47 protein-coding genes (1 of these 47 only partly in view) are annotated in these 49,637 nt (G+C 39.5%); 26 read left to right on the plus strand and 21 right to left on the minus strand.

Features of this window, described 5'->3' with window-relative positions; genetic code table 11:
* Both gldC and gldB read right to left on the minus strand, forming a co-directional pair.
* Positions 1-102, minus strand: partial view of a gliding motility protein GldC gene (gene gldC / locus ACXAG7_RS17915; protein ID WP_408042632.1) — the 5' portion only. Its footprint begins 237 nt before the window's first position; 102 of the gene's 339 nt are visible here — the first part of the coding sequence; it begins with the start codon at positions 100-102; the stop codon falls past the left edge of the window.
* Positions 102-1,058: a gliding motility lipoprotein GldB gene (gene gldB / locus ACXAG7_RS17920; protein ID WP_408042631.1), complete on the minus strand. Its 957-nt coding sequence runs from the start codon at positions 1,056-1,058 to the stop codon at positions 102-104. The genes gldC and gldB overlap by 1 nt, the downstream gene beginning before the upstream one ends.
* Positions 1,059-1,153: 95 nt before the next feature.
* Between gldB and nadE the strand changes: the two genes are divergently transcribed.
* Entirely contained in the window at positions 1,154-1,942 is a 789-nt protein-coding gene (gene nadE, locus ACXAG7_RS17925; protein WP_408042630.1) for an NAD(+) synthase, read from the plus strand.
* Between the two features lie 229 nt (positions 1,943-2,171).
* Here nadE and dnaG read toward each other — a convergent pair whose 3' ends face one another.
* A complete protein-coding gene (gene dnaG, locus ACXAG7_RS17930; RefSeq protein ID WP_408042629.1) occupies positions 2,172-4,190 on the minus strand; it encodes a DNA primase in 2,019 nt (672 codons plus the stop codon).
* Between the two features lie 121 nt (positions 4,191-4,311).
* Between dnaG and ACXAG7_RS17935 the strand changes: the two genes are divergently transcribed.
* Positions 4,312-5,655 carry a leucine-rich repeat domain-containing protein gene (locus ACXAG7_RS17935; RefSeq protein ID WP_408042628.1) on the plus strand — a complete coding sequence of 448 codons (1,344 nt, stop codon included), beginning with the start codon at positions 4,312-4,314 and terminating at the stop codon, positions 5,653-5,655.
* Between the two features lie 91 nt (positions 5,656-5,746).
* Here the strand turns inward: ACXAG7_RS17935 and clpX are convergent, their stop codons facing one another.
* From clpX to ACXAG7_RS17955, 4 genes are all read right to left on the minus strand, one after another.
* Positions 5,747-6,985, minus strand: a complete 1,239-nt coding sequence (gene clpX / locus ACXAG7_RS17940) for an ATP-dependent Clp protease ATP-binding subunit ClpX (protein WP_408042627.1) — start codon at positions 6,983-6,985, stop codon at positions 5,747-5,749.
* A gap of 79 nt (positions 6,986-7,064) precedes the next feature.
* On the minus strand, positions 7,065-7,724 hold the full coding sequence (clpP, locus tag ACXAG7_RS17945; protein ID WP_408042626.1) for an ATP-dependent Clp endopeptidase proteolytic subunit ClpP: 660 nt from the start codon (positions 7,722-7,724) through the stop codon (positions 7,065-7,067).
* Positions 7,725-7,987: 263 nt separating this feature from the next.
* On the minus strand, positions 7,988-9,322 hold the full coding sequence (gene tig / locus ACXAG7_RS17950; RefSeq protein WP_408042625.1) for a trigger factor: 1,335 nt from the start codon (positions 9,320-9,322) through the stop codon (positions 7,988-7,990).
* A gap of 141 nt (positions 9,323-9,463) precedes the next feature.
* Positions 9,464-9,814 carry a phage holin family protein gene (locus ACXAG7_RS17955; protein ID WP_408042624.1) on the minus strand — a complete coding sequence of 117 codons (351 nt, stop codon included), beginning with the start codon at positions 9,812-9,814 and terminating at the stop codon, positions 9,464-9,466.
* A gap of 118 nt (positions 9,815-9,932) precedes the next feature.
* On the opposite strand from ACXAG7_RS17955, the gene ACXAG7_RS17960 reads away from it, so the two are divergent.
* The 3 genes from ACXAG7_RS17960 to ACXAG7_RS17970 all read left to right on the plus strand — a co-directional run bounded on the left by ACXAG7_RS17960 (position 9,933) and on the right by ACXAG7_RS17970 (position 13,363).
* Positions 9,933-10,496, plus strand: coding sequence for a Crp/Fnr family transcriptional regulator (locus tag ACXAG7_RS17960; RefSeq protein WP_476667690.1), 564 nt, complete (start codon positions 9,933-9,935; stop codon positions 10,494-10,496).
* Positions 10,497-10,552: 56 nt separating this feature from the next.
* Positions 10,553-11,131, plus strand: a complete 579-nt coding sequence (locus ACXAG7_RS17965; RefSeq protein ID WP_476667691.1) for an NAD(P)H-dependent oxidoreductase — start codon at positions 10,553-10,555, stop codon at positions 11,129-11,131.
* A 102-nt stretch (positions 11,132-11,233) separates the two neighbouring features.
* Positions 11,234-13,363, plus strand: a complete 2,130-nt coding sequence (locus tag ACXAG7_RS17970; RefSeq protein ID WP_476667692.1) for a M48 family metalloprotease — start codon at positions 11,234-11,236, stop codon at positions 13,361-13,363.
* 39 nt (positions 13,364-13,402) lie between these two features.
* Here the strand turns inward: ACXAG7_RS17970 and ACXAG7_RS17975 are convergent, their stop codons facing one another.
* From ACXAG7_RS17975 to ACXAG7_RS17985, 3 genes are all read right to left on the minus strand, one after another.
* A complete protein-coding gene (locus ACXAG7_RS17975) occupies positions 13,403-13,816 on the minus strand; it encodes a hypothetical protein (RefSeq protein ID WP_408042620.1) in 414 nt (137 codons plus the stop codon).
* Between the two features lie 394 nt (positions 13,817-14,210).
* The gene (locus ACXAG7_RS17980) at positions 14,211-14,987 is read right to left on the minus strand and encodes an alpha/beta fold hydrolase (protein ID WP_408042619.1); all 777 of its coding nucleotides are present in this window, start codon (positions 14,985-14,987) and stop codon (positions 14,211-14,213) included.
* A gap of 9 nt (positions 14,988-14,996) precedes the next feature.
* Complete coding sequence (locus tag ACXAG7_RS17985) at positions 14,997-15,713, minus strand: pyridoxine 5'-phosphate synthase (RefSeq protein ID WP_408042618.1); 717 nt, start codon at positions 15,711-15,713, stop codon at positions 14,997-14,999.
* 95 nt (positions 15,714-15,808) lie between these two features.
* On the opposite strand from ACXAG7_RS17985, the gene ACXAG7_RS17990 reads away from it, so the two are divergent.
* From ACXAG7_RS17990 to murI, 8 genes are all read left to right on the plus strand, one after another.
* Positions 15,809-16,468 (plus strand): CBS domain-containing protein, encoded by a 660-nt coding sequence (locus ACXAG7_RS17990; protein WP_408042617.1) that lies wholly within the window; start codon positions 15,809-15,811, stop codon positions 16,466-16,468.
* Positions 16,469-16,497: 29 nt separating this feature from the next.
* Positions 16,498-17,394, plus strand: a complete 897-nt coding sequence (locus tag ACXAG7_RS17995; RefSeq protein ID WP_476667693.1) for an NAD kinase — start codon at positions 16,498-16,500, stop codon at positions 17,392-17,394.
* Between the two features lie 107 nt (positions 17,395-17,501).
* The gene (porG, locus tag ACXAG7_RS18000) at positions 17,502-18,182 is read left to right on the plus strand and encodes a type IX secretion system protein PorG (RefSeq protein ID WP_408042615.1); all 681 of its coding nucleotides are present in this window, start codon (positions 17,502-17,504) and stop codon (positions 18,180-18,182) included.
* Between the two features lie 4 nt (positions 18,183-18,186).
* Positions 18,187-18,942, plus strand: coding sequence for an isoprenyl transferase (locus ACXAG7_RS18005; protein WP_476667694.1), 756 nt, complete (start codon positions 18,187-18,189; stop codon positions 18,940-18,942).
* A complete protein-coding gene (bamA, locus tag ACXAG7_RS18010) occupies positions 18,935-21,505 on the plus strand; it encodes an outer membrane protein assembly factor BamA (RefSeq protein ID WP_408042613.1) in 2,571 nt (856 codons plus the stop codon). The genes ACXAG7_RS18005 and bamA overlap by 8 nt, the downstream gene beginning before the upstream one ends.
* A 64-nt stretch (positions 21,506-21,569) precedes the next feature.
* Positions 21,570-22,382 (plus strand): OmpH/Skp family outer membrane protein, encoded by an 813-nt coding sequence (locus ACXAG7_RS18015; RefSeq protein ID WP_408042612.1) that lies wholly within the window; start codon positions 21,570-21,572, stop codon positions 22,380-22,382.
* A 39-nt stretch (positions 22,383-22,421) separates the two neighbouring features.
* Complete coding sequence (locus ACXAG7_RS18020; RefSeq protein WP_476667695.1) at positions 22,422-22,931, plus strand: OmpH/Skp family outer membrane protein; 510 nt, start codon at positions 22,422-22,424, stop codon at positions 22,929-22,931.
* A gap of 70 nt (positions 22,932-23,001) precedes the next feature.
* Positions 23,002-23,796 (plus strand): glutamate racemase, encoded by a 795-nt coding sequence (gene murI, locus ACXAG7_RS18025; RefSeq protein ID WP_476667696.1) that lies wholly within the window; start codon positions 23,002-23,004, stop codon positions 23,794-23,796.
* A gap of 196 nt (positions 23,797-23,992) precedes the next feature.
* Here murI and ACXAG7_RS18030 read toward each other — a convergent pair whose 3' ends face one another.
* A complete protein-coding gene (locus ACXAG7_RS18030; protein ID WP_408042609.1) occupies positions 23,993-24,967 on the minus strand; it encodes a PorP/SprF family type IX secretion system membrane protein in 975 nt (324 codons plus the stop codon).
* An 86-nt stretch (positions 24,968-25,053) separates the two neighbouring features.
* The gene (locus ACXAG7_RS18035; RefSeq protein WP_408042608.1) at positions 25,054-25,893 is read right to left on the minus strand and encodes an AraC family transcriptional regulator; all 840 of its coding nucleotides are present in this window, start codon (positions 25,891-25,893) and stop codon (positions 25,054-25,056) included.
* Positions 25,894-26,037: 144 nt separating this feature from the next.
* Between ACXAG7_RS18035 and ACXAG7_RS18040 the strand changes: the two genes are divergently transcribed.
* From ACXAG7_RS18040 to ACXAG7_RS18055, 4 genes are all read left to right on the plus strand, one after another.
* The gene (locus tag ACXAG7_RS18040) at positions 26,038-26,967 is read left to right on the plus strand and encodes a dihydrodipicolinate synthase family protein (RefSeq protein ID WP_408042607.1); all 930 of its coding nucleotides are present in this window, start codon (positions 26,038-26,040) and stop codon (positions 26,965-26,967) included.
* A gap of 21 nt (positions 26,968-26,988) precedes the next feature.
* The gene (locus tag ACXAG7_RS18045) at positions 26,989-28,590 is read left to right on the plus strand and encodes an aldehyde dehydrogenase (NADP(+)) (RefSeq protein WP_476667697.1); all 1,602 of its coding nucleotides are present in this window, start codon (positions 26,989-26,991) and stop codon (positions 28,588-28,590) included.
* 87 nt (positions 28,591-28,677) lie between these two features.
* A complete protein-coding gene (locus tag ACXAG7_RS18050) occupies positions 28,678-29,685 on the plus strand; it encodes a 4-hydroxyproline epimerase (protein ID WP_476667698.1) in 1,008 nt (335 codons plus the stop codon).
* Positions 29,686-29,688: 3 nt separating this feature from the next.
* Entirely contained in the window at positions 29,689-30,936 is a 1,248-nt protein-coding gene (locus ACXAG7_RS18055) for an NAD(P)/FAD-dependent oxidoreductase (protein ID WP_476667699.1), read from the plus strand.
* Between the two features lie 49 nt (positions 30,937-30,985).
* On the opposite strand, the gene ACXAG7_RS18060 is transcribed toward ACXAG7_RS18055, so the two are convergent.
* The 6 genes from ACXAG7_RS18060 to ACXAG7_RS18085 are packed head-to-tail and all read right to left on the minus strand — an operon-like array spanning position 30,986 to position 35,220.
* Positions 30,986-31,687 (minus strand): hypothetical protein, encoded by a 702-nt coding sequence (locus ACXAG7_RS18060; RefSeq protein WP_476667700.1) that lies wholly within the window; start codon positions 31,685-31,687, stop codon positions 30,986-30,988.
* Position 31,688: 1 nt separating this feature from the next.
* Complete coding sequence (locus ACXAG7_RS18065) at positions 31,689-32,156, minus strand: hypothetical protein (protein WP_476667701.1); 468 nt, start codon at positions 32,154-32,156, stop codon at positions 31,689-31,691.
* Positions 32,157-32,168: 12 nt separating this feature from the next.
* Positions 32,169-33,587, minus strand: a complete 1,419-nt coding sequence (locus ACXAG7_RS18070; protein ID WP_476667702.1) for a DUF3570 domain-containing protein — start codon at positions 33,585-33,587, stop codon at positions 32,169-32,171.
* On the minus strand, positions 33,578-33,787 hold the full coding sequence (locus tag ACXAG7_RS18075; RefSeq protein WP_408042600.1) for a DUF4266 domain-containing protein: 210 nt from the start codon (positions 33,785-33,787) through the stop codon (positions 33,578-33,580). Before ACXAG7_RS18075 ends, ACXAG7_RS18070 begins: the two co-directional genes overlap by 10 nt.
* An 8-nt stretch (positions 33,788-33,795) precedes the next feature.
* Positions 33,796-34,770 carry an FAD:protein FMN transferase gene (locus tag ACXAG7_RS18080; protein ID WP_476667703.1) on the minus strand — a complete coding sequence of 325 codons (975 nt, stop codon included), beginning with the start codon at positions 34,768-34,770 and terminating at the stop codon, positions 33,796-33,798.
* A gap of 6 nt (positions 34,771-34,776) precedes the next feature.
* Entirely contained in the window at positions 34,777-35,220 is a 444-nt protein-coding gene (locus ACXAG7_RS18085) for a thioredoxin family protein (protein WP_476667704.1), read from the minus strand.
* 97 nt (positions 35,221-35,317) lie between these two features.
* Between ACXAG7_RS18085 and ACXAG7_RS18090 the strand changes: the two genes are divergently transcribed.
* From ACXAG7_RS18090 to ACXAG7_RS18125, 8 genes are all read left to right on the plus strand, one after another.
* Positions 35,318-38,458 carry an invasin domain 3-containing protein gene (locus ACXAG7_RS18090; protein ID WP_476667705.1) on the plus strand — a complete coding sequence of 1,047 codons (3,141 nt, stop codon included), beginning with the start codon at positions 35,318-35,320 and terminating at the stop codon, positions 38,456-38,458.
* The gene (locus ACXAG7_RS18095) at positions 38,458-38,616 is read left to right on the plus strand and encodes a hypothetical protein (RefSeq protein WP_476667706.1); all 159 of its coding nucleotides are present in this window, start codon (positions 38,458-38,460) and stop codon (positions 38,614-38,616) included. Before ACXAG7_RS18090 ends, ACXAG7_RS18095 begins: the two co-directional genes overlap by 1 nt.
* 10 nt (positions 38,617-38,626) lie before the next feature.
* Positions 38,627-39,673, plus strand: coding sequence for a hypothetical protein (locus ACXAG7_RS18100; protein WP_476667707.1), 1,047 nt, complete (start codon positions 38,627-38,629; stop codon positions 39,671-39,673).
* Positions 39,674-39,676: 3 nt separating this feature from the next.
* Entirely contained in the window at positions 39,677-41,008 is a 1,332-nt protein-coding gene (locus ACXAG7_RS18105) for an immunoglobulin domain-containing protein (protein ID WP_476667708.1), read from the plus strand.
* A 116-nt stretch (positions 41,009-41,124) separates the two neighbouring features.
* On the plus strand, positions 41,125-41,886 hold the full coding sequence (locus ACXAG7_RS18110; RefSeq protein WP_476667709.1) for a gliding motility-associated C-terminal domain-containing protein: 762 nt from the start codon (positions 41,125-41,127) through the stop codon (positions 41,884-41,886).
* 32 nt (positions 41,887-41,918) lie between these two features.
* Positions 41,919-42,785, plus strand: a complete 867-nt coding sequence (locus ACXAG7_RS18115; protein ID WP_476667710.1) for a PorP/SprF family type IX secretion system membrane protein — start codon at positions 41,919-41,921, stop codon at positions 42,783-42,785.
* 54 nt (positions 42,786-42,839) lie between these two features.
* On the plus strand, positions 42,840-44,156 hold the full coding sequence (locus ACXAG7_RS18120) for a T9SS type B sorting domain-containing protein (protein WP_476667711.1): 1,317 nt from the start codon (positions 42,840-42,842) through the stop codon (positions 44,154-44,156).
* An 11-nt stretch (positions 44,157-44,167) separates the two neighbouring features.
* On the plus strand, positions 44,168-45,052 hold the full coding sequence (locus tag ACXAG7_RS18125; protein ID WP_476667712.1) for a PorP/SprF family type IX secretion system membrane protein: 885 nt from the start codon (positions 44,168-44,170) through the stop codon (positions 45,050-45,052).
* 48 nt (positions 45,053-45,100) lie between these two features.
* Here the strand turns inward: ACXAG7_RS18125 and ACXAG7_RS18130 are convergent, their stop codons facing one another.
* Positions 45,101-46,306: a WD40/YVTN/BNR-like repeat-containing protein gene (locus tag ACXAG7_RS18130; RefSeq protein ID WP_476667713.1), complete on the minus strand. Its 1,206-nt coding sequence runs from the start codon at positions 46,304-46,306 to the stop codon at positions 45,101-45,103.
* 126 nt (positions 46,307-46,432) lie between these two features.
* Complete coding sequence (locus ACXAG7_RS18135) at positions 46,433-47,056, minus strand: LysE family translocator (protein ID WP_476667714.1); 624 nt, start codon at positions 47,054-47,056, stop codon at positions 46,433-46,435.
* Positions 47,057-47,547: 491 nt separating this feature from the next.
* Between ACXAG7_RS18135 and ACXAG7_RS18140 the strand changes: the two genes are divergently transcribed.
* Entirely contained in the window at positions 47,548-47,883 is a 336-nt protein-coding gene (locus ACXAG7_RS18140) for a cyclic-phosphate processing receiver domain-containing protein (RefSeq protein WP_476667715.1), read from the plus strand.
* Here the strand turns inward: ACXAG7_RS18140 and ACXAG7_RS18145 are convergent.
* Positions 47,880-49,637, minus strand: a 1,758-nt coding sequence (locus ACXAG7_RS18145; RefSeq protein ID WP_476667716.1) for a serine hydrolase, incomplete at its 5' end; no start/stop codon positions are given. The two genes, ACXAG7_RS18140 and ACXAG7_RS18145, sit on opposite strands and share 4 nt — an antisense overlap.

The following is a 49,637-nucleotide window of genomic DNA, read 5'->3' on the forward strand; positions in this document are numbered from 1 at the left end:
TGTGATTCCACCGTCTTCAGCACTCCACTGAATTTCTTCTGGAATTCTATTCTCGTCTAAGCCTACTTTAAAAGTAATTTTCGATGTGTGTTCTACGCTCATTATCTTCTCGGTTTGTATTTTGATTTTGCAAAAATTTGCTCTTCGTTTGTTTTTATTAGTTCTTGCAAAGATACGTCATTATTTTCCATAAATGCGTTCACAATCTGCAGCCCTATCCAAGCTCCTATCTGTCCCGGTGAATCGTTGTCATGAGCCATGTAAAACTTAGAAAATGGAGCGAGGTCCAAAAAGCGACGATCCAAACTTTTATCGGTGCTGTACAAGAGATCTTTTCCTACAAAATAACGCCAAACCTCCTCTTCATTTGCCGATGCCCATGCTAATTTTTCAGGACTGTAGCCCAGTAATACCGGTTCAGCCACAAAAGGTAAGTACTGACTCAATACATATAGCTGTTTCCCCCTGTTGACCACCTTCTCTATAAAACGCCTTCCCGTAGTTATGCGAACCTGCTGTTGTACCAGTGCATTGGCAACATCCACCACGATGCGTTCTCTGGTGTTATTGTGGCGAATATACCCCGGATAATCTCCGTAAAACTCGTGTGCCTCACCGAGGTAAGCATCGAGAGAAATCACCAATACTTCACCGTTGTAAATCACTCTGTGCTGATAATCGATATTAGAAATAACAGTAAATACTTCGGGTTCTAAAAAATTGGGGTTGTAGTGTTTTACATACTGAAAAAAGCGAACCAGATCCGCTTCAACATCGTCAAACTTCTTGAATACTTTGTGCGTTTCACGGTACAATTCCAACTCGTCTTTATCCGTCCTCTTTCGTTCCCATACACTATCGTTCTCAGCGGGGAACATTTTCGGATACTTCGCTTTTAATGCTGGGAGCTCCAGTTCTTGATTTCCGTAAAAATCAACTTCAAAACGCTCCACATTCATGGTTACGGGTATTTTAGAAACATCTATCGATGGTTTCTTTTCCTTAAAACAAGCCGTTAGCAGCAGACTAATTGCCACGAATCCTAATATTTTTCGCATGAAACTTAGTATATTTACAGTTGAGATTAGAACGTCGAAATTACTAAAATAGTTTTAGCCTTTAAAACTAGTTAACTTCAAAAAATCAAAATTCAATGAATACAGCTAAAGTTGCCGATCACATTATTCAATGGTTAAAGAGCTATGCTGAAAATGCAAAAGTAAACGGATTTGTCGTTGGAATATCTGGAGGTATTGACAGCGCCTTAACTTCCACACTTTGTGCAGAAACTGGCTTGCCTACCCTCTGTGTTGAACTGCCTATACACCAAGCGGAAAGCCAAGTAAACAGAGCTAATGAGCACATTGCTCAATTGCGCGAACGCTATCCTAATGTGAGCGAAGCAGAAGTAAATTTAACCAGCACCTTTGAAGATTTTAAAACTGTAGTTCCCGCGGTAGCATCGTCACCAAAAGTAGATTTGGCACTCGCCAATACACGTGCCAGACTGCGTATGACCACCTTGTATTACTTTGCCGGACTTCACGGATTACTCGTAGCAGGTACCGGAAACAAAGTAGAAGATTTTGGCGTAGGATTTTTTACCAAATACGGAGACGGAGGTGTTGACCTAAGTCCGATAGCCGATTTAGTAAAATCAGAGGTATACGAGCTCGCAGCTCATTTAAACGTCCCACAATCTATACAAGAGGCACAGCCTACTGATGGATTATTTGGCGACAGCCGAACTGACGAAGACCAAATTGGCGCATCGTATGATGAATTAGAATGGGCAATGGACATGCAGGCACAAGGAAAAACAGCTGATGATTTTGACGGTAGAAAATTGGAAGTGTTCACTATTTACACCCGCTTAAACCGAATCAATCAGCATAAAATGGTTCCGATACCCGTATGTGAAATACCTAAAGAATTAAAGTAAATTAACCGAAATTAACTGTTGTTTAATTCTTTTGTAGGCTCGTTTTTTTTGTCCGTTTGAAATTTTAAAGGGGAGTAAAATAATCAGCCGAATTAGCTCACAAAATTGCAGCAACTTTCTCATTTCTTATTTGATTTCTTGTTCTTTCCGTGCGCTAAATTACAAAAAAAAAACAAACTTATGTTAGGAATACATTAAGCTTATCCCCCTGTTTTTTAGGGGGATATTCCTATATTACTCGATTGAGCCTTTCGAAGAGTAAGCGTTTTAGGTCGGTATAATTCCCTATTTCTTCCAAATCAGGCACCACTTCACCTGATTGCATCTCTGTCATTATCCCTTGTATTTTCTTTTCTATGAGTACGCGTCTCAAATTTAGAATAGCATCTGTAACTAATTTGGGAAGTATTTTTTCTATTTCGGTAACAAATACCTCTTTGCGCTCCCAACTGCTCAAGGTATATTTTTCCTCGTCCATAAGAATGTTGGTCACCAAACTGGCTATTTCCGTATTCTCGTGCATAATTAGCTCATCTACCACAATCTTTTCACGTTGGTTCATTTGGCTTACCATTTCGTAATAGGTTAAACGAAACAACTCGTTGGAAAACTCAATTTCATCTTCTTGTAAATTGAGGTATAGCTCATTAGATACAGTATTTTGATATTCTTCTTTTTCCAGTATCGGACGCCCGTGTTTATCAAAAGCATCTACCCAGTTTTCAAAATCGACCAATTCATTCCCGTACAGCAATAAAATTCTGAGTATCTCCTTTTCCAAGATGCTCACTTGGTCAATTTTTTGTTGTGCTCGGCTCCCTGCTCTTCCTTTAATGAGCTCCATTCCTTTACCTTCGCGCCCCTTACTAGCCAAGCGTTCTTGTACGGAAGGACGCGGACCAGCACTGCCACTATTGGCTCTTCTCGTCCCTGCTCCTTTGTTGAGCAATTGAGCGAGTTCACTCGCTAAAACCTGTTCGGAAATATCCATGATATTCGCACACTCCTGTACGTATACTTCACGTTGAATTCCGTCTGGAATCTTTGAGATACTCGTAACAATATCACGGATCAATCCAGCTTTTTTAACAGGATCGTTCTCCGCCTCCTTCATCAGCAAAGACACCTTAAATTCAATAAAGTCTTGTGCTTTGTCGTTTAGGTATTGCTTGAGTTCAGCACTTGAATTGGCACGCGCAAAACTGTCCGGATCTTCTCCTTCTGGAAATGAGACTACCTTGACATTCATACCCTGTTCCAGAATCAAATCAATCCCTCGTAGTGAAGCCCTGATTCCGGCAGCATCTCCATCAAATAGTACGGTAATATTCTTAGTCAGTCGATTGATAAGACGAATCTGATCGGGGGTCAAGGCCGTTCCGGACGATGCCACCACGTTTTCTACACCCGCTTGATGAAAAGAAATCACATCTGTATAACCTTCTACCAAGTAACAATTGTCTTGTTTTGCAATTTCCTTTTTGGCCAAATACAGTCCGTACAGAATTTTACTCTTGTGATAAATCGGGCTTTCTGGTGAATTTAAATACTTTGCCGCTTTTTTATCATTGGTCAAAATACGTCCTCCGAATCCTAAAATACGTCCAGACATACTGTGAATAGGAAACATTACCCTTCCTTTAAAGCGGTCAAATTTACGCAGTGAAGTCCCTCCCTCTTTAACGATTGTCAATCCGGTTTCTTTGAGGTATTTAAGATCGTATCCCTTTTTTAAAGCGGCATTGGTAAAATTATCCCATTCATCCTTACAGTACCCCAAATCGAACTTCTCAATGGTTTCCTCTCGAAACCCGCGTTCTTTAAAATAAGACAGTCCTATGGCCCTACCGCTCTGGGTATTCATTAAAACATCGTGGAAATAATCTTTAGCGAATTTCGAAACTAAGAACATGCTTTCTCGCTCGTTCATTTGTTCTTTTTGCTCGTCGCTCTGCTGAGTTTCCTCGATTTCTATATTGTATTTTTTGGCTAGCCAACGAATGGCTTCTGGGTAAGTATAATGCTCGTGTTCCATTAAAAAAGACACGGCATTCCCCCCTTTTCCGGTACTAAAGTCTTTCCATATTTGCTTGACCGGTGACACCACAAATGAAGGCGTTTTCTCATCTGTAAAAGGACTTAATCCTTTAAAATTGGATCCTGCCTTTTTCAGCTGTACAAATTCCCCAATAACTTCTTCTACACGAGAAATTTCAAAAACCTTGTCAATTGTATTTTGTGTAATCATAATAATCTAATGCCGTTGCAAAGATACGAGAATTGAATTGTGATAATTTTAAGAATATCTACAATAAATAAATTGTACAGATTCATTCAATTCTATAATTTTGCCGAAAATTCCCTTTTTTATGAAATTAATTAGTACATGCCTTGCTGCATTTTTATTGACGCTTCAACTCACTGCTCAGGAAACTATTCCTATCCCTGATGTTGGATTTGAAGAAGCTTTAATCGCCCTAAAATACGACTCCAATGGATTGACGGGAAATATTTTAGTTAGCGATATTAAGTACATCGTCAATTTAAATATCAACAACGCAACTAAAAACGAAAAACTACCTAATGTAAACTCTCCTATCAAGAGTTTAGAAGGTATTGAACACTTTAGTAATCTAAAGCGCTTAGACTGTGCTGAAAATGCCATTACCAAATTGGACCTTTCAAAAAACGCACAGTTAAACTTTTTGAATTGTAGCGATAACAAAATCGAGTATTTAGATTTGAGCAACAATCCAGAACTTTACGCCATCAATTGTGATTACAACAAACTAGGTACTTTACTACTCGGTGAAAAACCTGCATTAAAAGATTTGTATTGTAACAACAACCAATTGCAGTCATTAGACATCAGTGGATGTGCTACCTTGACCAATTTGGATGCGAGTTCAAACAAAATGAAAACACTCTTCATCAAAAAAGAGTATTACGATGCATTGTCAGAAGGGTGGTACAAAGATCCTAAAACGGCTTATGCTGAAAAATCAGGTGAAGCTTATTTTGACGACCAGCTAGCCCCTAAAAAAGAGGCTGCTCCTGCACCGAGTCAAAAACAAACGACAGCAACAACACCTGCAGCTACTGCCAGCACTACCAACTCGGCTAGCGCTAACGATTCTGCTGCGAGTTATTTTGAAAAGTTTAAAAAATCGGTAGTTGCAGAATACGATCAGTTGGTACTCGCACCAAAGCACTTGACTAAAACACAGTTAGACATCCAAGCGAAATACCACTTAAATCAAAAAGATTTGAGTACTTGGATTAGCCAATACGGAAAGTTGTCTCTTCACAATGTGGAACGCTCAAAATCGACCTATACGATTGATAGCTCTACGCATTTCCTTAAAAAGTTCAGACAATCAGCGATTGAAGAATACGAAAGTTTGATTTTAGATGCTGCCTACTTGCGTAGCAAACGCGAAGAAATTCAGAAAAAATACAATATTTCGGCAAGTGAATTCAATACTTGGTTAGGAAAATACGGGAAGCTCTCGTTAAAACAAGCACCTAAACCAGCAGAGAACGCTGCGGATTATTACAATAAATTTAAAAAGGCGGTCGTTGCGGAATACGAAATGGCCGTATTGAGTCCGGCACATTTGTTAAGTACCAAAGAAGCCGTTCAAAAGAAGTACAAACTAAGCGCCAAGGAATTGGGAGATTGGATTACTCAATTGAGTACGATTAACCGATAAGCTGTTTGCTTAACATACGAGACAAAAAAACCGCGGAGTTGTTCAACTCCGCGGTTTTTTTATTCAATCGATAGCTTCTTCGTTGTCGTTATTACGAAGCCGCACGTAATTTTGTCAAGGCATTTTTAGTGAGTTTATGCTCTGCATAAGCTTTATCAACAACAAATTCCTTCTCGTCTGCACTTGGCAGCTCGAACATGGCATCGGTTAAAATTGCCTCACATAGTGAACGCAACCCTCTTGCTCCTAACTTGTACTCTACTGCTTTTTCAACGATGAAATTCAAGGCTTCTTCAGTTACAGAAAAAGCGACATCGTCCATTTCAAAGAGTTTTGTATACTGTTTGATAATCGAATTTTTCGGTTCCGTTAAGATCGCCCTTAGGGTTTCAGCATCTAAGGGGTTCATATAACTCAATACTGGTAAACGTCCGATAATCTCAGGGATCAACCCGAAGTTTTTTAAATCAGAAGGAATGATGTATTGCAATAAATTTGATTCGTCAATTTTATCCTCATCAATAGAAGCACTATATCCAACCGCCTGCATATTCAATCGTTTACTAATAATACGATCGATACCCGAAAATGCACCTCCTGCGATAAAAAGGATGTCTTTAGTATTGACTTCTATAAACTTTTGTTCTGGGTGCTTACGTCCACCTTTTGGTGCCACATTTACCACAGCTCCTTCTAATAATTTCAACAAGGCCTGTTGTACCCCTTCTCCAGAAACATCTCTTGTAATAGACGGATTATCTCCTTTACGAGCAATTTTATCAATCTCGTCGATAAAAACAATACCGCGTTCAGCTTTGTCTACATCGTAGTCCGCAGCTTGCAACAAACGGCTTAAGATACTCTCTACATCTTCACCTACATATCCTGCCTGCGTCAACACGGTAGCATCGACGATAGAAAACGGAACGTTTAACATTTTTGCGATGGTACGAGCTACTAGGGTCTTCCCTGTTCCTGTTTCTCCTACCAAAACGATGTTCGACTTCTCGATTTCCACCTCATTTTCATCATCACGCGTTTGTAACAAGCGCTTGTAATGATTGTATACCGCTACAGACATGGCTCTTTTTGTTTGATCCTGTCCTATGATATATTCATCCAAAAAAGCTTTGATCTCTTTAGGCTTTTTCAAAGTGAGATCGTTAGACAAACTACTGGTGCGAGCCTCTGCGATTTCCTCTTCGACAATCCCGTGGGCTTGCTCGATACACTTATCGCAAATATGCGCATCCAATCCAGCGATTAACAAATCCGTTTCTGGTTTTTTACGACCACAAAAAGAACACTGTAAATTTTCTTCTTTCGACATTATTCTTACGTTAATTTAGTATTTAATCAAAAAGCCTACTAACAAAAAAGTAGGCCTTTGTTCTGTAATTTCTCAGAAATTACTTTCTTGATAGAATTTCATCTACCATTCCGTATGCTTTAGCTTCCTCAGCTTTCATCCAATAATCTCTATCAGAATCTGCGTGTACTTTATCGAAGTCTTGCCCTGAATGGTGTGAAATGATATTGTATAATTCCGTTTTTAACTTTCCTATTTCCTTAACAGTAATTTCCATATCAGAAGCCTGTCCTTGTGCCCCACCTAATGGTTGATGAATCATGATACGAGAGTGCGGTAATGCTGAACGCTTTCCTTTCTCTCCTGCACACATTAACACTGCTCCCATAGAGGCTGCCATTCCCGTACAAATAGTAGCTACATCTGGCTTGATAAACTGCATAGTATCGTAGATACCTAAACCTGCGTATACGCCACCTCCTGGTGAATTGATATAAATAGAAATATCCTTCGTCGCATCCACGCTTTCTAAGAACAATAACTGCGCTTGAATTACATTGGCTACTTGGTCGTTAATTCCAGTTCCAAGAAATATAATTCTATCCATCATCAAACGAGAAAAAACGTCCATCTGTGTAATGTTCAACTGGCGTTCTTCCATGATGTATGGGGTTAAACTACTGGTAATTTTTCCGTAGTAAGCACTGTTTATACCGTGGTGCTTAGTCGCGTATTTTTCGAATTCTTTTCCGTAATCCATTGTTTAAAGTTTTTCGGGTTATAAGATGTAAATATACTAACATTTTTTATTTTCTAGGAGCATAAGTTTATCGAACTGAGCCATTGAAATACTGCTTCTGTGCATCTCAAAACGACACGAGGCAAATTGTGAGGTTTCACGTGGTTGCTTTTGTCGATTACAACTTGAAACTCTCGGTATATCAAGGTGTATTTTCCCTAGAAAAACCATAAAAAAAGCCGCATCTAACGATGCGACTTAGGTATGTGCTTTACAGCGAGGTTTTATTGATTTGCATCAACGTTGTACACCTCTTTAATGAAATCTTCGTAAGAAACTTCTTTCGTATCGAAAGTCATGTTATCTTTAAAGAAAGATACTAACTTTTGAGAAACTAATTGCTCTTGTAAGCGACGTGCTTCTTCTTGGTTTGATAAAATTCTTCCAGCGATATCGTCTAATTCTTTCTCCTCTGGGTTCATGTTACCGAACTGAGCCATCTGTGCTTTGATGAATCCTTTTGCGTACTCTACCAATTCAGCATAATCAATTTTGATATCGTTATCTTTCATGATTTTACCTTCGATTAACTGGTAACGCAATCCTTTTTCAGACTTCTCGTACTCAGCAACCGCTTCTTCAGCAGTTAATTCTTTTTCACCAGCAGTTTGTAACCACTTTTGTAAAAATTCTTTTGGTAAGTCAAAGCTCGTATTTGCAACTAAACTCTCAGTAACAGCGTTCAATAACTGTTGGTCTGCTTGCTGTTGGAATTGCTTTTCTGCATCCTCTTTGATTTTCTCCTTTAACTCCGTTACATTCTTTACGCTTCCGTCAGCAAATAACTTATCGAATAACTCTTGATCTAACTCTGCTTTTTCAGTTTTGTTGATCTCTTCAACAGTCAATTGTACTTCTACGTCTAAATCGTGTGCCTCGTCGTGAGAAACTCCTAATACGTTTTGTAATTTATGTGCATCTTCGAAAAGCTCTTTAGATGCTAAAGTAACAACATCACCAACTTTTGCTCCAATAAACATTCCGCGGTTTGCATCTCCGTTTAATTCAGCGATTGCAAACGTCGCTTTCTTATCAATTCCTTTCTCTTCGTTCACGAAAGTACCTGTGATACTCGCTTGCTCTTCACCTGCCTCTAAAGAAATTAACTTTCCGTAACGTGTTTGAATGTTTTCTACTTCCTTCTCAATTAACTCTTCAGTAGCTACGATGTTGTACTGCTTTACAGTTTCTGCATTTAAATCAACGTTGAATTCAGGAGCTAATCCTAATTCGAACTCAAATGAGAATTGCTCAGCATCCCATGAAAACTCATCGTTTACTTTTGGTAACGGATTTCCTAAGATATCTAACTTCTCCTCTACTAAGAACTTGTTTAATGATTCTTGTAAAAGTTTGTTTACCTCATCAATCATTACTGCCTTACCGTACTGTTTTTTAACCATTCCCATTGGAACATGTCCTTTTCTAAATCCAGGAATAGTAGCTGTCTTACGGTAGTCATTTAATACTTTCGTTACTTTATCTTGATAATCCTCTGCAACAATATCAACTTTTACAATTGCATTTAAAGCATCTACGTTTTCTTTTGTTATGTTCATCTTAAAAATCTGTTTCTTTTAAAATCGGGGGCAAAATTACTACTTTTCTTATTGAGAACCAAGCCTTTTCACGAGAAGTAATTAATCGCCTAAATTATTAATTATTATATGGTCTTTTTAGGGGTATAAACAGCTTGGCTATCACTTAGTTTCCTCTTCTTTTATCAAAGAGAATAGTATGCTGCGGAAAATCCACAACATAAAACTGAACACAAAAGCGGTAAAAAAACCACTGACCGCAAATCCACTTACTAAACTTCCTGCGAGCATTACAATGAGGGCATTGATCACAAGTAAAAAGAACCCCAGTGTTACAATCGTCGCCGGTAAGGTAAAAAAGATTAATATAGGCCTGACAAAAGTATTGAGCAACGCCAACGTTACCGCTACAAAAAAGGCTGTCAAATAATCCGTTACCACAACACCGGGCAGTAATTTAGCCAAGACTAAAACCGCAACAGAAGTCAGTATTAATTTTAATAAAAGTTTCATACGCTATGGTTTTTATATCACTTTCTGTGATGTTTATAGTAACTTACCCTCCACAATTGTACCAAACCATAGAAACTGCACTTTTGTCAGTCTCTCTCGCTAATTTTAATCTAAACACATGAAAACTTTTCTTCAATCTTTTCATATACTCACCGCTGAGGACATCGAGAATTTCATGAAACACACGCGACGAAAAACCGTGCAAAAAGGTGCGTTTTTCGTTCATGAAAATGAACATTGCAATGAAGTGGCCTTTATTGAATCGGGCTTGTTTCGCTCGTTTTACCACAACAGCAATGGCGAGGAAGTTACCTATTGTTTTTTATCAGAACAATCCTTGCTCACCGCCTACTCAGCCTATATTACAGGACAACGCACCACTGAAAACATTCAGGCTTTGGCACCTTCGGAACTCGTATACATTTCAAAATCCGCACTGGAAGAGCTCCAAGAAAACAACGTCCGTTGGCTCACGGTATTCAAAACACTGGCTGAGCAAGAATACCTGAATTTAGAACGGCGAATTTTTACCTTACAGCGAGAAAGTGCAGAACAGCGCTACCTGCATTTATTGCAGCACCACCCAAAATACTTACTGGAAATTCCTCTCCAATACCTGGCCTCCTACTTGGGTATTAGCCAACGACATCTCAGCAGAATTCGGCAGCAGATCAAAAATTAGACAAATGTCCGGTGACTTCCTTTTTAAGCCTCGTTACTTTGCTAAAAACAACAGTCATGAAAAAAATTCTCATCATCAACGGACATCCAAATACGGAAAGCTTCAATCACAGTTTAGCTGCAGCCTACCAACAAGGAGCTCAAGATAGCAATGCTGAAGTAGCTGTGATCAATATTGCCGCTTTAGATTTTAACCCTAACCTCCGTTACGGCTATCGCAAGCGCACCTCTTTAGAACCAGACTTAGAACGGGCTATTGCCATGCTAAAAGCTGCAGAGCATTTGGTTTGGGTTTTTCCAACTTGGTGGGCTAGCTACCCCGCCATTATGAAAGGGTTTATCGACCGTACTTTTCTACCGGGTATCACCTTTGAAACACAGCAAAAATCGCCCTTTCCCAAGCCTTTGTTAAAGGGAAAGTCAGCAAGAGTCATCATTACCTCAGACACCCCAAAATGGTATGATTTTTTGTATATGAAACGTCCTGTTCACCATCAGTTTAACAAAGGAGTACTGGCTTTCTGTGGTGTTTCGCCCATCAAAACCACGTATATCTCAGTAATTAAAAACTCCAATGAAAAACAACGTGCCTCTTGGTTAAATCAGGTGTATGCATTGGGAAAAAAACAGCTTTAACTATAGGTTGTTTAGCCTTGAGGGGGAGAACGCCCCTCATTTTTCTTTTTCCTAGGCAACTCGTTTAATTATTTGTAATTTTACTCTATAAAAGAAAGAAAAATGATTGCTAAAAACAACTATCCAAAAAGCCCTACAATTCCTGAGGGCCTTACCAAACTACCCAACACTTACAAATTCAAAGCCTTTTTTGCCATTGTTGCCATTGTTTTGTTTTTTGCCCTGTACACCTCTTTGATAGTCGCCTTGTTTTACCTGACAAAACTGGCCATTACCTATCCTATGGGTTCCATAAACAAAATTACCATACTCCTAAAAATTGGAGCAATTGCTGGAGCCGGAATGCTATTCGTATTTACGCTAAAGTTCGTATTTAAACTTCGGAACCCTACGAGAACGAATCGATTAAAACTGGATTCCAATACACATCCAGAACTCTGGTCCTTTGTCCATCAAATTTGCGCAGAGACCGGAGCCCCAAAACCTAAAAACATCTATGTTGACCCCGATGTAAATGCCTATGTTTCGTATAGCAATATGTGGTTAAGCCTACTATTACCTATCAAAAAAGAGCTGACTATCGGTATCGGATTGATCGACAGCTTAAACCTTTCTGAATTCAAAGCAGTTATATCGCACGAGTTTGGACATTTCGCACAAAAATCTATGAAAATTGGTAGTTATATTCATTCTGCTAACACCATTATTCACGGTATGATTTACGATCGAGATAGCTGGGATTCAGCCTTGGAGAGCTGGAGAGCCTCAGACATCCGCTTATCACTTGCCGCATGGCTCATTACACCGGTAATTTGGGTTATTCGACAAACTCTGGCACTGTTTTACCAGCTCTTAAACATAATGTATTCTTCACTTTCGAGAGAAATGGAGTTTAATGCCGATAAAGTAGCCATCAGTACTTCTGGAAGTGACGCCATTATTTCGGCCTTGTGGAAACTTGACAGTGGCTTCGATTACTGGAATCAAACACTTAATCACGCATACCTGGCACTGTCCAAAGAGGTCTATTCAGAAAACTTGTATGTTCACAACCAAAAATTACACGAAGAACACCTTCCACATCAACAAAAAAAACTCGACGAACTGCAAGCACATCCGTTAGGAGGCATAGCCTATTTTACCACGACGAGTACTTCAAAGGTAGGTATGTATGCTAGTCACCCACCTAATGATCATCGTCAGGAAAGTGCCAAATTGCCTTATATCGCATGTGAGCAGGACTTAAGATCTCCTTGGATCTTGTTTTCAAACCCCGTACAACTTCAGCAAACTGTCACGGCACTTGTTTACAAAGAATACCTGCAAAAATCCCCTACTGAATTTTCTAGTCCTGAAGATTTCGAACATTTTATCACACAAGAAAAACTAGGAGATGATTTACTGCAAGAATACCATCACACCTTTGCAGAACGTCATTTACATTTGGAACCCATCGAAACACTCCTCAGTACATCTGATGCGATCACTGCTGTTTCAGCAACCACTATTACAGACTTAAAAGAGGAATTAAAAAAGCGAATGCAACCTTTTCAAGAAATTGGAATACTCATAGAACAAGCTGTAGCGATTGCTCAAGGTACGGCAACGAGTTCTTCATTTCATTTCCAGCAAAAGGAATACACTAAAAAAACAGTAGAAGAAGGCTACCTAAAACTACTGGAAGAAAGAGAACGCATCCTTCAGGAAGACTTTAAACAGTGGGACATCGATTTTTGCGTTATCCATCTCCACTTAGCTACTCGATTTGATTCTCGAGCTGACTTGTTACACCTGTATGAACAACACGCCTACTTTACAGAGCTCTACAGCACCGTTAACCGTTCAAAAATGGCAATCATGAGCGCTTTTCAAGAACTTCAAGAGCAAGGTCAATTCGAAGAAGGTGATCAAGTAAAGTTTAGCAATCTGGTGCGGGAAGTAGTGAGCTTACTCAACAAGTGCATTCAAAAAATTGACACACTCAACTTTAGTCCCCTTCCAAACATTGAAACAAAACAGGAACTGAAGACACTTGTACAGCCTTCGGGTGAATTGGTCATAGGAAGTGGTAATGTTTTTGAAAACCAACGCTTAGAAAATTGCATACAGCACATAGAAAAGGCAATCCATTCCTGTCATCGAATCGAGCAGAAAAGTATCGTACGCATTTTGAGCCATCACAAAAAACTGCACGAACAATTGCGAGCTTCCTGCGTGGATCAGGTAGTATAATATTGAGAAAAGAGAAATACCTTAGGCTATTTCTCTTTTTTATTCTTCAGCCTCCGCTGATTTTTTTGTCAAGTACACCATTTGAGACTCCAACACTTCATGAATTTCTGAATCTGTAGCCAACAAATCCATCAACTGTGTTTTAATTTCACTTTTCAATCGCAGTGTCTGGAATTTTGAATTGGTCTCATTGATCGGATTTTTCAATCCGCTAAACAAATGCATTTCTCCTTTTCCGGTAAGCAACCAGGTCGGGTTAATTTCAGGAAATGCAATGAGAATTTTGTTCAAAACATTGCTCTTAAATGAAGACTTTCTTCGAATAGCCGTTCCAATTGAATTGTTAGAAACTTGAACTTTCTCCTCAAAAGACTTCACATTTAAATGGTTACTTACAATAATTTTCTCAACTCTTTTGTAAGTTTCATCAATATAATCACCGAGTTTATTCATCAACTATATAACTTTATTCTAATTTTAACATTTTTTTGTTTGCAGTATTAGAGTTTTGCGTTATATTTGAAGCGCATTATTCACAAAACTCCTACAAATATAATTAATCAACTTGCTTTCTCAAGCAACTGACTCAATTTTTTGAGTATCAACGAGAAACAAGCTTGTTCCTATTCGGATAACAGCGATTCACTTTTTGCTACGAAATCCTGTTTTTGTCCAAAACTTTTACGAACTATACTTGGATCTTAGTTACTAAGACCGATATTTTTTGCTGAGCAAGGGATCGTTTTTTAAAATTTAAGTAATAAAAGTCTCATTCAAATTCTAAAAACATCAATATCCCGAGGACGAAAGCGGGGTGGATAGATTCATGCTACCGCCTCGCTTTTATTTATTTAGATTCTGTTAAGAACTCCGAAACAATCTCGTAAAATTCTTGTGGATTTTCTGCGTGTAACCAATGTCCAGCCTTACTCACCGTTTTGACGATAGCAGCCGGGAAATGCGCTTGAATCAACGGATAATCTTCTCGCTGAATATAGCTAGAACGCTCTCCTGCAACGAAGAGGGTTGCCCCTTCATACACCTCAAAAGCGGGTAAAGCACGTCCTACCTCACGGTTATTTTCTGTAAGTCCCTTTACATTGAATCGAAAATCCAGCACGCCTTTTTCTCGCCAATATACGCTGCGCATTAAAAATTGACGTACCCCAACTTCAGGAATCAAGACACTCAATCGTTCATCGACTAACTTTCTACTACTATCCACGCTAAAATCAACAGCATTTAAAGCGGCTAAAATTTCGTTGTGATGTGGCGGGTACTCTTTTGGACCAATATCTACGACAACGAGCTTTTCCACGAGTTCTGGATATTGTGTAGCAAAGAGCATAGCGGTTTTCCCACCCATTGAATGTCCTAGAACACAACATTTACTCAATCCTTTTGCTGTAATATAATGCAATAGATCTTCTACCAACACCTCGTAATCAAAGACGTCGCTATGAAAACTTCGACCGTGATTTCGCTGGTCAATCATGTGCACTTCAAATCCAATTTTAGACAGCGCTAACGCATGAGTTTTCCAGTTGTCTCCCATACCGAAATACCCGTGTAATATGAGCAATGGCGTCCCCGCTCCTACTACCTTACTGTGTAACATTTCCATAAACCCGATTTATCCTTTGAGTCGGTCCAAGTACATGTTCACCACGTTCTCTATACCGAGATAAATGCTTTCTGAAATTAAGGCATGTCCTATAGACACCTCGGCTAAATTTGGGATCTCACTTTTGAAAAATGCGATATTGTCCAAATTCAAATCATGTCCCGCGTTAATTCCTAAACCTAGCTCATGTGCGCGAATAGCTGCCTCTCGATAAGCCTTTACGCCCGCCGTGTTTCCGGCTTCAAAATCTTTCGCAAACTGCTCAGTATACAATTCTATTCTATCAGCCCCAGTAGTCGCTGCCGCTTCGATCAAAGCGAGATCCGTATCGATAAAAATCGATGTTCTGATACCAGCATCTTTAAAGGTTTTAATTACTTCTTTGAGGTAATCTTGGTGTGTTACCGTATCCCAACCAGCATTTGAGGTAAGTACTTCTTCCGAGTCAGGAACCAAAGTAACCTGGGTAGGTTTTATGTCCAGTACTAAATCGACAAATTGCGGAATTGGATTTCCTTCGATATTGTACTCCGTAGTCACTACGGATTTTAGATCATAGGCATCTTGATAACGGATATGACGCTGATCGGGTCTCGGATGAATCGTAATCCCTTGAGCACCAAAATCCTGAACATCTGCAGCAACCTTTAATAAATTAGGAACATTACCTCCTCGAGAGTTCCTTAGCGTTGCTATTTTATTTATATTTACACTTAGCTTTGTCATTGTAAAATACATTTGCTCTTTTTTTTGTAAAAAAAGCCGTTATTTTAAAGGGACAAAAGTAAACCATTAAATCATTTTAACCTATATTCGTACTAATGAATATTAACGATTTTATATTAAACGAAATAAAGGAACTCAGTTTGAATAATACCATTGCAGAAGCGCAAAGGGTATTTGAAAACCTCCCTATTACCCACATGCCTGTTGTCAACAATGGAAAACTCGTGGGATGTTTACCAGAAAGTGATATTCAAACAATTGACGACAAAGATGGCTTACTAAAAGAATACGATTACTTATTAGACCATTTTTACACCAACGAAAAGTCTACACTGCTAGATTTAGTGACACTTTTTGCCGACAATGACACCAATCTAATTCCCGTGCTAGACAAGCACTCGAATTACGCAGGTTATTACGAATTGGGAGATATACTCGACGCTTTTGCCGACAGTCCTTTTCTCCACATCGAAAGCGACACGCTGATTATTCAAAAAAACAAAAATGAATACAGCATGAGCGAAATTTCGCAAATCATTGAAAGTAATAAATCAAAGCTCCTCGGCATGTACATCTCTGGGCAAGAGCAAGACACGCTTCAAATTACCCTAAAGATTGTAACTGACGAACTCAATGAAATTATCCAAACGTTTAGAAGGTACAACTACACCCTCATCACTCAGCACGAAGACGACACCTATCTCGAAGAATTAAAAGATAGAGCGCGTTATTTGCGCAAGTATTTAGACATGTAATTTACCCTTCATCAACTCATTCTATTAACGTGAAAAAAATAGCCATTTACGGTCAGGCCTATACGGTTACTGCTGCTACTGAAATAAAAATTCTACTCTCCGTTTTACACAAACATCAGATTGTCGTTTTTTTTGAAAAGAAATTTTACGACTTGCTTCAAGATCACGGAACCCTGGGTAAAAAATACCCAACTTATTCGCATTTTGATGAATTATCTGATTCTTTTGATGTGATGTTCACCCTAGGGGGTGACGGTACCATTTTAAGAGCGGTTACCTATATCAGGAATTTGAACATACCGATTATGGGAATCAACACAGGGCGCTTGGGCTTTTTAGCTACCGTGCAAAAAAACCAAATAGAGCCTGCTATTGAACTCTTGTTAAAAAAGGAATACACCATCCAAGAACGCAGCTTGCTACAAATAGAGACCACACCGGAAACAACGGCTTTTTCAGAAGTAAATTTTGCCCTAAATGAGGTGACCATCGCGCGTCGTAACACCACCTCGATGATTGGTATCAAAACCTATTTGGATGGGGAGTACCTCACTAACTACTGGGCCGATGGCTTAATAATCTCCACTCCTACGGGGTCAACGGGATACTCGTTGAGTTGTGGCGGACCAGTAATTTTACCCAACTCCAAGAGTTTCGTAGTTACGCCGATAGCCCCGCATAACTTAAATGCGCGTCCTATGGTTATTCCGGACACCACAAATATCGAACTCGAAGTCAGCGCTCGTGAAAAGGATTTCCTGATCACTTTGGACTCTCGAATTGCAACCGTGGAACAAGAAACGAAGATTCACATTCAAAAAGCACCTTTTACAATAAAAACCATACTTCCCAAGAATCAATCGTACCTCAAAACCTTACGAAGCAAACTTTTATGGGGAGAAGATACCAGAAATGATGCATTATAACGGGGCTTCCTTACAATAAAAATCAAATTTAAAAGTTAATCAAAAAAGACAGATTATTAACTTTTTAAAGCAAATTCAATTCGCTATATTTGCACGCTATTTTTAAAATGAAAAGACACATTTTATTCATATTATTCGCACTTTTAACCGCAAACTTAAGTGCCCAAAGCCACGAAATAGGGCTCTCTTTTGGAGGTGCTAATTTCATTGGCGATATCGGTAGGACCAATTATGTATATCCAACCGACTTTGCTGGTGGTCTTATTTACAAATACAACTTAAACCCTAGAATAGCCCTGAGAGGAAGCTACAACTACATTCCAGTATCAGGAGATGACAGTCAATCTGAAAACGCCTATCGCAAGGCAGCTGGCAGAAGTTTTAAAAATACAATTCACGAATTTGCAGCGGGAGTAGAAGTTAATTTTTACGACTACAATATCGCCGATAATAGAACCTCTTATACTCCGTACATCTTTGCAAAACTCGCAGCATTTAGCTACAAGAGTCCTGTAGAGTATTTAGGAAATAACAACGTTCGCTTAAAAAATAGCTTTTCATACGCATTACCGGTTGGTGTGGGTATCAAAGGACAACTTATAGGAGATATAGCTATTTCATTTGAAATTGGAGCGCGCTACAGTTTTACAGATGAATTAGACTACAGTACTCCAACAATCAGTGATTTAGATTTCGCTGGTAATGGAAATGATTGGTACGTATTTTCGGGTATATCATTGGTATACACCTTTGGACGTCCCCAATGTTACAGCGGTTTAACACAATAAACATATGGAAGAAAAACTACGACGCATTAATTTACACAAGAAACCGAATCATATCGCAGTTATTATGGACGGGAATGGACGCTGGGCGAAGGGTAAAGGAATGCAACGTGTTTTTGGGCATAGAAATGCCTTAACTGCAATTAGAGAAACGGCTGATACTGCCTCAGAGCTAGATATCGAATACGTAACACTCTACGCCTTTTCAACTGAAAACTGGAATCGTCCGAAACTAGAAGTAGACGCTTTAATGAGTCTGCTCGTTTCTACGCTAAAAAAAGAACTCCCTGAATTTATGAGAAAAAACGTTCGCGTTAATGCCATAGGTGACCTCAACAGTTTACCTACTAACGCGCAACGAGTACTTGCTCATGTCATTGATCAGACTAAGGATAATAGCAAAATAACCCTCACCTTTGCACTGAGTTACGGTGCCCGTGAGGAAATTGTTAATGCTATTAAAAACATATCTAAAAAAGTTGTTAATAATGAAATAGATATCGAAAAAATTAACGAGAAAATTATAAATACTCATTTATATACGTTTAATTTGCCTGACGTTGATTTAATGATACGTACAAGTGGGGAACAACGAATAAGTAATTTTCTATTATGGCAAATGGCTTATGCAGAACTCTATTTTACAGAGGTGCTATGGCCAGACTTTAGAAGAGAAGATCTTTTAGATGCTATTTTAGATTATCAAAACAGGGAAAGACGATTTGGAAAAACAAGTGAACAGATTGAAGAGACCAATGAATAGATATTCATTTTTTATTGCAGTAGTACTTACTGCATTTTTTACAGTAACAGTACAAGGACAAGAAACAGCTCAAGACAGTACCAAAACTGCAAGTGGCAAAATTTCGTATGAAAAAGGGAAGCAATATACCTTAGGAGGAATCACCGTTACAGGGCTCCAAAAATTTAGCGAACAAACCGTGCGTGTATACACCGGATTGGCAAAAGGGCAACCTATCAAACTTCCGGGAGATAAATTGACCAGTGCTATCAAAAAGTTATACGAGAGTAAACAATTTAGCGAGGTTGATGTATACTTAGCGAAACGCGACGGTAATACCGTTTACCTTCAATTTGATGTAACCGAACTCCCACAGTTGTCAGATATTACAATTACTGGTGTAAGTAAATCAAAGCGTAAAGACATCCGTAAAGAGACGGAACTTAAAAAAGGGATGATGGTTACGGACAACCTTATCGTTACTACCCGAAACTACATTAAGAAAAAATTTACGGACAAGGGATACTTGAAGACAAAAGTATCTGTAGATACTCAAAAAGATACCGCGGATATCAATACCGTTAGCATGCGTATTTTTATCGACCGCGGAAACCGAATCAAAATCAAACAAATCAACTTCGAAGGTAACGAAGCCATGTCTGATGGGAAGCTCAGAGGAGCCATGAAAAATACCAAGCGTAAGTTCTTTGGTAGATTCTGGAAATCTTCAAAATACATTATTGATGACTACAAGGAAGACTTGGAGAGCATACTCGAAATGTACAGCGAAAAAGGATATCGCGATGCCCGTATCCTCTCTGACAAAGTTACTTGGAATGACGACAATACCATTAACCTTGAAATCAAACTAGAAGAAGGACGTCAGTACCGATTTGCCGATATCTTATTTGTAGGAAACAAGAGTTATACCGACGAGCAATTACGTGCTATTTTGAGAATTGACAAGGGAGATGTTTATAACGGAAAAGTATTAAAGGAGCGTATCTCTGGTGATGGAACACCTTCTTCACAAGATATTCAAACGCTTTACCACAATAGCGGTTATTTATTTTCACAAGTAAATGCCGTTGAAACCAAGGTAAAAAACGATTCGATTACGGTTGAGGTTCGTATCCGAGAAGACGAGCAAGCGACCATCAAAAAGGTTAGTGTCGTAGGAAACTTAAAGACCAATGACCACGTTATTTATAGAGAATTACGCGTAAAACCAGGTGACTTATTTAGTCGTGCCAATATTATCCGTTCGATTCGTGAAATTGGACAGTTAGGATTTTTTGACGCCAATGTAACGCCTGACGTGAAACCAAACTATCAAGATAAAACTGCTGATATCGAATTTTCAGTAGTAGAAAAAGGAGGTAGTCAAATCGAACTCCAAGGAGGATATGGTGGAGGATCATTCATCGGAACTCTCGGACTTTCATTTAACAACTTCTCGTTTAGAAACATCTTCAATAAAGACGCTTATAAACCTTTACCTATGGGTGACGGACAAAGCTTATCATTGCGTTTACAAGCGAGTAGAACCTTTAACACGTACAGCTTTTCATTTACAGAGCCTTGGTTAGGAGGAAAAACACCACAGTCTTTATCATTTTCTGTGTACTTCTCTAATCAATACCGTTTTGATTTCAGAACAAATAACGTAAACAAAAATGAAAGCTTAAGCATCATTGGTGCACAAGTAGGACTCGGAAAGCGTTTGAGCTGGCCAGATGATTATTTCCAATTATCACAATCGATAAGTTACCAACGTATTGAACTGCAAAATTACGGGTACCGCGTTGGATCATCAAATGCTATTTTAAGCCAAGGAGACTTAAACAACCTCGCCTATTCGGTTGCTTTGACGAGAAACTCGGCAGGTCCAAGTTTGATTTTCCCAACCTACGGTTCGGAATTTACACTACGTGCTAAAGCGACGTTCCCATACTCATTGGTGAATGGAAAAGACTACACACGTCCTGCTGATCTATTACAAGGATCACCAGAAGAGCAAGCTTATTTTGCCGATAAATACAAATGGTTAGAATACTATAAAATTTCAGCAAAAGGAAAGTGGTATACAGAATTAGCTAAAAAATTAGTCCTTATGTCTAACTTCGAAATTGGATATTTAGGAACCTATAACAACGAATTAGGATTGACTCCAGTAGAAAGATACTTCGTAGGAGGAGATGGAATTGCACAAGGGCAATTAGACGGTAGAGAAACTATTGGATTAAGAGGATACGAAAACAATAGAATTTCATCTATTGACGGAGGATCTATCTACAACAAATTCCAATTAGAATTGCGTTATTCAATCACAGATAAGCCATCAGCATCGATATATACTTTAGGATTTTTAGAAGCAGGTAATTCTTATGACAATTTTAGCGATTTTAATCCGTTTAGATTAAAGCGTTCAGCTGGATTAGGAATTCGTATCTTCATGCCTGCCTTTGGATTGTTAGGTATTGACTTTGCGCACGGGTTTGATCCATTACCGGGTCTTGAAAATGCGGTGAATCCTCAGAAATCTGGATGGCAAACACATTTTATTATTGGAAGACAGTTCTAAAACCTTACATTTGTAATGTGACTGGTTTTTTGGCACGGTTTTTTCTAAACACATTATAACAAAGATGAAAAAAAACATTCTATTAGTCGTTCTTTTACTTATTGTATCTGTTGCTTCAGCGCAAAAGAGTCAGCGTACTGCTTACATTGATATGGAGTATATACTCCAAAACATTCCAGATTATATCGATGCGCAAAATGCACTCAATGCCAAGGTGGAAAAATGGAAAACTCGATTGGATAAAGAAGCGCGAGCAATAGAAGTGATGAAAACCGATTTGGCCAATGAAAAAGCCATTTTGACAAAAGATCTAATTGATGAGCGCGAAGAAGACATCAAAGTAAAGCAAGAAGCCTTGCGCAGGTTAGAGTCGTTGTACTTCGGTCCGAGAGGTGATTTGTTCAACTTGAGAAAACAGTTGATTCAGCCGATTCAAGACCAGGTATACAATTCGGTTCAGAATATAGCTAAGCGTAAAAAATACGATTTCGTATTTGATAAATCTTCCGATTTAATTATGCTGTATTCTAATAAAAAACACGATATTAGCGACCTTGTTGTAAAGATGATTAATATTGATCAGCGCCAACAAGACAAGAAAGATAAGATTGCAGCGAAAAAAGCGCTGCTAAAAGACGGTGGAAAATCTGACAAACAGTTGGAAATAGAGCGCAAAAAAGAAGAAAAGCGCCAAGAAAAACTAACGGCTCGTCAAAAGAAAGCTAAACAAATTGAAGAAAAGCGCAAAGCCCGTTTAGCAGCTCGAGCAGCCAAGAGAAAATTATTATTAGAGAAGCGCGCAGCCCTCAAAAAGGCTCAAGAAGAAAAGAAAAAACAAGAAGCTCAACAAAAAGAAGAAGAAGAAAAGAGCAAATAAATCAAGAATAAAGACAATAATTAAATCAAAACAACAGAAATGAAACATTTAAAGACGTTATTATTAGTTGCAATTTTTACAGTTGGATTGGGTGGTGTTGCGAACGCACAAAAAACTGCACATATTAACACTGATAAATTATTAGCAGAGATGCCTGCAACTAAGGCAATGAAGGCGGAGCTTGAAAAATTGAATAAAACTTACCGTGACGATATTGAAGCTATGTACAAGAAGTTAGAAGCTAAAATTAAAAAGTACGAAGCTGAAGGTAAGGGACAAACACAAGAAGTTAACCAAAAAAGAGCTATCGAAGTACAACAAGATAGATTAAAAATTTCTCAAGCTGAGCAAACTGCAGCTAAAGAAATGCAAAAGAAATACCAAGAGAAGACAATTCCAATTTTAAAGAAAGCTGAAGACGCGATCAAAGCTGTAGCTTCTGAAAAAGGAATTATCTACGTATTAGATGCGGCTCCTGGAAAAGGATTAATCGTATTTGACAAAGGTGAAGATATCTACAATGCTGTAAAAACTAAATTAGGATTCTAAGAATAGTTTCTAGATATAAATTATAAAAAACCCACTATTAATTTAGCGGGTTTTTTACTTTTGTAAGGTTATGGAACATCGACAAAACGCTATCGGTATTTTTGACTCTGGAATTGGAGGTACTTCAATTTGGAGAGAAATTCAACAACAACTACCTAACGAGCACACACTGTATTTATCAGACAGTAAAAATGCTCCTTACGGACAACGTTCTGTTGACGAAATTCTGGCACTCTCTATCAAAAACACTGAATTTTTGCTGGACCAAAATTGCAAATTGATAGTGGTTGCTTGTAATACCGCTACCACTAATGCTATCGGCTATCTCCGGGCGCATTACGACGTTCCTTTCATCGGCATAGAACCCGCCATCAAACCAGCTTCTATCGCAACAAAATCGAAGGTCGTAGGAATTTTGGCCACTCAGGGAACACTCAACAGTACACTCTTTGAAAAAACCAGTGCACAACTAGATGCAGATCTCCTCATCGTGGAACAGGTGGGTGAAGGACTCGTAAACCTCATTGAAAACGGAGCCATATCGAGCCCCGAAATGACCGCATTACTAGAGCGCTACCTGAGCCCCATGCTCAATGCAAATGCCGATTGTATCGTTTTAGGCTGTACGCATTATCCCTACCTCTACCCTCAAATAGCAGCCATAACAGGACCCGACGTACAAATTATCGATTCAGGACATGCCGTGGCACTCCAAACGAAAAAAGTGCTCACAGCTAACCAACTACTAACCGATGCTTCAGGCTTAGCCCAACATCACTTCTATACCAATAAAAATCTCGAGGTATTACGAACTATCTTAAACGATGTAACCGTTCCTATAAACATCGAACTGCGCGATTTCTAAACACCCCTAGCCTCTGTACGGATCGACGTAAAAGTGCTTAAATACTGTAGTATTCATAAAAAAAGTACCAGACATTCCCTGAAGGAATATTTAGTACTTTAAGTATCTTATTATTTGGCAACCTGTGCCTTTATAGTCGTTATTTCTGTAGGTATCCATTGGGTTTGCAAACGCAATAATACGCTTGTGTTCTCCCTTAAAAACTACCGTTAATATTAGGACATGCAGAAGCTCTAGGCTTTCGACACAAGATATCGATTCCGAGCGATAACTGATGGAAATTTCCGTTTGCAAACGTGAGATCTCCAGTTTGTTTGGTATAAGTATACGCAATCATAAACTGCTTGTAATTCACACCTACTATCGGTGTAATATATTCTGAATCTCCAAAAATTCGTCCGTCAAAACTCCTTCTAAAAGAGAGCGCAGCCCATAACTGGGTATTGCGAAATTTTTTGTACACCTTTAAATTGATATCAGCGATTTTCTCGCCAGTTTGTTCTTTAAACTGAAACATGAAAGAAGGCTCGTATTGCAGTTGCTCTTCGTCTCCAAAAAAGTACCCTGCACCGAGTATATAATTTCGCAAATTAAGAGACTCAAAATTATCGTTTAAGCTGTTCTTTGCCGACAGCAATAAATTTTTAACCGTAAAATAAGAAGAGAACCCTTGGTAGTGATACGCCATTCCAAAATCGGCATTAAAATACATACTACTTTCCACAACCTGACTTACCGCTGGATCGTTAAAAAAGGTACGTTGGTCTACCTGATTTTGAACCACACTCATCGACAATCCGAAAGATAGCTGATTAAAAAAGCTTTCATTCCCCATATCTAAATGATAGGCATAGGTACCTTGTACAGCCTTTTGCGAGTGATATCCGTTTTTATCATTGTACAACACAAATCCATACCCTGCTTTGGAATAATCACTTACTTTTGCGTGAAAACTCAAGGTTTGTAATTGCGGGGCATTCGGAATTCCTACCCACTGTTGACGTGCCGTTAATCGCACCTTTCCACACTCGCCAATACCTGCCGCAGCTGGGTGGATTAAAAAAACATTATCCGATAAATAATCGAAATAAATAGGTAGCGTTTCTTGAGCTTTGGCAGTATAGCCCATCAAAACGAATAGTAATAGTAAGGGTGTTACATTAAGTTTCATAAATTATGCAATAGGACTCCAAATATAAACAACCCGAACTAAATAAATGTTAATTTTTGTAAAAAGGACGTCTTTTTTCCTTATTTTTAGTAGTTTGAGCGGTATTCTGATGGTGTTACATTTTTCAATTCTTTAAACTTTCTATTAAAATTTGAGATATTTTTAAATCCAGATTTTTCAGATATTTCCGTAATTAAAAATTCCTTATTCTGTAATAATTTACACGCACGTTCCACGCGAATCTCATTCAAAAAGGTAAAATAAGTCTTATTCGTTCGCTGCTTAAAATAGCGACAAAAGGCATTGGGAGTCATGTTAGCAACTTCTGCCACCTCCTCGAGGTCTATTTTTTGCTCGTAGTTATTTAACGTATAATCCATTACCTTCCCCATGCGTTTCCCTTCATTATCCGTATACTTCTTATTGTACAGAAAAGTAGAGAGGCGCTGAATATCCGAACGTAATAATTCCTTTATTATTTTCATAAAATAAATAAAACGCTCAAAATCATCACTATCGCGCAAGCTATCAAAGTAACCAACGAGTAGGTCTTTATTAGAAATCACCTTAAAACTGGTTTTGGCTACATCAAAAAACGGTCGAATTTCCTTCACGTCTTCCAATTCAAAAAAATGATCACCAAAAGACTCCTTTGTAAAAAACAACGAAATCATAAATGACTCTTTCACCACGGATACATCACTCTTAAATACGTGTGGTTGGTTTCCTCCGATAACTAAAATATCGCGCTCCCGGTATTCATTCACCATATCTCCCACCAAAATAGCACCTTCCCCCCGCACCACATAACAAATTTGAATTTCATCGTGCTGATGTAACTTGTCGTAAAAATAAGGACCTTTATCCTCTTGATAAATGAGACCTATGTTCTTTGATTTCGGAATTTTAAAGGGTAATACTTTCATAATGGGTTTTTCTCAAATTTATTAAATATACACCTATTAACCATAAATTAACACAAAAGATGCTAATATAGTATTAGTTATGGATAAAAAGCCTGGTAAATACATCTATAAATGCCTCTAACTTTGTAAAAAAAATCAATCACAATGAGCATACAATGGAAAGGGGTTATGCCCGCCGTGACTACCAAGTTCACAGATCAAGACACTTTAGACCTCGCTATGTTTGAGGTAAACATCCAAGCACAGTTGGCAGCTGGAGTACATGGAATTATTTTAGGTGGAACCTTGGGAGAAGCTTCTACTTTAACCGATGAAGAAAAAAGTACCTTAGTCAAAGAAGCCGTGCGCATCGTTGACGGTCGTGTGCCCGTAATTATCAATATTGCAGAACAAACCACCAAAGGAGCTATTGCCGCTGCTAAAAAAGCAAAAGAAGACGGCGCTGCTGGGTTAATGATGTTACCACCGATGCGTTATAAAGCGGACGCTCGTGAAACTGTCGAATTTTTTACGCAAACTGCGAATGCTACAGATTTACCTATCATGGTGTACAACAATCCTGTAGATTACGGTATTGAAGTTACCTTAGACATGTTTGAAACACTGCTTCGCAACTGTCCAAACATTCAAGCAGTAAAAGAATCGACACGTGATATTTCAAATATTACACGTATCAAAAACAGGTTTGGTGATCGCTTAGCCATTTTAAGTGGTGTAGATACCCTAGCTCTTGAAAGTTTAGTACTTGGTGCTGACGGATGGGTAGCAGGACTTGTTTGTGCTTTTCCAGCAGAAACCGTAGCCATTTACGAATTGGTAAAAGCCAATAGAATTGACGAAGCCGTGGCTATCTATCGCTGGTTTTTACCGTTGTTAGAATTAGATATTAATGCTAAATTAGTACAAAATATTAAGCTTGCAGAAGTAGCGACAGGATTAGGTACGGAAACGGTAAGAGCTCCGAGATTACCATTAATAGGTGCAGAACGCGAAGAAGTTTTGGCCATTATTACCGAAGGAGTTGCCAACCGACCAACACTTCCTGATTACAAAAATGCAAGTGTAACTGTTTAACCCATTGCTTATACCAATTATATGATTTCAAAGACCATCACCTTGACAGGGCACAACTATATCGGTACTACCCCTTCAGCAGAAGGGAGTACTACTTTTCAAACGTTTAATCCACAAACCAATAGCAACAATCCTACTGTTTTCCACGAAGCTTCTTCAGAAGAAATCAACCGCGCCGTAGCTTTGGCAAGCAGCGCTTTTGAACAATTCAAAACCATTGACGGAGCTCGAAAAGCGGCTTTTTTAAGAGCTATCGCTGAGGAAATTATGAATCTAGGAGATGATTTAATTGATACCTATTGTTCGGAAACAGGCTTGCCTGAAGGTCGAGCCAAAGGCGAACGAGGACGCACAGTTTTTCAATTACAGTCTTTTGCTGATTTGGTTGCGGAAGGAGCTTGGGTAGAAGCTACGATCGATACGGCTATTCCGGATAGGACTCCAGCACCTAAACCCGATTTGAGAAGAATGAATGTCCCTATTGGTCCGGTTGTGGTCTTTGGAGCCAGTAATTTCCCACTCGCCTATTCTACAGCTGGTGGAGATACTGCCGCTGCATTAGCTGCAGGTTGTCCTGTGATCGTAAAATCGCATCCGATGCACGCCGGAACTGGTGAGTTGGTAGCCTCAGCAATTAGCAAAGCTGCACAACGTACGGAAATGCCTGAGGGAGTGTTTTCGAATCTCAATTCCAGCGGTATTGAAGTTGGACAGCAATTGGTACAACATGCACAGGTAAAGGCCGTTGGATTTACCGGAAGTATCAAAGGTGGTAGAGCACTGCTTGATTTAGCAGCCAAACGACCAGAACCTATTCCAGTTTTCGCGGAAATGGGAAGTATTAACCCGGTAATTTTACTCCCTGATGCCCTGAAAACAAGAGGTATTGAACTCGCAAAAACCTATGCTAATTCTATTACGCTCGGAACGGGACAATTTTGTACAAATCCAGGACTTTTATTGGCAATAGAGGATCCGAGTTTAGATGCCTTTATCAATACCTTGGCTAGTGAGCTTTTAGAAATAGCTCCGAGTTGCATGCTGCACCCGAACATAAAAAAAGCTTACGATACCAACAAAGAACGACTCACAAGTCAATCAGAAGTTACGGTAATTGCGGAGTACACTGAATCTTTACAAACGAACTACGCAGGGCAGGTAATTTCAAAAGTTACTGGAAGTCAATTCATCGCAAATCCTACGCTACATCACGAGGTATTTGGACCGAGTTCTCTAATTGTTGTTTGTAAAGATAAACAAGAACTTGAAAGTGTGGTTGCTAACCTAGAAGGTCAACTCACAGGAACAATTTTAGGAAATAATTTAGAAATAAATGAGTATAATTATTTACTTTCGCTCTTAAGTAATAAGGTGGGACGTATCATTTTTAACGGCGTTCCAACGGGGGTAGAAGTGTGTCCGTCTATGGTACACGGAGGTCCCTATCCTTCTTCAACAGATGCGAGATTTTCAGCTGTTGGAACAAGTTCTATAAAACGATGGGTAAGACCATTTAGCTATCAAAATTGGCCAAATGAGTTGTTACCGATTGAATTAAAAAATGAAAATTCATTAGGTATATTACGTTTAGTTAATAATGTATTAACAAACGATCATATATAAATTACTGACCTATGCCTCTCCTGAAAGGAAAAGTTTAGAAGGGTGTTTTTCCTTAAGGGAGGTTAGGTTGGAGTAAAAAAATATACCATGAGAAAAACATTTTTTTGTGTCGATGCACATACCTGTGGAAATCCAGTTCGAGTGGTAGCAGGTGGAGGCCCTAACTTACAAGGGGCGACAATGAGCGAAAAACGCCAGCATTTTTTAAAAGAGTACGATTGGATTCGAAAAGGATTAATGTTCGAACCCAGAGGTCACGATATGATGAGTGGTGCCATCCTATACCCTCCTCACAATCCCAATAACGATGTAGCTATATTATTTATTGAAACTTCCGGTTGTCTACCGATGTGTGGACACGGAACTATCGGAACTATTACCATCGCTATTGAAGAAGGGTTGATACAACCCAAAACCCCCGGTAAAGTGCTGATGGAAGCACCGGCAGGATTGGTTGCTATCGAATACCAACAAACCGGTACCAAAGTAGACTGGGTTCGCCTCACCAATGTAAAAAGTTATTTGGCTGCTGAAAATTTGAGTATTGACTGCCCTGAATTGGGCGAATTAACATTTGATGTAGCGTATGGTGGAAACTACTACGCTATTGTGGATCCGCAAAAAAACTTTAGCGGCATCCAAGATTTTACAGCCTCAAAAATAATTCAATATTCTCAAGAAGTTCGCAAGCGAATCAATGAGAAGTATCCTAATCAGTTTATTCATCCGGAAAACGATACGATCCGCGACGTGTCGCACATGCTTTGGACAGGAACACCAATTAACCCTGCATCCAGCGGTCGAAACGCCGTTTTCTATGGTGACAAGGCCATCGATCGCAGTCCCTGTGGAACAGGTACTTCTGCAAGAATGGCTCAATTATACGCCAAGGGAGCTCTCAAAAAAGGAGAAGAATTTGTCCATGAAAGTTTTATTGGGAGTACCTTTATTGGACGTATAGAAGACGAAGTAACCCTTGCGGGTAAAAAAGCCATTATCCCCAGTATTCAAGGCTGGGCAAAAGTATACGGTTACAATAATATCGTCATTGATGACGAAGACGATCCGTATGCACTAGGATTTCAAGTGATTTAACCTATGAGTAAAAAAATTATCATTATTGGAGGAGGTATCATTGGGTTGAGTACCGCCTATTACCTACATAAAGAAGGTCACGAAGTGAGTATCGTTGATCAATCGAATGGTAACAGCGGAGCCTCGTATGTCAATGCAGGGATCATCACCCCGAGCCATATTATTTCGTTGGCTGCCCCAGGTATGATTAACAAAGGAATAAAATGGATGCTCAGTAGTACGAGCCCTTTTGCTATAAAGCCTCGATTTGACATCGATTTTTTCAAATGGACCTGGCTGTTTAAAAAAGCTGCCACCCATCAAAAGGTTACACAGTCGATTCCGATTATTAAAGACATCAATGTTTTTAGTAAAGAATTGTATCAAGAACTCAAAACTACCGCTGATTTTGATTTTCACTTTCAGCCCAAAGGGCTCATGATGTATTATCAAACAGACAAAGCAGGTGAAGAGGAATGGAGTGTTGGACAACGCGCCATCCAAGAAGGTTTGCGCGTGGAGTTGTTAGATAGCAAAGGAATTCAACAGTACGAACCTGAGGTTGATGTGAATGCTAAAGGAGCGGTATACTACCATTCCGATGCTCATATGACTCCTTGTGAATACATGAAACAACTGAAAACCTATTTGAGTGCACAGGGTGTTAAAATATTTACCCAAGAAGCCGTTAATGACTTCAAGTATACGGGTAAAAAAATCACTGGAATCTCAACGGACACCCAAGAATTACACGCCGATGAATTTGTTTTGGCTGCCGGCTCATGGACACCTTTATTAGCCAAAAAACTCGGTATTAACCTTCCTGTTCAAGCGGGTAAAGGATATCGAATAAATGCCACTCAGAAAACGGGCATACAAATCCCAGCTATTTTAATGGAAGCCAAAGTCGCTGTGACTCCTATGCATGGATTCACCCGATTTGCCGGTACCATGGAAATTGGAGGAATTAACGATACCATTTCAACAAAGCGCGTGCAAACCATAGCCAGCGCAGCTTCGAAGTATTACAACGGACTACAACTAGAACAATCAGCAGTTGACAGTGCTGCCTGTGGCCTACGCTCGTGTTCACCAGATGGTCTTCCGTATATAGGAACAACTAAAGACTTTGACAACCTACATGTCGGTACTGGTCATGCCATGATGGGCTGGAGCCTAGGCCCCGCTACCGGGAAACTCCTTTCAGAAATCATCTCTGAAAAAAGTAGTAGCTTGGATCTCAAACCATTTTCACCTGATCGTTACAACTAAAAAAAAACCACTGAATATTTCAGTGGTTTTTTTTGATCTTAAAACGGGACTACCAGGTAAATCCGTAACTGATGCTCAATGCAAATTGATTGCTAGTTGTACTAAATTTTGCCCTAGTATCAGCAGCAGCGGTGCGGTGTAGCACTTCTCCTTCAAGCTGTGCATCATTTGCGGAATAATAGTACTTTAATCCGAAAACGAGCACATTTCCACTTTGTAAATGTTTGACTAGGTTTACTTCTGGTACGATGTACACATTCCCAGCATTCTTAGTTATAAAGCGACTGGTTACCTGATCGTCAGCGTTACCGGCCTCAGCGGTTGCAGCATCTTTGTGTACAAAACTCAATGCAGCCCCCAGTCCTAAATTCAACTCAAATTGCTTTGGTAGGCGCAACACATAAGCCGCTCCTAGTAAGGCCGTATGGGTTAAAAATGTATTCGACACCGTTAATTCCTTTCTCGAAATACTCGCCGAAAAATCCGTTTGGTTATAGCCTATTTTATACCCTAAACGAACATCGATGTACGCTACTGGTTTAAAATTAAGAGAAGCAACCAAACCATGGCCGAAACTCGTTTGCATACTAGCATTGGTAAATACCGAACTTCGCTCTAACAAATCGGCCTCTAACAGTCCAAACTCATACCCCATTCGCAATTGGAATTGATTGTTTTCTTTGTTTTCCTGTCCGTAAACTACAGTGCTAAAAAAACACCCTAGCAACATCAAATACTTCAATGCATTCATATTATTGTTTTTTTAGATTAATAGAAGTTATATCGGAACCTGTGGAACAAAAATCAGAACTCACCCAGGCACCTTTCATGGCGTTTTTAGCATCGTTGATATTCAAGACATAAGTATTTTTCGTACAGTAGTTTCCACAACCAGGCTTGGGTCCGTTTTCTTCGTATTTTCCGTTGGTCTTAACCGTTAATGTTGAACCGTCTAAATTGAACAACAGCTTAAACTTTGCATAGTACTGTTGATCTGGAATATTCGCTAATCGAAGCTCTCCTTCAATGGTGTTTCCGCGGTGCTTGCTAATTGTTAGGGTGTAACGATAGTCGTCCGAGCAACAAACAGAACAGGTCATGGGACCATCCCAAACCCCCACTAAAAAACTACTCGTGTTCTCCTCATCTCCGTAACTAATGTCTACAGACTTCGAACAAGACAGGGTAATTAGCAGTATTAAGTATAAAAATCTTTTCATAAGAGGTTACTTTTAAAACGTAAACACATTCTGTAAGGTAAATGACGTTGCCGTCAAACCTGTACTGCGTTCGTAATTAGCGATTCTAAATTCTAGGGATTTAAACTGAAATTCTCTTCGTTTGTTCAGTTTAAAACTAAGCACTCCATTACCTGGGGAAAATTTTAATCCCACTCCGTATTTATTGGCATTAAAGGCTGATAAATCAAAATCGGAGGTATAGTACTCCGCTCCTAGCTCATGCTGCCCGTAAGGCTGAAAATACTTGGCTTTTGTTTGCGCATGATACCTGTAAAAAGGATACAGCGTAAATCCGCTACCTACTTTGAGCGGTGCTTCTATCTCAAAAGTGTGTGCCGTAATATCGAAATCGTCATTGTACAAGCGGTAATACAAACGTAGAATCGCAAAATTATTCACAAAGTAATTTGCGCGTAATCCTAGGGCACGTTTCACTCTTGATCGCGGCAATCGCTCCGATTTTACTAGTTTATACTGCTCTTGAACAATACCATCTCTAAAATACACACGGTGAAAGGGTGTATTTAAGATTCCTTTTTGAAATATCATTTCCCCCGTAATGGAAGCATTTAACCTTTGATTGATATTCCCTCCATAGGTCACCCCAATATTATAGGTAAATCGAGTATCGGTTTCATAGCCCTGATTGTTCCCATTGTTTTGCTTCGGAGTGTGATAATCGTCATCGTCATCTTTTACCTTAGCGTACATTCCCATCCCAGGCCTGTCATCATCATCGTCGTCGTCATCATCGTCGTCATCATCATCATCATCGTCGTCGTCATCGTCGTCATCGTCATATCCGCCACCACCTCCAGCACCGGTATTTCTTCCGTCTCTAATTTCACCAGGGTAGATCAACAGCCATTTATCGATAAAAATACCCGCGCTGATACTCAAAAACTTATTCCCGTCTTCAGCATCTTTCTGCCAGGTAATTTTACCGTAATTTGATGTCACATCAAACTCCTTTGAAAATCCGTACATTACCGAAACGGCTGTATTCTTTTCAGGAATGAGTCGACTAAAATTTAGCGAGGCGTATTTCCGAGTATCAGCAGCTGCTAAACTACTCGTATTTGCAGTAGTTGTTGTAGCGGTACTCGCCGAAGTGACAGCTCCGTATTTATCGATGTTTGCCGTACTGGCCGAGGTATAGTGATCAAGACCTAAAGTAATTCCGAAGGTCGACACTTTATTCACCGGGATAGATACGGAAATTTGCGGTGCATTATTATCCAATTTCTCCGTTCCTAAACCTCCCGTAACGGCACCGTTGTTTCCATCTTGTTCATAGTAATTATACAAGATATCAACCTGTACCTTGTCGAGTTGTTTTATTTTAGTTTGACTAAACAGCGAGGAGACATTCAAAAATAAAAGCAGGGCAATTGTCCTTTTTAATTGCATCCACAACCTCCTCCCGCTTTGCTTCCATTGGCTCCTGAAGCACCTTCTCTATAATTTTGAGAATTGATTTCATACTGTTCTATTTTCCTTGATGACAAAGCCATATCCTCATCATTAAGGTACATTTTTTGGTAGGGTTTTACACTAGAACACTGCGCCATTAGCAAGGCTACAGCTCCTATGATCCATAGTTTTTTCATGATTTTATTTAGTTTATTTTTAGGTTTTCAGAAGTGTGTAGTTCGTTTTTATCGTCAATTAATAAACACTCAATGCCGTTCAATTGATTTATTAGTGCCAATCCTCGTTCTTTTCCCATGACAAATACAGCCGTTGCCAAGGCATCGGCCAATTCGGTATTGGTACAAAAAATAGAAACGCTCTTTAAACCAGTTACCGGCCATCCTGTTTTGGGGTTAATGATATGGGAATAGCGTTTCCCATTAAATTCGATGTATTTCGCGTAGTTACCAGAAGTTACCACCGCGCTATTTACTAACTTAAAAGTGGCAGCATTTTTAAGTACTTTATTTGGGTCAGCAAGTTGGATTAACCATTTTTGGGTAAAAGGATGTGCTCCCCAGGTGGTTAAATCCCCCCCTGCATTGACCAATCCGGCAGAAACCTTTGCTTTGATTAACACTTGTTTTACTTTTTCCGCGACATAGCCTTTGCCGATAGAGCCAAAACCAATTCGCATGCCTTTTTTCTTTAAGAACACGGTTGATTTTTTCTTATCGATCAAAATATCTCGGTAATTAATCTTAGCTACTGATTTTACTACTGCCAAACTATCGGGCAATACTTTCATCGGTTCATTGAAATACCAAAGTTTATCTAAGGAGGCGAAACTGATATCAAAGTAACCTGCTGTCAACTGGCTAATGCGCTTGCTGCGCACGATCAAATCGAGTAATTCGGCATCGACCTTTACCGGTCGAATCCCTGCCATCCTATTGACTTCAGAAGTTTGAGAGTTCGATTTCCAAGAAGAAATTAAGTTCTCTACTCTCGTTGTTTCGGAAAGTGCAATCTTAAACAGCTGCTCGGCTTTCTTTTCACTATTTGCTACTACAGAAAATTCGAAATCTACGCCCATCAACAAGGCTTTCTTTTTGAATACCTGCTGGGCAAACGTCGTGTAGGTAGTTACCATGAGTACTACCAAATACTTACAATTCACTGTTGTTTACTTTAGGTAATTATCGACATAATAAGCTGCCGACTCGCTTTTGTAACCATCAATGGAAGTCAGTAACTGACGCTCTGAGTTTAAAATCACTACCAGGGGAAAAGAACCCATTTTATTGTATTGCTCTGCAATGGATTCTCGGTAACGGATTTGCTCTTTGGTTAAGGGTTTTCGATTACGTGGAAAGTCAATATTCACCAATATGTAATCAGTAGTTGCTTTTTGCTGAAACACCGTAGTTTCGAATACTTCGTTTTTAAGCTCTTTACAAGGTTTACACCAATCGGATCCAGAAAAATACAGTAATACTTTTTTGTTTTGACTTTTCGCTAGTGTTAAAGCTTCTTCAACATTGGTAAGCCATACTCCAGCTTTGGAGATCTGAGCATGCATTTGAAATACTGCAAAAAATAATAAGATAGGGGTAATTTTTTTGTTCATTTTCGTAAAATTTCACGCAAAAATAATTTTTATTTAGAATAAATAAATATAATTTTGGTGTTTTTTTATCCCTAATTTAAATTTAGTCTAAATATAGATGAAGAATCTACTACGCGCTCTCATAACCCTACTAGTTTGTACTATTAACCTACCAGCTCAAAACAAAACCCTCGGAACTGGTACAGGAACAAGCAGTTATACACCTATAGGAATTTCCAACAAATACAACTATAGTCAATTTATTTACCTCGGTGCCGAAATTAACCACTCAGGTCCCATCACGAGTTTGACCTTTAAACTCTCCAAATCGGGAAATCTCGATATTGAAAATTTCAAAAACTGGACAGTTAAGGTAAAAATGATCGCTGCTACTCAATTTACACAAGCGGCATCATGGCCATACAACGCCACTACGATTGACGGAATGACAACCGTATATAAAGGCCCTATAACTTACGATGAGGCCACCGGTTATATACGCATTCCATTTACTCAAAACTTCGATTTCGTAAGTACAAATAATTTAGTAGTGGAAGTCTTGGAAAACACTGCAGGAAGCGGCTCGTGGAGCGCTCCAAAATTTTTGAGTTATGTCACTACACATACGAGAGTACTTTACAAATACGTGTCCTTCGGATCCAGTACCATTGACCCAACTAGCTTTACCAGTGTCAGTAACACAGAAAAAAAAGTACCGCAAGTTGTTATTGGGTTTCAACCCTCCTATTCCACGACACCTGCTGATGCAAATAAATCAGACATCAGCATTGACAAGGCAGCGGTGGTTGCCAATGGAACCGAAAAAGCTACCATACGAGTGACCTTAAAAGATGCTCTCGGAAATCCGCTGAGTAAATCGGGAGGTGTACTTACTTTTTCATCACCTGCCGTGACTACCATCACTGATAATGCAGACGGAACTTACAGCGCTCAATTCAGTACGTCTCAAGCTGGTAACTACGCATTGACAGCAACGGTAACACAACCTGGGAAACCAGCTGTTACATTGGTAAAAACAATCAGTATTACGGCACTACCCAATACGGAAACTACAGTTAAAGACAGCAATTGCGGTAATGGAACTACACGTGATGTCCCAGCTAACTACGAAGAAAATTTTAGCGGAACCAAAAACAATAGCTGGAGTATGACGCTTTATAAAAAAGAAGAAATTTCCACTTCTTCGATAAATATAACCCACATAGGTTACTATACCTGTACTACAGGAACCATCAATCCTGCCAACAAACAGCGTATTTTTATGAAAGAGGTAACGGACACTAGTATCACCAATGCAGCCCATCCAGATCTTTCAGAATTTACCGAAGTATATAGTGGAAGTATCACTTGGAGCTCCGGTACCAAGGCTCAAACAACCATTGCATTGAATACACCGTTTACATTGAGTGGGACTAAAAACCTATTGGTATACTTTCTAAACGAACACGGTGATAATATCATCAACTCAGGCTTTACCAAAACTCCAAGTTTTGTTCGTAGTAACACCACTGCTTCCGAAAAAAGATTGGTCTATAAAAAATTTACTGTCGGAACAGATCAGAGCACGACTACTGGGACGCTGAGCAATTCATTTCCAAGTACCTATTTTAAACTAGCGCCACTAAAACAGACAAATACCTTTAACGCCACATTGACCAACAATTGGGGAGATGCAGGTAATTGGAGTACAGGTAAGATCCCTAGTAGTCAAGACAATGTAATTGTCGCTCAAAACGCAACTATCAATGTAAATAGTAGTGTTAAAGACTTAACGATTACTGCAGGGGCAGTCGTGACAATTCCAAGTACGAACAACCTCAGCATCCAAGGATACTTAACCAATAATGGCAGTTTAACTATTGACTCAAATAGCAGCCATAGCGGTTCATTAATCGTCCTCGGAACCAGCACAGGAAATGTAAAATATCAACGCTATATTACTACAGACCCAGCTAGCGACAAAGGATGGCACTTGCTTTCAAGTCCCGTAAAAGGACAACTGATCAGTGATTTCAAAGATGAATTGTTAACCAAAGCTACAAAGTACGCTTTTGCTCAGTACAAGAACAATCGAGCAGCTGCAACTCGCTGGGAATACCTGACAACGACCACCATTAACGGGCAAGAACTGGTTCCTTTAGAAGGATATTCAGTAAAAGTAAAAGCCGCTACCAAACTTTCATTGACCGGAACTTTGCATGCTGACCTAACCAAAGTGCTTACAGATGGAAGTGCCCACAGTGGCAATCGATGGAATCTTATTGGAAATCCATATACCGCAGCTCTCCAGGTAACCAACAGTACGGATCCGAACAAAAACTTTTTAAAAGTCAATATACAAGCCGCCTCTCTTGATCCGCTTCGATCGGGAATTTTTGTATGGAATGGGAGTCGCTACCAAGAAAAATCTGTAGATGATGCTGCGTTTTACCTGGCCCCTGGGCAAGCCTTTTTTGTGCATGCCAAAGATGGAGGAGCTTCACAGGTCGTATTCAACAGAACCATGTTGACCCATCAAAACAACCTAAGTCTTATGAGAACTGCTTCGAATGCCCTTACGGAAATCCAGCTTAGCATTGACGATACAAACAGCAGAAATACGACAAAAGTCAGATATATTCACGGAAAAACTACGGGATTAGACATTGGTTCAGACATTGCCACCTTTACAGCTACCCAGCAAAAAATAGGTATCTACACCCAACTTGTCTCTGGTGAATACACAGAAGACTTCGCCATTCAAGCACTACCGAATAGCGATTACGAAACGATGATCGTTCCTATTGGCACCTATATCCATAACAACAATGCTCGTGTATCTATTGGCGTACAACTCAACAAATTCCCGCAGGATATCACATGCTATTTGGAAGACAAAAAGACCGGAGAAATTGAAAAACTATCGGATGGGAAACAGCTTGTTAAAAATCTGAGTTCAGCAGATAACGGGACAGGACGTTTTTACCTACATACCAAAAGTTCAAAGGTATTAAGTACTACAGAAGTTCCAGTACGCGAAGTACTAACCTACTACAGCAACGGTCAGTTGATACTCAAAGGTTTTGAAGGGAACTGTCAAATTACCCTCTTTACAACTGCTGGTGCCTCTGTTTTCAATGAGAAAATTATTGGTAGTGGTGACAATAGCCTTCCTCTACCACAACTAACTCCTGGAATTTACCTGTGTAAGGTACACTCAAACTCACAAAACATTACAAAGAAAATACAAATCAACTAATGGAAAATTCCCCTAATAACATTTCCCGAAAAGCTGCCTTAAAAAAACTAGGACACTTCAGTAAATACGCGGCATTAACAGCATTAGGTACCTATACCTTATTGAGTCCTCAAAAAGCACAAGCAACAAGTCCTGAAGATCCAGGAACTAATTTCTAACCTGTTTGCTATGAAAAACACACTTTGTTTTCTGAGAATTTTGAAGGAAGAGTTTTGCGAATATGCAAGGCTCTTCCCTCTATCAGAAATCCTGCCTGAATGCTCTGTAAAGTATTTTCATACACTTCACCTCTTCTGTATTGGTCTTTACCTAATGATGCCCAGTCCAACCCTAATGGCGCAAGAGGTTCAAGTGGGTAGTACGGTATGCGGTTCATCTATTAACACCAACGTACCAGCTCGTTACGACGACGGTTCGTGGAATGGTGGTAAGAACAACAGTTGGTCATTGCTATTATACAAACAAGGCTCCTTAGTTAACAGTGCTAAAAAATTAGTCTCACTTAGTTTTTTTATCGACTGCGGCAGTAGTAAAAGTTATACCACTGTGAGTAATCAAAGAATTTATATTAAAGAAACAACGTTAACGGCACTACGTTCTAATAGCCATCCTGATCTAAGCAGCTTTACCAAAGTTTATGATGGAAGCGTTACTTGGAAGCGCGGCAACAGTTTAACGAATTCAAAAAATGTGATTAGGCTTCAAACGCCATTTCAGTATTCCGGAACTAAATCCTTATTAATTTATTTCGAAAACGAATCAGGAATTGGCGTGTCCATGTTTTCCAGTATTCCTTTTCTCTGGGATCATCAGGGAAACAATACCGTGGTTTATACCCAATACAAAGCCTCTAACAAAACTAGTAGTACGGGGAGTTTTGACAAAACCCTGCCTGTAACTTCTTTTACCTTTGAAAACTCAGGCACACCGCCAAACATAACCCTGCAGAGTAAGGCCGCTATTTGCGGTGCCGTTGCTTTCCAATTTACAGGCGTAACAGCAACCAACTATACCAGCCTCTCTTGGAGTACAGCTACAGGAGGTTCCTTTAATGATGCCACACTATTAAACCCTATGTACACCCCCAGCGCTGTGGATGTCAGTAATGGAAGTGTTGTTCTGACACTACATGCCTCCAATACTCACGGTACCACAACCGCAAATTACACACTAGATATCAACCAAATTCCCACTGCTAAAATTATCAAAAAATAACCCATGAAAAACTTTACTTTACTACCTATGCTCGTGCTACTCATATTGCACGGCATCACAGCTTTCGCTATTGACTTACCCAAACTTCCTAAGAGTAAAATAATACAGACTACGACAAACTACTCCTTTACTAGTTTAAGTGAAATTAGTTTATGCGTCGGTGAAAAACTCGCTTTAACAGCAGAAGACGCTGGTTCAGGAGCGAGCTACCTATGGAAAAAAGGGAGTAGTACAGTGTCGAATACACAAGATCTCATCATCAACAATGTAACACTCAGTCACGCGGGTATCTATACCTTAACTGTCATTAAAAATACCTGTACCAATACCGCTCAAATTGAAGTAAAAATCAATACTGCCCCAGCTACTCCTACCTTAACCCATACCGCCGCAACTTGTGCCAATGCCAGTTCGCATAGGATTAGCAACTACGATGCTAGTGTAAGTTATACCTTTAGCCCTGCTGGGCCTACTGTCAACGCAGGTGGAAACATCACTGGAATGGTTGCTGGGACAAATTATACCGTGAAAGCCACTAAAAACACTTGCGAATCATCAAACTCTAGTAGCTTTAGTGCGAATAACAAATTAGTTACCCCAGCAATCCCTTTGGTTACTACCAATTCGGCAACCTGTAGTAGTAAAGGAAGCAGTGCAATCACTAATTACGATGCTACGGTAACGTATATCTTTAGCCCTGCTGGGCCTAGTGTTGCCACGGGAGGTGCGATTTCCGGAATGACTATAGGAACGAATTATACTGTAAAAGCTCAAAAATTGACCTGTAGTTCAGTTGCTTCTAGTACATTCTCTATTGCAGCACAACTTCCAACGCCAGCAACTCCACTACTGGCGAGTACGGCAGCTACTTGTACTCGTAATGAAATTATCAAAATTACGAACTACGATGCCAGCCTGAGCTATACCTTTAATCCTGCAGGCCCTACTGTAAGTGCCACAGGAGAGGTATCGGGTATGACCATTGGTACTAACTATACTGTAAAAGCAGTAAAATCAGGCTGTTCTTCAGGTACTTCAACCGCATTTGATCAGGCTGCTCAACTCACAACTCCAGCCATACCAATCATCAACAGCACTGCTGCCACGTGTAGCCATGATGGTACTAGTAGCATACAAAACTACGATGCTGGAACTACCTATATTTTCAGTCCAACTGGGCCTAGTGTAGGGGCATCTGGAGCGATATCCGGAATGACTGTGGGAACCAGTTATACCGTCATTGCTCAAAAAAGCACCTGTCAATCAAATGCTTCCTCAGCATTTAGCAATACTGGACAGTTACCCGCACCTAAAGCGATTATTAAGAAAAAATAAGTTGGAACCAAGCGATTATGTCATGTCATAACATCAATAAAAAGGGCTTTGTTGCCAGGGTGTATCGGCAACTAGTATGTCTTTTGCTAGTCGTAAATAGCTACTCCCAGCCTTGTATGGCAAGAGCGCTAACGACCTTAGGCCAAAGTCACTCCTTAACAAGTAGTCTTCGAGAACTCACGCTTTGTGAGGGTGACGACCTGAAACTCACTGCGGAGTTTCAGGCTGGCGCTCGATATATCTGGGAAACAGCCGACAGTAAAATGATTGCAAATCGCGATCTAATTCGGCATAAAGTAACTCCGGCTATGCAAGGAACCTATACTTTGAGCGTGCTCTTGAACGGTTGTACAGCTACAGCTAAGGTACAGGTAAACATTATTCCCAAGCCCAACGCGGGGTCCGATGGCACCTTGGTATTGTTAGAAGGTCAAACTCCTAGTGAATCTATGCTGTTTAGCGCTCTTGGAGGACAACCTGATCTAGGAGGTACATGGACGCATAAGGGGCAACACTACACCTATACTGTTACCGGAAAGGCCCCGTGCAATACGAATGCTTCAGCACGCGTACACATCACTAACACCTTTCGAATTCCCAATGGATTTTCACCCAATGGTGATGCCATTAATGACGTATGGGTTACGCTCCCCAACATTAGCACTCAATACCCTCAAAATGAACTCCTAGTATTTAACCGAAGAAATGAAATCGTATACCAGGCAAGGCCTTATAAAAATGATTGGAATGGTAAAGCGACAAATAGCAGGGTTTTTAAGGCACAAGTTACACTGCCTGAAGGTCCTTACTACTACCTATTAGCTCTAAACGACAAATCAAAAACTGTATTAAAAGGATGGGTCTACATAAAATATTGATACACTATCGAAGGACGTTTTGTTTGCTAGGCATGATTACAAGCTTACTTACTCCTGCATTTTGCGCAGCGCAAAACCAGCCCGATTTCTCTGCATTTAGTTCCAATTTACAGGTCATAAATCCGGCGTTCAGTGGTAAAAACGGCGCTACGCAACTTGTTGCCCATCATCGCAAAGTATGGTCTGGAATGCAATACCCCATTCACTCTAGTCTTTTGGGGATTAGTGCCCCTGTGGGCGGAAACTGGGGATTAGGGATTCAGTTAGTGAACGACAATTTTCAGTTTTTCAACAACCACAGTATTACCGCAAACATCTCCTATGCCATTCAACTCAATCAATCTCATGATTTACTATTTGGCATGGGGATCACTGGGGAACAATTTGTGCCTGATTTTTCGGGTATACGCACTCATACTCCCAATGATCCAGAATTTATAAATGCACAGCGTACTAGCCGAGCCTCCTTAAGCATAGGAATTGCCTTGCGCAACTCGGATTACTACCTACATGCCGTGGGATTCAATCTTAGCAACCTCCACCGAAATACGTATCGGATCAATGCTGGAGGAGGGCTCTTTACCGACCTCAATGACTCGGTATACCTCACCAACAGTTTCTTACTGCGGATGGAACCCGGAACTCCTATGAATGCCGACATCACGAGTATGGTATCTTACCTCAGCAAGTATCATTTTGGTTTCGGATATCGCTGGAATAGCAGTGTTTCTATCAATGCGCTAATCGATGCCAATCCATGGCTTCAACTAGGATACTCATATGGTATTCCTACGAATACTTTATACACACATACATCGGGCAGTCATGAATTTTTCATGAGATTTTTTTTACTTCAAAAAAGATCCTCGCGATTTTCTTGGCGCCCCAATTGCTTTTAAACTATCACAAAAATGAAAAGACACTTACTATTTGTTCATAAAACGATTACGTATATGAAACCAATTACTTACTTACTCCTCTTATTTATCGGTATTCAAACCAGCTTTGCTCAAGACGGTGAGGTTACTGTGGGCAATCCGATTTGCGGCACCTCTATTACCAAAACGGCACCTGCTCGTTATGATTACGTACTTGAAAAGGAAAACAGTTGGGTTACCATGCTGTATACCTCAGCCCAAATAGGTGCTTCCGGAAAAATTAAAGCCCTCGCCTTTTTTGTGGATTGTAAAGTAGGCTCCGCCTGTAATTTTCAAACTGCTAAAAATCAAAAAATCTACATCAAAGAAGTAGACTATTCCGAGCTTCCTTCGGCCAACGAACCTGACTTGAGCACGTATACACTTGTTTATAGTGGTGACATTACCTGGAGACGAGGCGGTACTGTAGAAAACTCGAAAACACAAATTATTTTAGACAGTCCTTTCAACTACGGAGGATCTAAAAATTTAGCGATCTATTTCAGCAACGAAAATGACGAACCCCTTGGAAGCCCAATAGGCTGCGGTAGTTCACCTGCTTTTCTTTGGAACTATTCAGGTGCTAACACCGTGAGTTATGAGTTTTACAAAAAAGGTGGAAAGACTAAAAATGGGCGCTTAGACACCCAATTGCCCATGCTTCGATTTTATTTCGGTGATATTAACACAGACGACCATAGTCCGTCAGCGGAAAAATCGCTCATCACAGCAAACCCAACATCGATCAAAGCCAATGGTGTGGCTTCGAGTTTGATTACCGTACAACTTTACAATAAAAACGGTAGTATACTCAATCATGCCAATCAGCGGGTTACGTTGCAAACTACAGCAGGAAAACTCAGCAGTGTCACCGACAAAAAGAATGGGAGTTATACCGCTTACCTTACGAGTAGTACTCTTAAAGAAACAGCGACGATTACTGGAACCTTAAACGGTAATCCCATAACCGACACCGAAAAGGTTCGGTTTGTAAAAGACGGTTCAGGTAACCCTACTGATCCTACCGACCCGACCTCACCTAGCACACCAAATAACGGTTTACCCAAAGATCTAGTTCAAGGGTTTTCACCTGATGGCGATGGCGTCAATGATTATTGGGAAATATTCCCGAATGTGCTTTCAAAATACCCCAACAATGAACTTCTGATATTTAACAGACAGGGAAACAAGGTATACGAAGCGGCTCCTTACAACAATGAATGGAATGGAAAATCAACCGGAAAAATCACCATCGGTAGTGACCGAAAACTCCCTGTAGGTCCGTACTACTTCATTTTTAACACAGGTGAAAACAATCAAATTTTTAAAGGATGGGTATACTTAAACTACTAAAAAAAGACGTTATGAATATTAAAATTCTCGGTACGTTATTACTCTTAATCATCAGCGCTGAGGTAGTAGCTCAAAACACCGTTAACTACAACTTGTACAATTACAGTCTCAACCTCATTAACCCAGCTTTTGCTGGACGAGAGCGCAATACACAATTACTAATCAACTCTAGGATGCAATGGACTGGAGTTCCCGATGCGCCCAGAACGAATACGTTTGCCCTTACTATTCCCTTTAAAAACAACCTCGGTATAGGACTCAACGTAATCAGCGATAAGATTTTTGTTTTTAATCAAACCCAAGTGTCCTTAGACATTTCCTACCAACTCCAATTATCGGATGAACAACAATTACTATTTGGTATAAAAGCACAAGGAAACATCTATAGTGGAGCTATCGATCAAATTAAAATCGCTACCCAAAACGATGCCTTTTTTGCTGAAGCTGTAAACAAATTCAGTCCAAACTTCTCCGTTGGAGCGGCCATAGTACATGAAGATTATACGTTACATGCCGTTATCAAAGGAGTATTATTTGACAATCGCTACAAAGACATGCAAGGACTTAAAAAGAAAAACAGACTCGATATTGCCTTCGGAGGATTGTACAATTTACCCATCGATGACCGCTTTACCTTAGTCCCATCAATATTAGTTAACATTGCTCCAGGAGCTCCTTTGGCATTCGATCTAAACAACACCTTAAAAATCAACGACAAACACCAAGTAGGACTTTCGTATTCATGGAATAATTCCCTGCAACTAAACGGCCTTATCGGCATTTCAAAATGGTTAAAAATGGGCTATGGATATACCCATTACACCAATGAAATAAGCAGTTATCAAAGCGGTAGTCATGAATTGATGCTCTTGTGTAATATGGATACTATTTTTTAAAAAATTCGGAAACAAAAAAAACCACTGAGCAGCTCAGTGGTTTTTTTATTACTTTAATTTCTTCATCCAAAGGGTCCCTTTAATCAGCACCTGTATATTTGAATCCGTATAATTAGGACTCTGCAAATCTCCTTCATCATTCACGTGATTCCATTGCCAAGTAGCCCCGCCATCAGATGAATAACACGATTCTCCTCCTGCTCCTACAACATGTATCAAACCAGCATCCACCACTTTAAACGATTGCATAAGCGCCTCAAAAGGCAGTTTCCCGACTAAGCTAAACGTAGTTCCCCCATCGATAGTTTTATAAATTCTTCTTGAAAAAGCATCCCCAAGGTAAAACTCCTGATTATTTACATATTGAAAAATAGCTTCTTTACCGTGCGTTACAGGAAGATCTATCGTTTTCCAATGCTTCCCTGCATCGGTACTGAGGTGTAAAGCTCCTGTTTTTTTAGCATATAAATACATGGTATTACCAGCAACGTGTACCAGTTTACCTTCTGGCATAAAGGCTGCAAATTCATAAACGGCATTCCATGTTTGTCCACCGTTGGTCGTTTTCATCAATTTACTTTTTGCAGCGCCTTCTGAAACGATTACCCATCCTTCTCGAGCATCCATAAAATTATACCCCGATTTTAATCCTCCTGTTAACTGAAAAGGTTTCCACGAAGCTCCCCCATCAACACTACGAGTGCAATTAGATTGATCTTCTTCTAAACTAACGACGATACTTTTATCGGGTTGTAAATAAAAATTTGCTGTATCCGTTAACAGCACCGGAAGCTCCTTCCAACTCTTACCTCCGTCATTGGTTTTAAACAAGGCTGTTTTTTGTGAAATTGACTTTTCCGTAATAGCGTAAGCTTCTGTCGGTGACACAAACGAAACTTTCTTAAACGTTTTATCAAAAGCTACCTTAGTCCAAGCATCGTCTTGGACCTTGATATCGGTAGCCGACACCAACTTAGCTCCAATATAATACTTGATACTTCCACTTCCTTTGCCAGCAGAAGCAAACTTAATTTCTGAAGGTGTTTGCGAACTCAAAGAAAGCGCAGCTTCATTCCAGGTAATTTTGGTAATTTCATTTAGACCCGTTCCGGTCACGACAACTTCTTCTCCTTTTTTCACAATTTTTGGACTTACAGCAATTGTCGAAGCTTGTTTTAAACTTTCTGGAGTATCTGAACAACTCGTAAGCAGGGCAGCAAATGCCACTAGGGTCACCCCTTGTAATTTTTTCATAGTTTCAATTTTTAATTCGCTCTTTTAGCATCAAAAAACATACCAAAAAAGAAACTATACTAGTTAAAAAAACAATTAATTTTTCAAACGGGATTTAGGAATTCAAAATCAAGGAATTCATCATATTTACAACAGTACTAATACGAGTGACAGTGCAACCAGTACTCCAATTTTCACCCATTTTACTCGCTGCCAAAATAGCGCTGAGGTAATGTAATGGCGAAGCTTATCGGCAGTTAATGCCATTCCAGAAAACACTAAAAATGCCTGTACCATAAACAAAGCACCCAGTACAGTTATTTGTACGGCATACGGCCATCCTTCTTCCGCAACAAATTGCGGTAAAAATGCAATAAAAAACAAGGTCACTTTCGGATTGAGTACATTCATGACAACTCCTTTTTGAAAGAGTTTCCCAAACGACTCATTCACAGCTTCATCGGATTCCCATTGAACAGTTACTGCTGTTTTTTCTCGAAAAGCTGTATAAGCGAGGTACAACATATACAGTGCGCCCAATACTTTTATCCCTAACAAAATTTTGGGAGAGGTTTGCAAGATCAATGCTACACCCGTAGCAATACCTAGTGTATGCACAAGTACTCCCGATGCCAAGCCTGCGGATAGGCCTATACCTTGCCTTTTTCCTTTGGTTACGCTTTCAGTGACCACTAATAAATTGTCGGGTCCCGGCATAAGCGCTAAGCTGACAGCCGCAATAAGAAACGAAACAACTAAACTCAATTCCATAATTTTTAGTTTTTAGGTTACAACAAAATTAAAAGACACCCAATCGCCAAACGTATTAAAAACTACCTTTTTACTATGAATTTAGGTTTGTGAGTTTTCAAAGTATTCCTATTTTGCATCAAAAAGTTGTCTAGTATGTTACTCCGAATCGTATTTATTGTAGGAATTGTCATCTTGGCCTATATCGTATTTTGGTACAATTTGCTCATCATGTTTACCGAAACTTGAAGTACCATTTTAAACAGTTATTTATTTTACTACGTATTATACCTGTTTGCAAAGGACCTTCTTTTTGGGTGTATCTCAAAAAACCGACGCGCATTACTTTTAAACTGTATTGTTATCAGTACCAGTGCCATTTTTTTCCTCATTAATGGAAAATCTTTATTGAACCTTACGGACCATAATCTAGTTGTTTTTTACCTTTTTGTAGGAATGTCTGCTAGCTATTTGAGTACCTTTGTAGTACGCCTTAAAAAACTCGTATTTGCATGAAAAAGTTATTTCTAGATGATGTAAGAACCATTGATATGGTGTATCCTAACAGTTCGGAAGACGAATTTGACATCGTTCGTTCGTATTCAGCTTTTGTAGCCCATATCAAACAATACGGTTTGCCTGATTTTATCAGTTTCGATAACGATCTAGGACTGGATGAGCGCGGTGAAATCGCCCCTGATGGCCTGGCAGCCGCCAAATGGCTCGTATACGAATCAGGGTTCGATTTAAAAAACTTAACTTTTGCAGTCCACTCGGCCAACCCGGTAGCAGCAGAACAAATAAGAGGCTTATTAACCAATTACCTTCGTTTTTTACACGGTAACTAACGAAGCTTTTCTAATACTTTAAGAGCTATTGTTTCCGGATCTGCTTCTATTTGGTTGACCAAAACAACTACGCATCTCTGGCCAAACGGCTCATAGAGTATATACGAACTATATGCAATGGTTTCTCCTGAATGAAAATAACGAGGGCCATTTATCAATTCTTCAACAAAAATTCCAGCGCCATAATTTAGTCCGTCGTCTCCTTTTCCGGTTTTGAGCATGGCTTTCATCGAGGCTTCGGAGAGTACTTTGCCTCCAAACAGCGCTTCGTACCAACGTAGCATATCAAAGGCATTCGAAAATATACTACCCGCGGGTCCTGCAAGACTCTTAATTCCATTTCTTGAAAATTCTTTTAAACTCTTCCCTTTAGACAACCAAGAATAGGCTAAAGATGTATTTTTTGACGGAGTGCCCCAGTAAAAGGTATGCTTTAAACCCAAAGGAACCAGAATTTCCTCATTCAATAACTCAGCATAGCTTTTTTTAGTGACACGTTCTAGAATTAATCCGAGTATCGTATAATTGATATTGGAGTATTTGTATTGTGTACCAGGAGCAAAATACGGTTGTTTAAGTGCTGAAAAATAGGTAGAATTCGAAATAGCTTTTTCTGGCTCACTCAAAGCCCTATTGATCAAATCATCGGATTCATTCAAAGGATCATAAATACCGCTAGCATGATGTAATAATTGATTTACAGTAATGTTTTTATCAATGTGATTCACTTCAAATTCAGGCAGTAACTCCTCAATAGTCTGATTTGATGACAACAGGCCCTTTTCCATACACTTATACACCAAAACGGCTGTAAATGTTTTCGTATTACTTCCGATACCGAAGCTCATTTCTTCTGTAACTGGAACCTCTTTTTCTGAATTCCCATAAGCTCTTACCGTATAATTTCCTTTCCCATTAGCCACTCCAACAACGTATCCGCCATAGTCAATAAATTGCTCTTGATCGCTTGTGGCATCTGTAATTTTTTGCTTCATCGCATAATCGTTAATGGCTTTTTGGGTCAAGCTAGCCGGAAGCACGAGATTTGCCTTGGTATACAAACCAAGTACATCGGGTTTTTGAACTAAAGATACATAATTAGCCATGGTACTTTTAAACAATTCCCAACGCTTGATAGGTGTAAAATTATCATCCGCTGTTTTCACTTCTGTAATGAGTAAGTTCACTACTGCGCTTTGATGCAAGGGAGGCAACGAATTAATTGTATTTCGATACTCGTTCTCATACTTGACTTGTTGAGGATACCATTTACCTTTTAGCAAAGCATAGCGAACTTTTACTTTATGCCTAAGAATCATTTGAATACTCTTAACGTCCATCTCTAAACCGGCCAGTCCTTTTCCCATGGTCACATTGCGACGTGCGCGTATTTTTTTGTCTTCCAATAGCTTTTCATCTAGTACATAATCAAAACCCACAATCGCTTTTGAAGCCTTATCGATGAGTATCGACCCACTATAAGGTGTTTCTGCCTGCACTTGTTTAGGTTCAAACTCAAAAACGTACACTGCTCGTCCTAAATAGCTACTCGACTCTTTAAAAATGAAACTGTATTTCTCTAGATTTTCTAACTTTAAAAAATCGGCTCTTCTCTTCACTTTATCGCATGCCAACACTCCTAAAGGGCCCCCTGAAATAGAACAAGCCTCCAAATCTGCTACTAATTTTGAAGCTTTTGATCCTTGAGGTAATCCTAAGCCACGTTGAAACAATCCATATCGTACCTGTTGTGT

The sequence above is a fragment of the Tenacibaculum sp. AWR4_210 genome (assembly GCF_056160945.1).

Bases quoted from the DNA above. Each gene is read 5' to 3' on its own strand.
- nadE (WP_408042630.1), top strand. From the start codon at position 1,154: ATGAATACAGCTAAAGTTGCCGATCACATTATTCAATGGTTAAAGAGC.
- ACXAG7_RS18120 (WP_476667711.1), top strand. From the start codon at position 42,840: ATGAAACCAATTACTTACTTACTCCTCTTATTTATCGGTATTCAAACC.
- ACXAG7_RS18055 (WP_476667699.1), top strand. From the start codon at position 29,689: ATGAGTAAAAAAATTATCATTATTGGAGGAGGTATCATTGGGTTGAGT.
- porG (WP_408042615.1), top strand. From the start codon at position 17,502: ATGAAAAGACACATTTTATTCATATTATTCGCACTTTTAACCGCAAAC.
- ACXAG7_RS17980 (WP_408042619.1), bottom strand. From the start codon at position 14,987: ATGGAAATGTTACACAGTAAGGTAGTAGGAGCGGGGACGCCATTGCTC.
- ACXAG7_RS18125 (WP_476667712.1), top strand. From the start codon at position 44,168: ATGAATATTAAAATTCTCGGTACGTTATTACTCTTAATCATCAGCGCT.
- ACXAG7_RS18140 (WP_476667715.1), top strand. From the start codon at position 47,548: ATGAAAAAGTTATTTCTAGATGATGTAAGAACCATTGATATGGTGTAT.
- ACXAG7_RS17990 (WP_408042617.1), top strand. From the start codon at position 15,809: ATGAATATTAACGATTTTATATTAAACGAAATAAAGGAACTCAGTTTG.
- ACXAG7_RS17960 (WP_476667690.1), top strand. From the start codon at position 9,933: ATGAAAACTTTTCTTCAATCTTTTCATATACTCACCGCTGAGGACATC.
- tig (WP_408042625.1), bottom strand. From the start codon at position 9,322: ATGAACATAACAAAAGAAAACGTAGATGCTTTAAATGCAATTGTAAAA.
- ACXAG7_RS18105 (WP_476667708.1), top strand. From the start codon at position 39,677: ATGAAAAACTTTACTTTACTACCTATGCTCGTGCTACTCATATTGCAC.
- bamA (WP_408042613.1), top strand. From the start codon at position 18,935: ATGAATAGATATTCATTTTTTATTGCAGTAGTACTTACTGCATTTTTT.
- clpX (WP_408042627.1), bottom strand. From the start codon at position 6,985: ATGTCGAAAGAAGAAAATTTACAGTGTTCTTTTTGTGGTCGTAAAAAA.
- ACXAG7_RS18085 (WP_476667704.1), bottom strand. From the start codon at position 35,220: ATGAACAAAAAAATTACCCCTATCTTATTATTTTTTGCAGTATTTCAA.
- ACXAG7_RS17975 (WP_408042620.1), bottom strand. From the start codon at position 13,816: ATGAATAAACTCGGTGATTATATTGATGAAACTTACAAAAGAGTTGAG.
- ACXAG7_RS18040 (WP_408042607.1), top strand. From the start codon at position 26,038: ATGAGCATACAATGGAAAGGGGTTATGCCCGCCGTGACTACCAAGTTC.
- ACXAG7_RS17985 (WP_408042618.1), bottom strand. From the start codon at position 15,713: ATGACAAAGCTAAGTGTAAATATAAATAAAATAGCAACGCTAAGGAAC.
- ACXAG7_RS18015 (WP_408042612.1), top strand. From the start codon at position 21,570: ATGAAAAAAAACATTCTATTAGTCGTTCTTTTACTTATTGTATCTGTT.
- ACXAG7_RS18045 (WP_476667697.1), top strand. From the start codon at position 26,989: ATGATTTCAAAGACCATCACCTTGACAGGGCACAACTATATCGGTACT.
- ACXAG7_RS18020 (WP_476667695.1), top strand. From the start codon at position 22,422: ATGAAACATTTAAAGACGTTATTATTAGTTGCAATTTTTACAGTTGGA.
- ACXAG7_RS18130 (WP_476667713.1), bottom strand. From the start codon at position 46,306: ATGAAAAAATTACAAGGGGTGACCCTAGTGGCATTTGCTGCCCTGCTT.
- ACXAG7_RS18110 (WP_476667709.1), top strand. From the start codon at position 41,125: ATGGCAAGAGCGCTAACGACCTTAGGCCAAAGTCACTCCTTAACAAGT.
- ACXAG7_RS18115 (WP_476667710.1), top strand. From the start codon at position 41,919: ATGATTACAAGCTTACTTACTCCTGCATTTTGCGCAGCGCAAAACCAG.
- ACXAG7_RS18050 (WP_476667698.1), top strand. From the start codon at position 28,678: ATGAGAAAAACATTTTTTTGTGTCGATGCACATACCTGTGGAAATCCA.
- ACXAG7_RS18075 (WP_408042600.1), bottom strand. From the start codon at position 33,787: ATGAAAAAACTATGGATCATAGGAGCTGTAGCCTTGCTAATGGCGCAG.
- dnaG (WP_408042629.1), bottom strand. From the start codon at position 4,190: ATGATTACACAAAATACAATTGACAAGGTTTTTGAAATTTCTCGTGTA.
- ACXAG7_RS18030 (WP_408042609.1), bottom strand. From the start codon at position 24,967: ATGAAACTTAATGTAACACCCTTACTATTACTATTCGTTTTGATGGGC.
- ACXAG7_RS18065 (WP_476667701.1), bottom strand. From the start codon at position 32,156: ATGAAAAGATTTTTATACTTAATACTGCTAATTACCCTGTCTTGTTCG.
- ACXAG7_RS17970 (WP_476667692.1), top strand. From the start codon at position 11,234: ATGATTGCTAAAAACAACTATCCAAAAAGCCCTACAATTCCTGAGGGC.
- ACXAG7_RS18135 (WP_476667714.1), bottom strand. From the start codon at position 47,056: ATGGAATTGAGTTTAGTTGTTTCGTTTCTTATTGCGGCTGTCAGCTTA.
- ACXAG7_RS18005 (WP_476667694.1), top strand. From the start codon at position 18,187: ATGGAAGAAAAACTACGACGCATTAATTTACACAAGAAACCGAATCAT.
- ACXAG7_RS17955 (WP_408042624.1), bottom strand. From the start codon at position 9,814: ATGAAACTTTTATTAAAATTAATACTGACTTCTGTTGCGGTTTTAGTC.
- clpP (WP_408042626.1), bottom strand. From the start codon at position 7,724: ATGGATTACGGAAAAGAATTCGAAAAATACGCGACTAAGCACCACGGT.
- gldB (WP_408042631.1), bottom strand. From the start codon at position 1,058: ATGCGAAAAATATTAGGATTCGTGGCAATTAGTCTGCTGCTAACGGCT.
- ACXAG7_RS18095 (WP_476667706.1), top strand. From the start codon at position 38,458: ATGGAAAATTCCCCTAATAACATTTCCCGAAAAGCTGCCTTAAAAAAA.
- ACXAG7_RS17965 (WP_476667691.1), top strand. From the start codon at position 10,553: ATGAAAAAAATTCTCATCATCAACGGACATCCAAATACGGAAAGCTTC.
- ACXAG7_RS18070 (WP_476667702.1), bottom strand. From the start codon at position 33,587: ATGCAATTAAAAAGGACAATTGCCCTGCTTTTATTTTTGAATGTCTCC.
- ACXAG7_RS18060 (WP_476667700.1), bottom strand. From the start codon at position 31,687: ATGAATGCATTGAAGTATTTGATGTTGCTAGGGTGTTTTTTTAGCACT.
- ACXAG7_RS18090 (WP_476667705.1), top strand. From the start codon at position 35,318: ATGAAGAATCTACTACGCGCTCTCATAACCCTACTAGTTTGTACTATT.
- ACXAG7_RS17935 (WP_408042628.1), top strand. From the start codon at position 4,312: ATGAAATTAATTAGTACATGCCTTGCTGCATTTTTATTGACGCTTCAA.
- murI (WP_476667696.1), top strand. From the start codon at position 23,002: ATGGAACATCGACAAAACGCTATCGGTATTTTTGACTCTGGAATTGGA.
- ACXAG7_RS18035 (WP_408042608.1), bottom strand. From the start codon at position 25,893: ATGAAAGTATTACCCTTTAAAATTCCGAAATCAAAGAACATAGGTCTC.
- ACXAG7_RS18100 (WP_476667707.1), top strand. From the start codon at position 38,627: ATGAAAAACACACTTTGTTTTCTGAGAATTTTGAAGGAAGAGTTTTGC.